Here is a 57,671-nt window from a genome sequence, read left to right on the forward strand (position 1 = left end):
GAAGGAGCCACCAAATTAAACTCAAAAACAAATAAACATCCTGATTGGTTATTCAAAACTATAATAGACTCAAGAGAATAGATTGATTATAAATTTGGTAAAATTATCAAAGAAAAAGATAGTTTAAATTTTACTATAAAAAACAACAAGATAACAACAGTTCCAATTCCGGTTTTCGGGATAAAAAACAAACAAGTTCTCTTCAAAAAATGGTTGGAAAACATCAAAACCGACAGCACATTTACCGTTCCTAGAACTGATTATGACAAAATTGTTATCAATTATAAAAATGAAGTTCCCGAAAATAATTTGAGAAACAACTGGAAATCACTTAAATGCTTAGGTTTAAATCGTCCTTTGAAATTTGCTTTCATGAAAGACTTGGAAAATCCTTATTACAACCAAATTTTATATGTTCCATCTTTTGAATATAATTTATACGATGGAGCAATGTTAGGATTGCGTTTTCATACTAAAACAATTCTTGAAAAACCTTTTGTTTTAGATGTAAACCCAATGTATGCTACCAAGTCTGAATCGCTTTCAGGAAGTTTTAGTTTTGGAATTAATAAAGATTATAGAGAAGGAAAACTCTTCAATATGAAATATTTTATGAGTGGTTCTCGTTTTCATTATGCACCAGATGCTACTTATTTCAAATTGAATCCAACTATTTCAATGACTTTTAGAGACCCAGATTTTAGAAATAATCACAAATCAGGAATTTCAGCGAGATATAATATAATTAATAAAGAAAAATCAAATTTTCTACTTCAAGAAAAAGAAGATAATTACTCTATTTTCAATTTAAGATATTTCAATTTTACAAACGAAATAACTTCTCTATTTAGCTATGGCACTGATTTTCAATACTCAAATGGATTTAGCAAAATTTCAGGGTCAATATTTTATAGAAAATTATATGATGATAACCGTCAGCTAAGTTTACGACTTTACGCTGGAAGTTTTATCACTAATAAAACAAAAACTGACGCATACAGTTTCGGGATAAGTGGACCAAATGATTATCTTTTTGAGCAAAACTTACTAGGAAGATCTGAAAGTTCAGGACTTTTTAGTCAACAGTATGTTGTAGCAGATGGAGGATTTAAATCTAAAATAATACCAACAAATGCTAATAAATGGCTCGTTGCAACAAATGCAAGTTTTACTATTTGGAATTGGATTGAACTATATGGCGACATCGGCCTTGCCAAAAACAAATCCATTTCCCCTGAATTTATATACGATAACGGACTTCGATTGAATTTCGTTCAAGATTTTTTTGAACTTTATTTACCTATCTATTCTAATAATGGTTGGGAAATCGCACAACCTCATTATGACGAAAAAATTCGTTTCATAATAACTATAAGCCCAAAAACACTTTTAAACCTTTTTACCAGAAAATGGTTTTAGTTTTTAACCCTTAAAATTGCGGTAAATCTTATTTTATTTCAATTTCACTAAACATTTTATAATTCATTTCAGCTAAAAGAACTATTATCTATTAAAAATTCAATTATTTATTTTTTGAAAGTATGCAATAATTACTAAGTTTTTAATTAAATTTGTTTCCCAAAGAAATACTTTTCATTTATGAATCAAGCAGAAACCACAACAGTACTTACATTTGAAGATTTTAAAAATGAAGTGCTTAAAGATTATAAAATTGCCACTATTAGCAGAGAATGTAGCCTTCTTGGAAGAAAAGAAGTGCTAACGGGAAAAGCTAAATTCGGAATTTTTGGTGACGGAAAAGAAGTTCCACAATTGGCTATGGCCAAAGCGTTTCAAAATGGTGATTTCCGTTCTGGTTATTACCGTGATCAAACGTTTATGATGGCTATTGGCGAATTGACAATTCAGCAATTTTTTGCAGGTTTATATGGACATACCGATATCAACCATGATCCAATGTCGGCTGGAAGACAAATGGGTGGACACTTTGCAACGCATTCATTAGATGAAAATGGTCACTGGAAAAACTTAACAAAACAAAAAAATTCAAGCTCAGATATTTCTCCAACTGCTGGTCAAATGCCACGTTTGCTAGGTTTAGCGCAAGCATCTAAAATCTACAGAAATGTTGCAGGAATTGACACAACCAATTTTTCCGATAAAGGAAATGAAGTAGCTTGGGGAACAATTGGAAATGCTTCTACATCAGAAGGTTTGTTTTTTGAAACTATCAATGCTGCTGGTGTTTTACAAGTGCCAATGGTAATGAGTGTTTGGGATGACGAATACGGAATTTCGGTTCATGCGCGCCATCAAACCACTAAAGAAAATATTTCTGAAATTCTGAAAGGATTTCAACGTGATAAAAACAATAACGGATTTGAAATCTTGAGAGTAAAAGGTTGGGATTATGCCGAATTGGTAGCTACTTACGAAAAGGCAAGTGCAATTGCACGAGAAGAACACGTTCCAGTTTTAATTCACGTGCAAGAATTGACGCAACCGCAAGGACATTCAACTTCTGGTTCACACGAACGTTACAAAAATGAAGAACGTTTGGCATGGGAAACCAAATATGATTGTGTTGCTCAAATGAGAATTTGGTTGTTGGAAAACAGTTTGGCAACTGAAGAAGAACTTTTAGCAACCGAGTCACAATCAAGAGCGGAAGTATTAGAAGGTAAAAAAGCTGCTTGGTTAGCATTTGTAGAACCAACTAAAACTGAACAAGCCGAATTAGTTTCATTACTAACAACAATAGCAAGCACAAGTGACAACAAAGTTTTTATTGATAAAATTGCATCTGATTTAGCTACTATAAAAGAACCAATTCGCAAAGAAATTCTTTCTACAGCTCGTAAGGTTTTGAGAATGATTATCAAAGAAAATAATCGTGTAGTTTTAGCTGATTGGATTCAAAAATATACCAGAAAAATTCAGCCTAAATTTAGCGGAAATTTATTTTCAACTTCTTCTCAAAATATTCACAGCATAAAAGAAGTTTTGCCAATTTATGATGAAACTGCCGAAGATGTTGATGCTCGATTGATTTTGCGTGACAATTTCGATACATTGTTTACAAAATATCCTGAAGTTTTAGTTTTTGGTGAAGATGCAGGAAATATTGGTGATGTAAACCAAGGATTAGAAGGCATGCAAGAAAAATATGGAGAACTTCGAGTTGCCGATGTTGGTATTCGTGAAGCCACCATTTTAGGTCAAGGAATCGGAATGGCTATGCGTGGTTTGCGACCAATTGCAGAAATTCAATACCTTGATTATTTGTTGTATGCTATTCAAATTATGAGCGATGATTTGGCAACTTTACAATACCGAACTAGCGGCAAACAAAAAGCACCGTTAATTATCCGTACTCGCGGACATCGTTTAGAAGGTGTTTGGCATTCAGGTTCACCAATGGGAATGATTATCAATGCAGTTCGTGGAATTCACGTTTTGGTACCAAGAAATATGACTAAAGCTGCAGGATTTTACAATACTTTATTGCAAACCGACGAACCAGCCTTAATAGTTGAATGCTTAAATGGGTATCGATTAAAAGAAAAAATGCCGACCAATCTAGCCGAATTCAAAACACCAATTGGAATTGTTGAAACTATCAAACAAGGAACAGACATTACTTTGGTTTCTTATGGTTCAACATTGCGTTTGGTAGAACAAGCCGCAAAAGAATTGTTAGAAATAGGAATAGATTGCGAAATTATTGATATTCAATCATTACTGCCTTTTGATATTGAAAAAGGAATTCTAAAAAGCGTTAAAAAAACAAGTCGTTTATTGATTATTGATGAAGATGTTCCAGGTGGAGCTTCTGCCTATATTATGCAACAAATAATAGATGAACAAAACGCTTACGATTATTTAGATAGCAAACCACAAACGTTAACATCAAAGCCACATCGACCAGCTTACGGAACCGATGGCGATTATTTCTCAAAACCATCAACAGAGGATATTTACGAGAAAATATATGAAATGATGCACGAAAGCAATCCAAGTAAATACCCGAGTTTGTATTAACTAGGTTTTTTCTTAAAAACAGAAATTTAATTATATTCCACAAAAAAACACTCTACATAACTGTATGTTATTATTTTACATTTTTCACTAACTTGTTTTTCTTATAAAAAATATCCCCTATAATGGGGATTTTTTTTTTATAATTACTTGCTATAAATTTGTTTTTTTAACTTGTTGAATCTTTTTTAATTTTCAATCAGTTACAATTTATACACAAACATTTAAACAGCAATCAAAATGAAAAAAAAATCAACTTGGAAAATAGTTTTGACACTAAACAAAAGTCAATACTTTTTGGTTTTATAGCTTTACCCATAATAGCATTAATAAGATTTCCTTCTGCATTTACATATTTTTTTTTTACTCTTATACATATTATCTTAGCTTTTTATTTGATTATAGTTTTCATAAAAAAAGGTTTGTCAGTTGATAATGAAAATCTCTTTTAACCTATTATCTATTTAATTTTACTATCTACAAAAAGAAAATATATTTTAATAATAAAAAATTTTTACTATATTTAGAAACAAAGTAATTCTGCAGAAAAATTATGTAAGCAATGTAAATTCAGATGTTTACCGTAATTTTTTGAGTGTAGAATTTGATTTACTAAACAAAAAAACATTCAAAAAAGGAAAACATTATTAAAATAACAATATCTGGACTTGAAGATAAGCAAAAAACTTTTCTTGAAAAGAACACACAACTAAGTTTGAGACTTATTCTCCTAACTATTTAATCAATAAATAATTTCAATGTTTATGAAAGGTCAGTTTATAAATTATATAAAATCAATTAAAATTGAGTATAAAATTGCTTTTTATTATTTTTTATCAGGGATAATATGGATTTTATTTTCTGATAAAGTTCTAAATTCTGTCATTTCAAATGTTGAATTACTAATACATTTTCAAACATATAAAGGTGTCTTTTATATAACTGTTACAACATTTCTTTTATATCTATTAATTAAACATCATATTCAAAAACTAAAAGATCAACAATTACTTTTTGAAACAATGTTTAATACTATAACTGATAGCGTAGTAATAACTAATACCAAAAGGGAAATCATAATGGCTAATAATGCAGCCAAAAAAACATTCGCATTTGAAGGGAAGCTAAACAATATTTCAACCCAAAAATTTTATGCTGATGAAAATGATTATCAACGAGCTGGGAAACTTGTCTTTGATGTAGGTTCAGAAAATGTTAAAACGAGCTATGTTATAAATTATAAAGACAATAATAATAGAGTCTTTCCTGGCGAGTCATTCAGCGCAAAATTATTAGATACAAAAGGAAATTGGATTGGTAATCTATCGATAGTACGAGACATTACAGATCGCATAAAGTCTGAAATCGAAATTCATGAAAGTAAGACCAAACTTGAAGTAGCTCTAGAAAGCATGACTGACGCCGTATTTATTTCAGATATTGAAGGTCGTCTAATAAATTTCAACGAAGCATTTGTAACTTTTCACAAATTTGAAAACAAGGAATGTTGTCCAAAAAATCATAAAGAATATCCTGAATTATTTGAGGTTTATTTACCTAACGGAGAAATAGCTAAACTAGATCAAAGACCCGTTTCAAGAGCTCTAAATGGTGAAAAAGCTATAAGTGATGAATATACTATAAAAAGAAAAGATACAGGAGAAATATGGGTTGGCAGTTATAGCTTTGCCCCTATTAGAGATAAAAATAATACTATTGTTGGTTCAGTTGTTGCTGCAAGAGACATTACAGAAAATAAAATAGCCCAAGATGAGCTTATAAAAGCCAAAGAAAAAGCCGAAGAAAGTGATAGACTAAAATCAGTTTTTCTTCAAAATATTTCACACGAAATTAGAACTCCTATGAATGCTATCATTGGATTTTCTGAATTATTATGTGATCCAAAAACTTCTCCAAAAAATATGCGAAGATATAATGAAATCATCACCAATAGTAGTGGTCAACTGCTGTCAGTCGTTAACGATTTGCTAACAATTTCTATTTTAGAATTGAAACAAATTCAAGTTACATTATCAAATGTAAATGTTAATTATGTTATTAAAGAACTTCAATCTATTTTCTTAAAAAAAGCTCTAGAAAAAGATATACAATTCAAAATTGAAAACAATTTGATTGAGGATTTTTACATTTATTCTGATGAAATAAAAATTCGCCAAGTATTGATAAACTTGCTTTCTAATGCGTTTAAGTTTACTAAATCTGGTTCGGTAGAGCTAGGTTATTCTGTAAAAAATAATTTCATAGAATTTTATGTAAAAGACACTGGAATTGGAATTAGCCCTAAATTACACGAAAGAATTTTTGAACATTTTCTTCAATCTGATGTGACTATTAATGAAAATTATGGCGGAACTGGTTTAGGATTGGCAATTTCAAAAGAATTTATCAAATTAATAGGCGGAAATATTTGGCTTGATTCTGATGAAGGAAAAGGCGCAACATTCTATTTTACCATTCCTTTTGAAGACAGTATTATTGAAAAAGAAGTTAAAACAACTAATACTTCTGCTGTAAAAATTGAAAAACCAATTATCTTAATTGTCGAAGACGATTCGTTTAATTTTCTATTTATTGACAAATTATTCTCTGATTTAAACATAACTCTATTACACGCTTGGAACGGTAAAGAAGCAATTGAAATACACCAGCAAAACCCTGGTATTTCAATGGTTCTTATGGATTTAAAAATGCCAATTATGAATGGTTATGAAACAACAAAAAAATTAAAAGAGAAAAATCCTCAATTACCAATTATAGCAATATCAGCTTATGCGTTACCGCAAGAAGTAGAAAAGGCAAAAGAATTCGGATTTGAATCTTACTTAACCAAACCAATCAGAAAGGACAGCTTAATTCAACTTTTAGATAAATATTACAAAAATTAAATTTTAAATTCCTTTTAATCCTTCAACCAATTCATCAATATCACTTTTGGTATTATAATGACTGAAAGAAATTCGCAAACTAGGTTTTTTTAATTCTTCTTCGGATAAAATTTTAGCTAAAACATGAGAAGGCTTTACACTTCCGCTTTGGCATGCGCTACCTCGAGAAACAGCAATTCCTTTCATATCCAAATTGAATAAAATCATAGCCGTTTTTTCTTCTGAAAATGGTAATAAAACATTCAGAATATTGTAAAAAGTAGCTTCTCCGTTCACTTTTATTTCAGGAAAATTTGCTTTTAAACGTTCAATGCAATATGCTTTCAAATCTGAAATATAGTTACGTTCCTCAGTAAGATTTTGATAACCTAATTCTAATGCTTTTGCCATACCAACAACTTGATGCACGGCTTCTGTACCAGCACGAAGTCCTTTTTCTTGTTCGCCGCCATAAAGCATTGGTTGCAAAACGTTTGTTTTCTTTACATAAGCAAAACCAGCACCTTTTGGTCCATGAAATTTATGAGCACTTGCGACAATAAAATCAACTGGAAGCTCGTGCAAATTGAGTTCGGTTTTTCCAACAGATTGCACAGTGTCACAATGAAATAAAGTATGATGTTGCTCGCAAATACGCCCTACTTTTTCAATATCTAAAACGGTTCCGATTTCGTTATTAACGTGCATTAATGTTACTAAAGTCTTGCCTTTTTTAGAAAGTAATTCGACTAAATTTGTAATATCAATTTGTCCGCTTGGTAGAATGTTTACAAAATCGACTTCAATTCCGTACATTTTTTGCAAATGTTTTACGGTGTATAAGGTAGCATGATGCTCTATTTTGCTAGTAATAATTCTCTCTATTTTCAAATCTCTAACGGCGCTTTTTAGTATCCAATTAGATGCTTCAGTAGCGTTTGAAGTAAAAATTAGCTCTTGCGCTGCGCATCCTAACATTTTTGCAATCGATTTTCTTGAAGTTTCAAGAGCAGTTTTGGCACTTCGACCATAACTATGTGTTGAAGATGGATTTCCAAAATCATTTTGCAAAACTGTTATCATCTCATCTATAACTTCTTGACGAAGAGATGTTGTAGCGGCGTTATCTAGGTATATTTTTTTCATATCAACTACTTTTTTCGCTCTAAAAACTAAGCGAAATTTCTATTTAAATTGGCTTTTAAATAACTTATCAATTTTGAAGTTGCAAAGTTACAAATTTCATTGTGTTAATGGAATACAAATTGATTGGCTAATGTAAATTAAAATTTTACTTTTGCTTCCACTAGATTTTGGATTATTAAACTTTGAATTATCCAATAAAATATAAATTTATGAAAAAAATAATAGGTTTGTTCGCATTACTACTACTTGTAAACGCTTGTGATGATGGAGATATTATTATAGAAAATATTGATTTGACTGATGTTCAACCAAAGTATTGCATTGAAACTGGAATTTTATACAAGTTTAGTGGCAATCAAGCACTACTTGCTAAATTTTCAGAAACTGATTTCAATCGTGTATTTATTAATAAAGTTTCTACCAATGTAAAAACAATAGTAATAAACAATACTACTAATCGCTTTATTTACAGAAATTACAGTGGTACAGTTGCAGATAATTCAATTTGCGGAACGATTTTGGCTGCAAACCCACAAGTTACTGAAGAATGGGTAGCATTAAATGGAACAGCGGAAATTACGACTGATTTTGTTCTAAGCACTCCAACATCTGATAATGCTACTAGAGTTACAGCATATAGACATTCTATAATTTTTAAAGATGTGACATTCCAAAAACCTGATGGTTCGCAAATACAATATGAAGAATTTTTATTTGGTAATTATGATACTGCTGTTGAAGCACTACCGCTTACTTTTACCGAAGATAAATTAACAAAGAGCACTTGTGCTAATGACTACAGCCTGTATAATGTGTCTGGAAAAGGCGAAATGCGATTAAAATTGATACAAACTGATTTTGAAAATCTAATACAAAACAGCCCTACAGCAGTAGATAGTCCGAGAAAAATCACACTAAATAGTTCAAATACTTTGACTTATAATTTATATGAATCTGCAGTAACAAATATTGATTTTTGCACAGCAACATTGCCAACAATTAGCGAAATTTGGAAGGCTAAAAATGGAGAAATTGGTGTTTCGGGCATTGTAGAAGTTGTAACTATATCTGCTGGCGGTGGCACTTATAAACATACCGTAACCCTGAAAAAAATTACTTTAGAAAAAGATTTAAGCAGTTTTTCATTAGGTGACACCTTCCTTTTTGGTAGTTTCCTCAATTAAATCAATTATCTTATTTATAAAAAAACAAACCCATCAATTCATTTTTGATGGGTTTTCTTTTGTCAAATTTTTACAAATAAAAGGTTTTTTTTAAATAAAAAAAGATAGCTCAAAACATCTATTACTTAATTTATTTTGATTGAAATTTGATGAAAATCAATTGTTTTTTTTACATTTTTTACTTCATTTTTTACTTTAAAAATCATTTTAAGAGCTAAATATTAATCAAAAAATAGCATCTAAAACAAGTCGAAACTGAGTCATTTTTTGCAAAATTATTGCTCCACTTTTTAATAATTTCAGTTGAAACATGAACTAAAACATAATTCATAAACCCATTTTTTTTGCATTATTCCGGTTTAAATTTGATGAAAGTCAATTGTTTTTTTGCCTTTTTCAAACAAAAAAATAATCTTTTTTACTTCAAATTTTTACTTTAAAAATCATTTTAAGAGTCTATTTTTAATCGAAAAACAGCATCTAAAACAAGTCGAAACTAAGTCGTTTTTTGCAAAAATATTGACTCAAATTTTAAAAATTTTAGCTGAAAAATTGCTTTAAAAAAACTCTATTTTACATTTTGCTTGATGTAAACTTCGGTTGCGCCTTGTCCGTATTTTTGAAAATTGGCTTCTTTAAAATCGATATTTGGATAACGTCCTAACATAAAATCGAGTTCCGATTTTAGAATTCCTTCACCAACACCATGTATAAAAACAATCTTCGGAATGCGATTTCTGATGGCAAATTCGATGTGTCTTTTTGCCGTTTCTGTTTGCAAAGTTAGGATGTCATAATTGCTCATTCCTCTAAAATTTTTAACCAATTTTTCAATGTGCAAATCAAATTCTGGTGGTGGGATTTCACCTTTAATTTTCTTTTCTTTTTCAAAACTTCGAGATTTTGGCTCTTCTTTTTCCTTTTTTATTTTAGTTGAATCAAAACTTCTAATTGATTGCTCTAAATTACTGGAATTGTTTATTTTAATTAACTCATTGACAAAATATGTCATCACGAATCCGTCGCTAGTTTCTATCGTTACTTGATCTTTATCAACCGAAATCACTACTCCGTCAACTGCTTCATCTAGCACCGAAACTTTGTCTCCTCTACTTATCATTTTACTGTAATTTTATTAAAATTAAAAAGCTATTTTTTATCAAAATTTGAATTCATTTTAAACAAAAAAATTATTAAAATCGATTTCAAATTTTCATTTCAAAAAAATAGTTTATTCAAAAAACGTCTCTCCTATTTTTTTTAAAATTCAAAAGTAGGAAACTTAAAATTATAAAAAGTTTATTCGACAATGAATATTATTTTTTCGTAAAATTGTAATTCAAAAAAACACCCATTTTGGATTTAGAAAAATATATGATTCCGTGTCTGAGCAAAAAACTTTTTGGAGTGGAATGTTTGGGTTGTGGTGCACAACGATCTTTGGTTTTAATTTCCCAAGGAGAATTTGCAAAAGCGTTTCAAATGTATCCTGCTATTTATACCACGATTTTGTTTTTTGTTTTTTTGGCTTTGCATCTTTTTCACAAATCTAGAAACTATTCTAAAATTGTAATTGGACTTGCTATTGCAAATGCCATCATAATGGTTGTCTCTTATTTTTTCAAAACTTCAAACTATTGCTATTAATTTTTTAAATCAAATCATGGAAAATCAAAAATTGCCAAACGCAACTACTGTCTTAATCTTGGCATTACTTTCAATTATGACATGTTGGCTTCTAGTTGGATTAATTTTCGCTGTTGCTGCAATTTATATTTCTAAAGGTGACTTAAAACTTTACCATGAAAATCCTAAACGTTATGATAATTATCAAACTTTGTTAATTGGAAGAGTTTTGACTGGAATAGGAATTTTTATAAATATCTTTTATTTAGTCTTTGTAATTTATGTTTATACAGTAATCGGTTTTGAAAACTTAGATTCGTTCAATAAAAACATTGAAGCCAAAAAAGAATATATTGAAGAACATCGCTAGTCATTAAAACAAAAAAAATCTGCTCGAATAAAGCAGATTTTTTTATCTATGAAATTGAAATTTTATTTTTCAAATTGTTTCAGCGTATTTATAATAATCGAAACACAATCTAACAATTGCTCATCGTTCATTACCAACGGCGGAGCGAAACGAATAATGTTGCCGTGGGTTGGTTTAGCCAACAAACCATTATCTCTCAAAGCAAGGCAAATATTCCATGCTGTATCGCTTTCTTCGGTATCGTTGATTACAACTGCGTTTAGCAAACCTTTTCCACGAACTAAAGTTGCAATAGTTGAGGTTTGGATGTACTCGTTTAGTTTTTCTCTGAATATTTTACCTAATCTTCTGGCGTTTTGAGCTAAATTTTCTTCCTCAACTACTTCTAAAGCAGCAATAGCAACCGCACCTGCAATAGGATTGCCTCCAAAAGTTGAACCATGTTGACCTGGTTTGATAACATTCATAATATGATCATTAGCCAATACTGCTGAAACAGGATAGGCACCACCTGACAAAGCTTTACCAAGAATTAAAATATCTGGAGTAACATAAGTTACTTGTTTTTCGCAAGCATTTTCACAAGTGCAATTACCGCAAACTGCCAATATTGAACCTGTTCTTGCAATTCCGGTTTGAACCTCATCAGCAATAAACAAAACGTTGTTGGCTGCACAAAGTGCTTTAGCTTTTACCAAATAATCTTCTGCTGGTGTATAAACTCCTGCTTCACCTTGAATAGGTTCAACAAGGAAGCCAGCTATGTTTTTAGACGATTTAAGTGCGTTTTCCAATGCATCTATGTCGTCGTAAGGAATTTTGATAAATCCTGCTGTATAAGGTCCAAAATTCTTTCTAGCATTTTCATCATTTGAAAAAGAAATAATGGTAGTTGTTCTTCCGTGGAAATTTCCGTCACAAACGATTATTTGTGCTTCGTTTTCATTAATTCCTTTTTTCTCATACGCCCATTTTCTACAAAGTTTTAAAGCTGTTTCTACCGCTTCTGCGCCAGTATTCATTGGAAGCACTTTATCAAATCCGAAATATTTTGTGATATATTCTTCGTAAACACCTAATTTATCGTTGTAAAAAGCACGAGAAGTCAATGTTAATGTCTGCGCTTGATTAACCATTGCTCCAATAATTTTTGGATGACAATGTCCTTGATTTACTGCAGAATAAGCCGAAAGAAAATCGTAATATCTTTTTCCTTCAACATCCCAAACATAAACACCTTCACCCCTACTCAAAACAACTGGTAGTGGATGATAATTGTGAGCTCCGTATTTATCTTCTAATGCAATAGCATCTACTGAACTCATTTTTTCTAAAACTGACATAATTTTTTCTTTTTTACCCAAACTCGTCATGGGCTATTTTAAAATATCAATTCCTTCTTGTGGAGAGAAATCATCCATAATTTTACAAAGGTAAAATTTTAGTTTAAAAGTTTAGATGTTTAAGAGTTTAATATTGTTACTAACAAACAACTTTAAACCAAATTAAACAAATTTAAACAAACTAAACTATTTTTTAATTCTTTCTAAAATATCATTCATCATTTCTATTTGCACTTTTTGAATCTCTATCAATTCTTGTTGTTGATGCATGATTAAATGATCTAATTTTTCATCGAGCATTCTGATTTCTAACTCTGATTTTAGGTTAATCATATAATCTTTTTTGGCTCTTTCGCGGTCTTTTTCTTCTTGACGGTTTTGGCTCATCATGATGACAGGAGCTTGTAATGCAGCAATACATGATAAAATCAAATTGAGTAAAATAAATGGGTATGGATCAAAACCTTTGTTGAGTAGTAAAAAAACGTTAGAACCAATCCAAATGGTGATAAAGACGAAAAACGAAATGATAAACGTCCAACTTCCTCCGAATGACGCTACTTTATCGGCAATTACTTGTCCGAAAGTTCTGTTGTCAACCTCATCTTCAATTTTGTTTACAAAGGATTTATCATCAGAAAGCGATTCTATAATATTTTTATGTAAATCATTTAACTCGCCAACTTCAGTTTCCAAAAATTTGGAAATATATTTTTCACGGTAAATATTTAATTCGCTATCAGAAATATACTGATTGACATCAAAAGTTGGATATTCTTCTATGATAAGATTCAGAATTGGAATACGAATCGATTTTCCCGATACTTTTTCTTTCTCTAAAAATTCTACTCCTGAAATAGCTGATTTGAATGTGACTTTTGAGTTCATTTGAAGGGTTTATAAGTTTAAAGGTTTAAAAGTTTAAGAGTTAACTAAGAAATCCTTAATTACAAAGTTAAACCAAATTAAACAACTTTAAACCTTTAAACTATTAAACTTCCTCTTCAAACATTTCAAGCAACTTGTTTACAGTATTCCAATTTCGCATAGTTGCGGTTACGTTTAGTTTTTTCTCTATGTATTTTTGGTCTAATCGGGTTTTTCCTGCGCCGATATCGTATTTTATGAAGATTCTGTTGCCGTCTATTACTGCTTCGTCGGGTTTGAATTGGCTTATTTTTAGTTCGTTTATGGCAGAACTTGGCAATTCTTTTGAAATGAAAGCTACATATAATTTCTTGGTATCAACTTCTTTTTGCTTTAGAAACGGATTGTTTTTAAAACACAACTCCAAATCATTTTTGCCAATTACAATTACTGGAACTTCGTGTCCAAAACTTTTGTAAATCTCTTGTTTGATGGTAAATCCTACCGTAACAGGTATTTCTTCATCTGTTTCAACAAACACATTGCCTGATTGTATGTAAGTAACCACATTAGTAAACCCAATGGCTTCTAACGTAGTTTTTAATGCTTCCATTTTTATCATGTTGTGTCCTGAGACGTTGATGCCGCGAAGTAGTGCTAGGTGTTTAGTCATAGTTACAAAATTATCAATATTATTAACCCATATGGAATAATTGCAAAATTACAGAAAGCAAACTACAAGTTCTTATCAATTACATTTTATTAATCCCGTAGGGATAAAATTTGGGTAACGAAAATAACTTCCTCAAGAAAAAATCCCGTAGGGATGATATTTAAATTGGCTCTTTAAAAATATAACGTTCATCGAATTCTATTTCGAATACTTTCAAAAATTTCAGATATTCGTCTCTAAATGATTCTTTTTTATGATGATTCTCTTGATTTTGAATATATTCTATAACATTTTCAACATGTGATTTAGAATAAGAAAAAGCTCCATATCCTTCTTGCCATTCAAATTTTACTTTTAAAAACTTCTTTTCATTTATCCATTTGGAAGAACTGCCTTTAATATCTTGTAATAAATCAGAAATTGATTGTGTTGGTCGCATGCCAATAAAAATATGCAAATGATCAGGCATTCCGTTAATAGCTAATAATTTATGATTATTTGCTTTAATAATACCTGAAATATATTGATATAACTCCTCTTTGAACGATGCGTGAATTAGTCCGTTTCGATATTTTACTGCGAAAACAAATTGAATGTGAATTTGTGTGTAGGTATTTGCCATATTTAATATCGTCCCTACGGGACTTTGTCTACTCTTGAATTTTTTTACCAGAATTTAATCCCTAACGGGATTTATTGAATTGCTAAATTAAAAAAAATACATTGTTGTTTTAAATTTTAGATATTAATCATGAAACTAACTATCATAAAAACATAAAATAAATAAAATTTTCCTAAACCCAATCCAAAAAACAAACCAATACATTATTTTTGCCTCATGGGAAAAAAGAAGACAGACAGAATTATATTTGAAAACGTTACCGTGCTTGATGCTGGTGCCAAAGGTGTTTCGGTAGCCAAAGCTCCTGAAGGACAAGTAATATTTATACCTAACGTTGTGCCGGGCGATGTGGTGGATGTGCAAACGTTCAAGAAACGTAAATCTTATTTTGAAGGAAAAGCAATAAAATTTCACTCCTTTTCAGAAAATCGTATCGAACCAGTTTGTGAGCATTTTGGTGCTTGTGGCGGTTGCAAATGGCAAAACATGAAGTATGAACAACAATTGTTTTACAAAAATAACGAAGTCTTCAATAACCTAAAACGCATTGGAAAAATCGATTTACCTGAATTTGAACCCATTTTAGGTTCGGAAAAACAATTTTTCTACAGAAACAAAATGGAATTCGGATTTTCAGACACGCGTTGGTTGACCGAAAGTCAAATTCAATCGAGTGAGGAAAATTTGAGCAAGAAAAATGCTTTAGGTTTTCACGTTCCGAAAATGTGGGACAAAATTCTAGACATTGAAAAATGTTGGTTGCAAGAAGATCCATCGAACGATATTAGAAATTCGATAAAAGAATTTGCCGATAAAAACGGAATGACGTTCTTCAATGCAAGAAATCAAGAAGGTTTGTTACGAACGTTAATGATTAGAACCGCTTCAACTGGCGAAATTATGGTTTTGATTCAATTTTTTGAAAATGACAAAGCCAGTCGTGAGTTGATGATGGATTTTATTCACGAGAAATTCCCACAAATTACTTCGTTGCAATATGTAATCAATAGCAAAGCTAACGACACACTTTACGACCAAGACATCAAACTATACAAAGGAAGAGATTACATTTTGGAAGAAATGGAAGGTTTGAAATTTAGTATCAACGCTAAATCATTCTACCAAACCAATTCTGACCAAGCGTATGAATTATATAAAATCACAAGAGATTTCGCTGGTTTAACTGGAAACGAAGTAGTTTATGATTTATATACCGGAACTGGAACTATTGCACAATTTGTTTCTAAAAAAGCAAAAAAAGTAATTGGTGTTGAAGCCGTTCCAGAGGCGATTGCAGATGCTAAAGAAAACGCCAAACGTAATGAAATTACGAATTGTGAGTTTTATGTTGGCGATATGAAAAACGTATTCAATGACGATTTTATTTCGCAACACGGAAAGCCTGATGTAATCATCACCGATCCACCAAGAGACGGAATGCATAAAGATGTTGTGGAAATGTTATTAAAAACTGGTGCTCCGAAAATTGTTTACGTAAGTTGTAATTCTGCAACGCAAGCAAGAGATTTGGCTTTGATGGACGAAATGTATAAAGTTACTCGTGTGCGACCTGTGGATATGTTTCCGCAAACGCATCATGTGGAAAATGTTGTACTTTTGGAGAAGAAATAGTTTTCAGTGTTCAGTCGCAGTATTCAGTTATTTAGTTTGAAGTTAAGTTTATGAAAAAGATATTTTTGTTATTGGTTCTGTTTTCACTTTTAGGTTGTGAGAAAGATGATATTTGCGATGAGAATACAGCTACTACTCCACTTTTGGTAATTGGTTTTTACAGTGAAGACAATCCTTCAGTAGCGTTAAGTGTTGCTAATTTGACTATTCAAGCGGAAGGTGTTTCTGAACCTATTATTTTTAATGCTGGTGGTACTGCTACAACCAAATATTATTTTAATGGTAATCAAGTAAAAATTCCGTTGCGAATTAACGAACCTAAAACTAAATATAAGTTAACAATAAATAGCGGTTCGGATGAATTTAAAAACACAGATAATTTAGAGTTCAATTACGAAACCAAAAGTGTTTATGTATCTAGAGCATGTGGTTTTAAAACAACTTTCACACTTAATCCAACTAATGGTGTTATTAAAACCGACAGCGATATACCAGAATTTTTCTGGATTAAAGATTATGAAGCACTAACAACTAACATTGAAAATCCAAATGAAGTACATCTTAAAATACTACTTTAGTTTATTATTTGTGCTGCTTTCATTGTTAGCTAATGCACAAGAAGTTGCAAAAAAAACACCTGAAATTGCCAAAAAAGACACTGTTGCTCCAGTAAAAGTGAACCGTTATGGCTTGCGTGTTGGTGTTGACTTGTTTAGATTATCTCGTTCTTTTTGGGAAAAAGATTATCGAGGCATTGAGGTAGTTGGTGATTACAGATTAACCAAAAAGTATTACATCGCTGGAGAATTGGGTAACGAAGACAAAACAGTTCAGGAAGATTACCTAAACTTCACCACAAAAGGTTCTTATTTTAAAGTTGGTTTTGATTATAACATGCATCAAAACTGGATGAATTTAGAGAATTCTATTTATGTTGGAATGCGTTATGGTGTGAGTTCGTTTAGTCAAAAATTGAATAATTACCAAATTTATACAAGCAACACTTATTTTAATGATAGCCCAACTGTTCCTTCTGGTGAAGAGTTTAATGGATTAACGGCACAATGGGCAGAAGTTGTGGCTGGTGTGAAGACAAAGGTTATCAATAATATATATGTAGGTTTTAGTTTTAGAATTAACCGATTATTTACTAACAAAACACCTGATGGTTTTGATAACCTTTACATTCCAGGTTTCAACAGAAAATATAGTGGCGATTTTGGTGTAGGTTTTAATTACACCGTTTCGTACTTCATTCCGTTATATAAATCAACTGTTAAGGTTGAGGAAAAGCCTAAGAAATAGGACATTTGTAGATTACGGTTTAATCCAAACAATTTTATTTTCGCGAATGATAACAATTTCGCTATTTTTTTGTTTTTTAAATTGAACCATCTTTTCGTAAGCTAACTCAAGACCTTTAATAATTTTATTACGTCTTTCAATTTTGGCTTCTGTTGTCATAATAGTTTTTTAATTCATTAAATTTTTGAGAATCAATAATATTTAGCTCGTCACTTATTGATTTTTCAGCAATTAAAAAATGATTTCCTTCTGAATTATCAAAAATTAGAACTTGATCTACAAGCGGTATATAAATTTCAAATAAATTAATTATTCCTTTGATGTACCTTCGCTCTATAACTCTTGACTCAATATTATGACCACCTTCAATTACTCTTGTTTTTACTCTTTCTTTAGCTAATTCAACATTTCTCAACCAAAAGAAAAGCAAAGTAGTATTATATCCGTTTGTCTTTGCGTTACTTATTTTCCCTTTATAACTTTTGGTTGCCAAAGTAGTTTCAAAAGCAAAACTTTCATTACTAATAAAAAGCTCATTAATTCTATTTAACATGATTCGACCGGCTTCAAAAGCTACTTTTTCAGGTTGAAAAGGAGAAAGTCCTTTAGCTATTTCAGCAGCATTTACAAACTCTTTACAATCCAAAATTTCAGGAAGAATTGTAAATGATGCCGTTGTTTTTCCTGCTCCATTACAACCTGCAATTATGTAAAGATTTTTTTCAATCATAGATACAAATTTAGCTATTTAATTTAATTTTTAGCTATTTACACTTCTTTTATTCCTTTTGCAAAAATCCATTTCATAAATAGTTTTTCACCGTCTTTCGTGGCGACTGCTTGAAATTTTGGAGCCAAAACTGTTCCAACAATAAAAGCTATTAACGGAATCCATAATCCTGTTAATGTTGTAAAAGTGGCTACTGCAAATCGAACTGCAAAAAATATAATAGCAAATCCGATAAGATTATAAACGAGTGCTTTTGTTTTTTTTGACATTTTTTTTCTGTATAATGTATTATTGTATATTGTAGAATTGTATTTGTAAAAATTATTTATAGAATGAGATTCCTCCGAAATGACAAACTGGATGGTGAAAATTCTAATTTCTAAATTCTAATTTCTGCTAATTGCCTTCTGTTGTCTGAAACTTCGTTCTTTTGCTTCCTTCGTACATTTCGTATTTGACTAATCTGGCTTCTAAACTTCCGTTGAAGAGTTTTATTTTTCTGGAAGGTTTTAGTCCAACAAATTTTAATGCTTCAAGGTTGGCTGTTATAAACCAAGCGTTGGTTCCTGGATAATTTTGTTTCATCGTGTCACCCATTTCTCGGTAAAAACGCTCTAAATCTATATCCAAACGTTCTCCATACGGTGGATTAAAAACCATGTGTAATGGTCCAACGGTTTCTTTTTTGGTATCAAAGAAATTTTGTTGTTCAATTGTTACATAATCATCAAGATTGGCGTTTTTAATATTGTCTTTTGCTTTGCTAACAGCACTTGGCGCTTTGTCGTATCCTTTTATGGTATAATGAAACTCTTTTACTTTTTTCAAAAGACTTTCTACAATTTGGTCAAACAAATCGTTATCCCAATCGTTCCATTTTTCGAAAGCAAACTCTTTTCGGTTGATATTGGCTGGAATATTACAAGCAATCATAGCTGCTTCTGCCAAAATTGTTCCCGAACCACACATTGGATCTAGAAAATCAGAATTTCCATCCCAACCAGAAAGCAAAACCATTCCAGCAGCCAAAACTTCATTTATAGGCGCAATGTTGGTTGCAGTTCGATAACCACGATGGTGTAAAGAAGCTCCAGAAGTATCAAGCGCTACCGAAACTTGGTCTCTATCAATATGAATATTAATGCGTAAATCTGGATAATCTTTATCGACACTTGGTCGTTGACCTGTTCTTTCTCTAAATTGATCTACAATCGCATCTTTTGCTTTTTGTGAAACAAATTGCGAATGCTTGAAATAATCTGAATGTATAGTGGTATCAATTACAAACGTTTGGTTGGCGTTTAAATATTTACTCCAATCCATACTTTGAATTCCTTTATATAAATTCAAATCGCTATTAGCTCTGAAATAATAAATCGGTTTTAGTATTTTTAAAGCAGTTCGCAACGCCAAATTAGATTTGTACATAAAACCTTTGTCGCCTTTAAAACTAACGGCACGCGTTCCTATTTCTACATTTTGTGCACCTAAAAGTTGTAGTTCTTTAGCCAATATTTCTTCAAAACCAAAAAAGGTCTTGGCAATCATTTTAAAATTTTCCATTTTTCAATATCATAATTCAATTGCAATATCAAAAATCAATATCAATCACAATGTTGGGTAACTTCTGCAAAAATACACTAAATTTGCACGTTAGAAATTGTAATGCATAAGAATTAATGTCAAAAATCGTAAATCCTGAATCCCAAGTCGTAAATCCTAAATCTGAAAACTGGTTTGCTTCTTGGTTTGATACAACTTATTATCACATTCTATATAAAGAAAGAAATTATAGAGAAGCGCAACTGTTTATGGACAATCTTACGCTTTATCTAAACTTGCCAGAACATGCCAAAGTATTAGATTTAGCTTGCGGAAAAGGTCGTCATTCTATCTACTTGAACCAATTAGGATATGATGTTTTAGGAGTTGATTTGTCTGAAAAGAGCATTGTAGAAGCATCCAAAAACGCCAACGACACTTTGCATTTTCAAGTGCATGATATGCGTGAGCCTTTAGAAGCTAAATTTGACGCCATTTTCAATCTTTTTACCAGTTTTGGTTATTTTGAAAATGAAGCTGATCACTTGAAAACATTGATTTCTATAAAAGAAAATCTTTCAGAATATGGTTTTGCCGTTATTGATTTTATGAACGTAAATCATGTGTTAGCAAATTTAATTCCAGAAGAAACAAAAAACGTTGAAGGCATTGATTTTCATATAAAACGCTATCATATTGATGGTTATATTTATAAAGAAATTAACTTTACCGATAAAGGCGAAAACTACAATTTTGTTGAAAAAGTTAGGGCTTTCACTTTAGAAGATTTTACCAGAATGATGGACGAAGCAGGCATCTTTTTATTGGATACTTTTGGCGACTATAAATTGAAAAAGTTCTTGAAAAAAGATAGCGAGCGATTGATAATGATTTTTAAATAGTTGGCACTTCGACTGCGCTCAATGTGACAATCCTGTGATTTTAAATTAAAAAAATGAATTATTTTATTTACATATTTCCACTTTTTGCGGTGCTTTTAGGTTATTTTATTGCTACTTTTTTTCATCCAAAGAGCAAAAAAAATCTAAAGTTGTTGTTGGCTTTTAGTGGCGCTTTTTTGCTTTCGCTTACAGTAATGCATTTGTTACCTGAAGTTTATGAGGCTGATATGCACCAGCACGAAGGTCACGACCATCAACAAGGAACCATTGGAATATTTATTATGATTGGAATTGTGTTTCAAATTATTTTGGAATATTTTTCAAAAGGTGCCGAACATGGACATGTTCATGGTCACGAAACTATGCTTCATATTCCGTGGTTGATGTTTTTTAGCTTGTGTTTGCATGCGCTTTTAGAAGGAATGCCTATTAGTAATCATAATCACTTGGCTTATGGAATTGCGGTGCATCATTTTCCAATTGCGATTATTTTGACTTCTTTTTTCAAAAATGCCAAATTGGATAAAAAAGCCATCTTATTCTTTATGTTCATCTTTGCATTGATGACGCCACTTGGAACATTTGCATCTGTGAACTTTTCATTTCTATCGAACTATTATGCTCAAATTTCGGGAATTGTGATTGGAATATTATTTCATATTTCTTCTACAATTATCTTTGAAAGTAGTGAAGGTCACAAATTTAATTTGGCAAAAATCAGCGTTATTGTTTTAGGCATAATTTTGGCTTATTTTATGTAATAAAAAAGCGCTCAACTTACCATTGAACGCTTTTGTTTTCTTTAAAGAATTGCTATTATTTGTAAACGCTTTCTTTTTTGAAATGCACTGCTAAAAGGTAATAAACAACCGCTCTATACTTGTTTTTGTTTGATTTACCGTATTTTTCAAGAACAGCATCGATTCCTTTGTCTAAATCTGCTCCGTCTTTTAAACCCAATTTTTTGATAAGGAAATTGTTTTTTACAGTATCTAACTCTGATTGTTGACTTCCAGCAACTGTTGCTGCATCTTTGTTATAAATTGATGGTCCGCAACCTATAACTACTTTTGTTAGCAAAGCCATATCGGCAGTTACACCACATTTTTCTTTTAAATCGGCTGCATAAACAGCAATTAATTCGTCTCTTTTACTCATTTTATATTTTTTTAAAATTTGAAATTACTATTTTATACTAACAAATTTATAAAATATATTTCATTAAAAATTATTTATTTAGGGATTTTTTTTGCGGAAAAATAAAAATTTTAAGAATTATAATCTCAAATAACTATTCCTTACTTTTGAAGAACATAAAATAAAAAAATGCACCATTCAAAATTAATTATCGATCAAAATATAATAGACGCTGAGGAAACCGATTATTTATATTTCAAGACTTCTCAACTTTCTAATTCAGGAAATGGGCTGTTCACAGCAATTGCAATTTATAAAGATGAAATAATTTCTATTTTCAAAGGTGAAATTTTATCTAAAAATGAAGCTGAAATAAGAGTTGCAAATAAAGAGGACAACTATTTCATGAATCTTCTAAACGGAACTATTTTGGATTGCAAAAACACCGATTGTTTTGCCAAATATGCTAATGATGCAAAAGGTTTTTCAAAATCTAATTTTAAGAATAATGCAAAAATTTCTTTGGATGAAAACGGAAATGTTTGCCTAATTGCCATTAAAAAAATAAAATCAGATGAAGAAATTTTCTGTGATTATGGAAAGAAATATTGGAAGAAACATTCTTAAACCAACTCTTTAAAATATTGCAACAAAACCTTATCATTTTCTAATGTTGGTGTAAAAACTTCTAATAAAGTTGGTTTTTCATCATTTGAGAACATTACTTTTAAACTTTCATCTAAAGTAGTTTCATTACTTGCTGTAAGATAGTTCAATCCGTACATTTTAGCTAAATGCTCAGCAGTTAAGCAATGCGAAGTTTCAAAAAATGTATTGAAAACTGGTGTTTCATCATGACCTGGTAGAATTCTAAAAATACCACCGCCGCCGTTATTCATCAAAATAATTTTGAAGTTTTTCGGTATGTAATTATTCCATAAAGCATTGCTATCGTATAAAAATCCAATATCTCCAGCTATCAAAACTGTTGCCTTTTGGTTTGCGACTGCCGCACCGATTGCAGTTGAAGTGCTTCCGTCAATTCCACTAGTTCCGCGATTGCAAAAAACTTCAATCGATTTATCAATACTAACAAGTTGAGCATAACGAATGGGCGAACTATTGCTAATTTGAAAATGTGTATTTGATGGTAATTTTGGCAGAATTATATCAAATGCTTTTAAATCGGTAAATGGAATTTTATCAATATATTCAATGTGTTTTTGCGTTCTTAAATCTCTAATTTTCAATAACTTTTCTTGATAATCACTTTCAATTTTAATTATTTTTGAAAAGAAATTTTCGAAGAATTTATTTGGTGCAACTTCAAAATGTTTAGTCAAGCAACCATAAGTATCATAAGCTCTTAATTCGTCAATATGCCAATGATGTTTGGGTTGGTATTTTCTTAAAAATGCTTTAATTCTTTTAGAAACTATCATTCCGCCAAAAGTCAACAAAACATCTGGTTGAAACTCTAAAAAATCTTCGTTTGTGAATGGTGTAATTATCGTATCAATATTCGTGATAAAATTAGGATGATGCACATTTGAAGTAACTTCTGTCATTACTACAACCGAGTTATCATTTCCTAAAACATCAAGAAACTTTTGCTCGACAGCATTTGGATGCAAACCGCCAATCAAAACCAATTTCTTTTTTGCAGAATTCCAATCATTTGCAAAAGCGGAAAGATTTTCTACTTCATTGTTCAAAATAGCATTTGAAATGATTTTTGGTTCAACCGAAAGTGTTTCAACTGTTTCATACAAAGGTTCTTCAAACGGCGCATTGATATGTACTGGACCTTTTTTGGCGAAAGCTATATTAATCGCTTCATTGATTAAAAAATCATTTTCATCAGAAGAAAATTCGTCCAAGTTAGCATTAAATAACGAATGATTAGCAAATACATTTTCTTGACGAATAGTTTGTCCATCACCAATATCAATTTTGCTTTTTGGCCTGTCAGCCGAAACTACAATTAGCGGAATTTCGCTATAAAAAGCTTCTGAAAAGGCTGGATAATAATTCAACAAAGCTGAACCTGAAGTACAAACCACCGCAACTGGTTTATTGATTTGTTGGGCAATTCCGAGTGCAAAAAAAGCCGCACAACGTTCATCAGCTACGCTATAACAAGTAAAATTGGGATTATTTACAAAACCAATCGTTAAAGGCGCATTTCGAGAACCTGGAGAAATTATAATATGATGGATTCCTTTGGCACGAAAAATTTCGATTATAGATTGTGCTAAAGGTATTTTAGGATATTTCATTTTATAACGGATAGAGACAAAGCAATGATTTGTCTGTACTTTAAATTGATTTGCACAAAAGTACAAAGTATTTTCAAGTGTTAGAAGTAATTTATTATTTTTGAAACATGGAAATCAAAATCAGACCTTACCGAACGGAAGATACGCAAGCGATATTAGAAATCATCAACTATAATATCGAAAATTCAACTGCTTTATATGATTATGAGCCTAGAAGTTTGGAAAACCAAATTGCCATTTTTGATGATAAACTCAAAAAAGGATTTCCAATAATCGTTGCAACTGAAAATGAAATTGTTGTTGGTTTTGGTTATTACAGCGAATTCCGATTTAGAGAAGCATACAAATTTACCGTTGAACATTCGGTTTACGTACATCCAAATCATATGGGAAAAGGAATTGGAAAATTGATTATGGAAAGCCTACTCGATTTGGCAAAAGCTCAAAAACTACATACAATGATTGGTGTAATTGATTCAGAAAACCAAAGTAGTATTGATTTCCACAAGAAATTCGGTTTTGAAATCGTTGGAACCATCAAAGAATCTGGATTCAAATTTGACCGATGGTTGCATAGTGTTTTTATGCAGAAGATGATTTAGTAGTTTGCAGTCGCAGTATCCAGTCTAAGTCTAAAAAACTGAATACTGTGACTGAATACTGATTACTTTTTCTCAATCCAACTCACAATTTCATCATCTGTTGGTAGCACACTTGGAGAAATTACTTTATCCAATTCGCCATTTTCGTTGATTAGGTATTTTTGGAAATTCCATTCTACTTCGCTGTCTTGCAATCCGTTTTTAGATTTTTGAGTTAGAAATTTATAAACTTCACTCATGTCATTTCCTTTGACAGAAACTTTGCTCATCATTGGAAAAGTAACGCCGTAATTTTTTTGACAAAAAGCGCCAATTTCTTCATTAGTTCCGGGTTCTTGCGACATAAAGTTGTTTGCTGGGAAACCTACAATCACAAAATTTTGGTCTTTATATTTTTTATAAATTGCCTCTAAATCTTTGTATTGTGGTGTCAATCCGCATTTGGAAGCCGTATTCACAACTAGAATTTTCTTGCCTTTTAGTGATTCAAAATCAAATTCTTTTCCTTCTAAATCTTGTACTTTAAATTGGTAAATGTTTTGCTTTTCCATAGTTTCTGTTTGAGAAGTTTCAGCTGTTAATACTTGATTCTGCGCTTGGTTTTTGCAACTTGATATAATTAATATTCCGAATAATAAAATTATTTTTTTCATAATGATTTTTTTTATAAAATTAGATAATAATTTAGTTTATAGTTTAAAACATTACTTAAAATTTTGTTATAAAAACAAAGCCCAACAAAATGCTTCATTGGGCTTCAAAACAAAAAAACAAAACAAAATAACTATTGTTGCCTTTTTTATTTTTTTAAGGTGCTTGAACAATTGGCGCACGAAGTGATTCTAAAACAGCCACTACTTCGTTAATTAATGCAGTATCAGTAACCCCATTTTTTCCAGCAGCTGCACCAACATAACCAATAAATTTATCATAGTTAGCATTGGTTGACTTTACGCCCATTCTAGGATTTGTAACAGGATTGTGAGCATCAACCATATTCAATCCAGAATAGGTGTTGGTTGCGCCACCGCCTGTATTTGCTGAAAAGAAATCGGTTAAATTCTTACTTAAAACCGCTACATTAGTTGTGTTACCTGATGAAACTTCTCCAACTATAGGTGCAAAATGAGCACCCAAATTTCCTGGAGCACCTGCAACAATATCACCAACTATTAATGTTATCGTAGAATCGACAACCGAACGATAACTTAAGCGTCCTTTTTCAATCATTTGTCCAACATTTCTCGGATCTGTAACTTTTGTAGTTCCACCTAATTTTTCATAAAGCGTTTTTTCTGCTACTTGAACTGGTGCTTCATCATCGTCATTATTACATGAGATAAAAGCTGTAAACATTCCTGCTAAAAGCAAAATGCTTAATGGTCTTGCATAATTTTTCATTGTTTGTACTATTTAAGATTAATTAAAAATTCTTTGAATTCCTTTTGAAAAGTGATAACTAAAACTGCCTTCCTCAATAACTGGACATACTTGTTTAGCTTCCATGCCTTTTGGTAAAACATAGCGAGTTGCTTTATAATTTCCCTTTTGGATTAGCTGGTCAACTATTTTTTTTGAATCAGCTATTTTATTATCGTGAAAAAAGACAACTACATTATTCTTTATATTATAACTATCACTAATAAATCCTGGAATTGATTTAAGATTTCTATGAATTTCTTTTATTTTGAGAGAATCTAATGGCTCCTGAAAGTCTATTCTACTTATCTGCATAGTGGCGTTATCGTATTTGATTGGCTTAGCAGTTGCAATGTGTACAACTAAAATGATGAGTAGTAATAAGGTTGTACCTATTAATCCCATTGCTATAAATTTTAATTTTCTTTTCATAATTAATTCCTTTAAATTATTTTGTTTGGATACATATACGGAAATAAGTTAGGGATGGTTTTATTTTTTTTTTAATCCGATTACTCTAAAAAAAAATTGTAGTTTTATAAATCCAAAGTTTTGTTGGTTTCGTATATATGTCAAACAAAAAAACAATAACAGTATGTCACAAGAAGAATTAATTCCGTTGTTACTAAGGAAAGAACAGCGAGGTTTTACCATTATGTATGATATGTATTCAAAAAGTTTGTTTGCAGTTATCGCCAACTTGATTAAAGAAACCGAAGAAGCAGAGGATGTGCTTCAAGATGCATTTGTAAAAATTTGGAAAAACATTGAAAGCTATAACGAATCAAAAGGTCGTTTATACACTTGGATGTTGAATATTGCAAGAAATTCTGCAATTGATAAGTTACGTTCGAAAGGCTATAATAACAGTCAAAAAAACCTATCGTCTGATAATTTCGTACATCTTCTGGACGACAGTAACAAGCTAATCAATAGAATTGATACTATTGGAATTCAAGAATTTGTAAAAAAATTGAAACCCAAATGCATTCAGCTAATTGAATTATTATTTTTTCAAGGTTATACGCAGCAAGAAGCGTCTGAAGAACTTGAAATTCCGTTGGGCACAGTAAAAACACAAAACAGAAGTTGTATAAACGATTTAAGAACTTATTTACAAGTATAATGAATACACAAGAATATATAGAATCTGGAAACTTAGAACTCTATGTTTATGGATTATTAGACGAAAGTGAAACTAAGAAAATTAGTGAATTGTCAAAAAACAATCCAGAGATAAAAAAGGAAATTGTTTCGATTGAAAAGGCAATTCTAAATTTGTCGAGTAGTTTTTCTCCTGCTATTTCTGCTGAAAATTTTGAAAAAATTAAAGCAAAATTAGAAATGAAGCATGGCAAAGTAGTCGATTTACAACCAAAATCGAATTGGTCTCAATACCTTGGCTGGGCAGCTTCAATTGTTTTATTAATTGGCATTGGTTACCAATATAATAAACAACAAATCATTAAGAATGAAATTGTAACTATTCAAAAAGAGAAAGAAAAATTAAACGAAGCTGTAGTTGCTACTGAAAATAAAAACAATCAAACCAAGAAAGCTTTGGATGTAATAAGAGATTCTAAAAACACGGTAATTGCACTTGCTGGGCAAGCCGTTTCGCCTACATCTTCTGCAAAAGTATATTGGAATAAAGAAACACAAGTTGTATATATTGATGCATCAGGATTACCAAAACCACCAAAAGGAATGGTTTATCAAGTTTGGAGTTTAAAATTGAGTCCAACATTAATGCCAACAAGTATTGGTTTATTAGAAGATTTTTCTGGAGAAAATAATTTGGTTTTTGAAGTTAGCTCTACAGTTGATGCCGAAGCCTTTGGTATCACACTTGAACCAGCTGGCGGAAGTCAATCGCCAACAATGGAACAATTATACACTTTAGGAAAAGTATAACTCTAAAAATAGAAGAAAAAAAAGGTTCAACTTGATTGTTGAACCTTTTTTATTATTTAAAAACCTTTTTATATTTTATATACGATAATGTTCCCAAAATGGCAACAAAAGCAACTGAATAATAAATGAATGTTGGTGTTACAACTTTATCACCACTAGCATACGAATGCAATCCTGTGAGGTAAAAATTCACTCCAAAATAGGTCATCATTATTGAATAGAATGCTACAATACTCATTAAATTAAAAATCCATTTACCACGAAGTGATGGTACAAATCGAGCGTGAATAACAAAAGCGTAAACCATAATACTGATTAAGGCCCAAGTTTCTTTTGGATCCCAACCCCAATATCTTCCCCAAGATTCATTTGCCCATTGTCCACCAAGGAAATTACCAATTGTTAGCATAACCAATCCGATAGTTAATGCCATTTCATTGATGTAAGTGATTTCCTTAATGTGCAAATCCATTTTGACTTTGTTTTTTTCGTTTGTAAAAAGCATCAAAATCAAAGAAACCGTTCCCAAAACCATTCCTAATGTAAATGGTCCGTAACTTGCTACGATTACGGCTACGTGAATCATTAACCAATACGAATTAAGAACAGGTTGCAAATTGGCAATCGATGGATCCATCCAGTTCCAATGCGCAATCATAAGTATCATTGAAGCAACAAATGTTCCTGAAGCGACAGTTAATTTCGATTTTCTATCAAATGCTAAAGTGAAAAACATGGTTGCCCAAGCCACATATATCATACTTTCGTAGGCATCACTCCAAGGTGCGTGACCAGAAATATACCAACGCGCAATTAATCCAAGCGTATGAATAATAAAAAAGATTCCTATTAGAATATGAAATCCATTTATGGTGTATTTTAAAATTTTTGAATTTGAAAAAATATTAACAATTGTTAGCAAAAGCATCAATGTTCCAGCCATCATGTACATCCAAAACAAATTTTTGAAAACATCATACTTGTTATACATTACTTCATAATTGATTTTTTCATCAGATGGACGAACGGCGCTTCCGTATTTCTTTTGGTAATTTTCCATTCCTACCAAAAACGTATTTGCCATGGTATAATCATCTTTTTGAGAAGCTTTTAACAAGGCATCTAGATAAATTGGCAAAGCAGATTTGATTGTATCTAATGAGGTTCCAGTTGTATGAGAAATATCCATATATGAGAACCATTTATTGTTTTTATCATTTGGAACTGGAAAAACTTTCAAAATAGTTCCACTTAAAGCAGAATTTAGAAGATTTACTTTCTTATCTGCTTCGATAAAGTCTTTATCAAAACTGTTTGGAACGGCTGCTTTATAGGCAGTATCTAAATAGGGTGACAATTTATAATTTCCTTTATCATCAAAGAAATCTTTGAAAGCAACCAATTTTTGTCCGTTAGGAACTCCTAGAATTTTATGAATACTATCATTTTCTATTTTGAGATAAATCAATGGAACTTGAAACCAAGCCTGCGGAAATTGCGTCATCGAAATAAAAGCTTGATCAGCATTTAATCCTTCGTAAGAATCTTTTTTACTAACTTTTCGCAATAATTCTGATGAAAACGTATTGATAGGTTTCATTCGTCCACCTTCATCTTGAATAACTAATCGTCCGAATTGACCAGCGTGTTTTTCGGAAACCTTGTATTTTTTTATGGAATCTAAATAACTAATTTTAGAAGTTGGATTTGAATGATTTTGACTAAATCCTAACAATGAAAAGAATAACAAAAAGATAGTCAATAACTTCTCTTTCTTCTGTTTTACATCTTCCAATTTTCTTTTTAAATCGGCAAAACGAGAATGTTTGGTAAATAAAATAGCCATCATAGCAAAAAACAACATAAAATAACCGCAATAGGTTATAAAAGTTCCCCAATAATCATGGTTTACAGAAAGAACTGTTCCTTTCTCGTCAGGATCGAAAGAAGCTTGAAAAAAACGAAATCCTTTGTGGTCTAATATATTATTCATGTAGATATGTGCATCAAAATTTTCTTTACCATCAACAACTGTAACTTTACTTTCGTATGATGAATAACTTTTCTCGGTTCCTGGATATTTTTTGGCAATAAAATCGTTCAGCTTTATGTTAAATGGCAAAGTATAAACTTTACTTCCGTAGTAAAAAGTGAATTCCAATTTCCCTAATTTGAATGTTTGTGGTGTTCCTTGTTGCCCTTTTGAACCAAGTAAAGTAATTTCTTTTTCTTTTCCTTCAACAGCCACTTTTAAAGTTAAAGCATCTTCTCCTTTTTTGCTTTTATAATTTCCGCTTGATTTATAATCTTTCACACCTTTTATTGGCTGATCAGGAAATACAAACTGCGCATTACCCATATTATAAAGCGAACGATACATCAACTCTTGTACTTTATCTTTTTCAACTTTCCCCTGAAGCTTGTCCGCCATTCGCATAAAGTTTCCTTCAAAAGGTGAAGAAATAGTCGTTTTTTCGCCTGTTGTATTAATATTTATAGCACCTTGTGTTTCTTTGTTTAAGGCAAATAGTGTGTTATGAATATTTTGAACTTCACCTTCTTTTAGATAATGTTCATGACGTTCTCCTCCACCCGATTCTACCATTTTTAGATAAGAAATCCCTTTTGCATCTGGTTTAATGGTTTCTTTGGCATCCATAACGAAATTTTTATATTCAATTTCAAATGGAGTTTCAGCAAACTTAGAATCGATAGAAAAATGGTTATTTGTTACAGGTGAAAGTAGTAACGATTCTTCAAAAACTCTACGTTTCATCTCACCTTTGTATTCTCCATCAACAAAAAAAGTTAGGTAATTTTTATCTGAATATAATTGATTAGAAGATTCGCCTTCTCTAATTGGCATCATTCCTTCATAGCTTATGTAGCGAGTGATTGCAGCTCCTACAATTATAAAAATGAAAGACAAATGCAGTAAAAGTGTTGCCCATTTTTCTTTTTTGAGCAATTGGTAACGAGAAATATTTCCAAAAAAATTGATTAAGAAAAAAACATGAATGGCTTCAAACCACTTTGTATTGTAAACTAAAATTCTTGCTGTATCGGTATTATAGTCGTTTTCAATGAATGTTCCTATTGCCATTGAAATTGCATATACAAGAAATAAAATAGCCATTAAGCGAGTTGAAAAAAGTATCGATTTTAATTTTTTCATGATGTTTTTGAAATGTTTTTTTTTTGGAAACACAAAAGTAAAGTAAAAATGTGAATTTCTTTATTATTAAGCATTTGATTTAAGTGTTTTTTAAGAGATGTTTTTATTATTTTTACCAAATGGTAAAAGTAGTAATCATCGGTTCGGGAAATGTTGGCCAACATCTTATTAAGGCTTTTGCCAAAAGTGATGCTGTGACTGTTATTCAAGCTTATGCTAGAAACAAATACAATCTTACTCACCTACTCGATTCTCAGCAAATTACCGATGATTTTTCTAACTTAAAAGAAGCCGACTTATACATTATTTCTGTTTCAGACGAAGCTATCAATGAAGTTTCAAAACAAATTCCTTTTTCAAATAAATTAGTAGCTCATACTTCGGGAAGTGTTGCTATGAATGAACTTAGCGATTCCAATAGAAAAGCGGTTTTTTATCCGTTACAAACATTATCTAAGAAAAAAGAAGTCGATTTTAAACAAGTTCCATTGTGCTTAGAAGCGGAAAACGAATCAGATTTAAAAATTTTAAATAAAATTGCAACAAGTATTTCCGATAAAGTCTTCGAAGTCGATTCTGACCAAAGAAAATCATTACATGTTGCAGCTGTTTTTGTTTCCAATTTTGTAAATCATTTATACAAACTTGGAAGTGATATTTGCATCGAACATAAAGTTCCTTTTGAAATTTTGAAACCGCTTATACTTGAAACCGCAAAGAAAGTTCAAATTCTTTCGCCAGATGATGCGCAAACTGGACCTGCAAAACGAAATGACACTACAACCATAAACAAACATTTAGCAATTCTTACCGATGAAAATCAGAAAGAAATCTATAAATTGCTAACCAAATCTATAATTGACCATGGCAAAAAGTTATAAAGAAATTATGAATCACATCACCACTTTCATTTTTGATATAGATGGTGTTTTAACCGACGGAACTGTTCACGTCTCTCCAACTGGTGAAATGCTTCGCGAAATGCATATCCGTGATGGTTTTGCCATGAAAGCTGCTCTAGAAAGCGGTTATAATGTCTGTATAATTTCTGGAGGAAGCAACGAAGGTGTTCGCATTAGACTAAGAAACTTAGGTATAACTGATATACATTTAGGAACCCCTGATAAAGTTGAAACTTTCAAAGAATACACTGAATTATACAACATAAAACCTGAAAATGTTTTATACATGGGCGATGATATTCCCGATTTTCATGTGATGCAATTAGTAGGTCTACCAACTTGTCCACAAGATGCAAGCCCCGAAATCAAAGAAATTTCAAATTATATTTCGCATAAAAATGGAGGAAAAGGTGCTGTTCGCGACGTAATTGAACAAGTTATGAAAGTGCAAGGAAAATGGCATTTGTATTATAACGGAAAGCACGATTAACCTACAGCTACTTTATAAACTCTTAAACACTTTTCTCTAGCTTCTTTATGATCAACAATCGGTTTTGGATATTCAAAAGTTTCTAATTCTGGAATCCATTTTTTGATATATTTTAAATCTTTATCAAACTTTTTTATCTGCTCGGTTGGATTAAAAATCCTGAAATACGGCGCAGCATCTACTCCACTTCCTGCTGCCCATTGCCAATTACCAACATTACTAGCCATTTCATAATCAAGTAATTTCGTAGCAAAATAAGTTTCACCCCAACGCCAATCAATCAGTAAATGTTTGCATAAAAAACTGGCCACAATCATTCGAACACGATTATGCATGTGACCTGTTGCATTAAGTTCACGCATTCCAGCATCTACAAAAGGATAACCTGTTTTTCCTTCACACCATTTTTGGAATAAATCTTCATTATTTTCCCAATCAATGGCATCGTATTTTGGCCGAAAACATGACTTACTTGTGTGCGGAAAATGCCATAAAATTTGCATAAAAAATTCTCTCCAAATCAGTTCTTTCAAAAAAGTTTCGTTTTTACTTTCTAAAGCCTTTGCAACCATTTTTCTGATAGAAACTGCTCCAAATCTTAAATAGATTCCCAAATAAGAAGTTTTGTTTAGAGCTGGAAAATTTCGAGTTGCTTCGTAATTATCAATCAAATTGGAAGAAATATCAAAAGGTGTAACTTGGATAAACGATTTTTCAAATCCAATCTGTGTCAAACTCAAAAACGGATATGAATGAACGCTAATTCTATCCAATAAATCCTGAGAATTATAGTTAACTAACTGTATCTTTTTGAAATTTTCTTTCCATTTATTTGAATACGGTGTATAAACTACATAAGGTGTTCCATCGTCTTTTACTACTTCACTTTTTTCAAAAATAACTTGATCTTTGCTAGTTTTAAATTCTATTGAATGCTCTTTGAATAAATGAAATAATTCTAAATCTCTTTTTCGAGCATAAGGTTCATAATCGTGATTGGTATAAACTTTATTTATTTTATTTTCAGCAATTAATTTGGTAAAAATATCAAAAGGTTTTCCGTTAAAAACAGCTAATGATTTTCCTTTTTTTTCTAATTCAAATTGAATAATGGAAAGCTGTTGGTGTATAAAAGTTACGCGGGCATCCTCTTTTGGCAATTGTGATAAAATTGAATCATCAAAAATAAAAATAGGTAAAACATCTTCATCGCTATTCAAAGCATGAAAAAGTCCAACGTTATCATCTACTCGTAAATCTCTTCTAAACCAAAAAATATTCATAATAAATTCAATGTCAGTGTCAAAAATCAAATTCAAAATTCAATTTTTAGATTGTTACTTTAAATTGCAATTGATTTTTGCAATTGTTATTGTTATTTTACTGATTAACCAACAAAGTTGACATTCCACCATCAACATGAAAAACTTGCCCTGAAATCCAACTGCTTTTTGAACTTATTAAAAAACTAGCCATTTGTGCCATATCTTCAGAAGTTCCCACTCGTTTTAGTGGATGTCTTTCTGCTAATTTTTCTCTTTTTACATCATTATTCAAAAACTTATCTGCCAACGGCGTATCTGTTAGTGACGGCGCAATGACATTCACTCTAATTTTTGGTGCATATTCAGCTGCTAATGCTTTCGCAAAACCTTCAATCGCTCCTTTTGCAGCAGCTACCGATGTGTGAAAAGGCATTCCCATACTCGCAGCAACTGAACTAAACAACACAATACTCGATTGTTCAGAAGCAACTAAATTAGGCAAAATAGATTGAATTACTTTCACCAAACTAATAAAATTGATTTGCAAGTCTTGCTCAAATGCTTCTGGTTTCAACCCTTTAAAAGGTCGCAAATTAATGCTTCCTGGGCAATAAACTAATCCATCAATTACTCCGGGCAATTTTGACATATCCAAAGTATCTGTTGTGGCATCAAACTGAATATGAGTAACATTCATATCATCAATATTTTCATTTGTTCTTGAAGCTATAAAAACTTTATTTTCATATTGAAGTTCTTTGGCAATTGCCAATCCAATTCCGTAAGAACCACCTATTAACAGTATATTTTTCATATCTTATCCTTTAAATTCTCCAAAAAGTTCTATTAATTTTTTTCTTCTAAACTCAAAAATCTCATTTAATTTGGGTTTAACTAAAAACGGATGCACTAGTTGACCAATAATTCCCATCGGAACTTTATAATCAACAATATCTTCCATTTCTACACCACCTGGAATTTCTTTGAGAAAATGTTTATGATGCCATAAATCGTAAGGACCAAAACGTTGTTCATCAACAAAATATTTTTTATCTTGTACATGTGTAATTTCGGTAACCCATTTCATCGGAATACCCAAAACTGGTGTAACAATATATTGAATAATTTGTCCAGGAAACATTTCTCTATCATCGCCCGAAAGAGTTTTGAAACCCATATATTCTGGAGTGATTACTTTCAAATTCTTAGGATTTGACAAAAATTCCCAAGCTTCATCTAAAGAAATTGGTAAATTCTGTTTGCTATGTAGTGTGTATATTTTCATTTTATTTTTTTTGTAAAAGTACAAATTGTTTAATCATATTTAAAATATGTTAAACAAAATATTTTCAATTTAAGTTTAAATTAACATTTGAAGAAAATACAATTCGTAATTTTGAGGCAATAAAACTTATAACTATGAAAAAAATTATCTATTTATTTGCTTTTGTAATAGCAAATTACGCTATTGAAGCACAAGTAAAAACACCACAAGCAAGTCCTAAATCTGTTCTTACACAAGTAGTTGGACTCACCGATGTGACTGTTGAGTATTCAAGACCAAGTGCAAAAGGAAGAACTGTATTTGGCGATTTAGTTCCATTTGGACAACTGTGGAGAACTGGCGCAAATGCTAATTCTACAGTATCATTTAGTGAAGATGTTGTTATTAATGGTGCAACACTTAAAAAAGGAAAATACGCTATTTTCACAATTCCAAAAGCAGATATGTGGGAAGTTGATTTTTATGCAACCACTGATAATTGGGGTTTGCCAGAAAATTGGGATGAAAAAGACGTGGCAGCAAGAACCAATGTGAACCCAATCGCTTTAGGTAATAATGTTGAGACATTTACTATGGCAGTAAACAATATAACTAATGATAGTGCAACGCTTGACATTTCTTGGGAAAAAACAATGGTTTCAATCAAATTTGAAGTTCCAACACAAAAAGCGGCTTTAGCTAGTATTGACAAAGTATTAGCAGGTCCAACTGCTGGCGATTACTTTTCATCAGCGCAATATTTTTTCCAATCTAATGGTGACTTGAATAAAGCGTTGACTTATATAAACAAAGCATTAGAATTGAACAAAGACAAACCGTTTTGGTACAATCGTTTAAAATCATTAATTCAAGCGAAATTAGGTGATAAAAAAGGTGCGATTGAAACAGCAAAATTATCGTTAGCAGCAGCAACAGAAGCTAAAAATAATGATTATGTAAAAATGAATAATGACAGCATTGCCGAATGGAGTAAAAAGTAATTTTACTTAAAAAAATACAATTCCACAAATGAGAAACTAACCTTTCTTGTTTGTGGAATTTTTCTTTTTAAATAGTTACTTCTTTATTTCTGAAAAGAAAAAATTGGAATACAATTGCCAAAATCAACGTTAGCATTGCCCCAATAAAATTCAACCAAAGAAAGCTTACAATATCTAAATAATAGATGTAAAAAATAGTCAATTGACTAATTGTAGCTCCAAAAAAGATGGCATTTGCTTTTACATATTTTACATAAAATCCAACCAAGAAAATTCCCAAAACAGTTCCATAAAATATTGAACCAACTATATTTACTAATTGAATAAGATTTTCAAATAAGGTTCCGACGCATGCAAAAAGAATAGCGATTATTCCCCAAAGTAGTGTGAAATATTTAGTTGCGTTAACATAATGTTTATCTGATTTTTCGCCTTTTACATTTCTTTTATATAAATCTACAGCTGTTGTAGCTGCCAAAGCATTCAAACCAGAAGCTGTTGATGACATTGCAGCCGAAAGTATTACAGCCAATAATAATCCAATCAATCCTTGTGGCAGATAATTTAGAATAAAATGAATAAAAACATAATCCTTATCATTGGTCTCTGCTTTTTCATCGGCTTTGGAGATTATTTCGCGTGCTTCATCTCGCAATTCATTTTCTTTGTTGGAAATACCAACCAATTCTTTTCTCAAAATAGGATTGTCATAATTCTGATTTAAATGGTCGATATAAATCAAATTTATTTCTTTCTTTTCTTCAGAAAGTTTGACCAATTTTTTCTCTAAAACTTCATATTCTGCTTTGTATTTTGACTTATTAATTGCAATTTTATTATTCGGATTAAAGTTTAATGGAACAGGATTAAATTGAAAAAAAACAAAAACCATCACACCCGTTAGCAAGATAAAAAACTGCATAGGAACTTTCAAAAATCCATTCATAATCAATCCCATCTGACTTTCTTTTACAGATTTTCCCGAAAGATAACGACCAACTTGCGATTGATCGGTTCCAAAATAAGAAAGCATCAAGAAAAATCCACCTGTAATTCCGCTCCAAAAAGTATACCTGCTTTCAGGATCAAAAGAAAAATCGAGAATATTCATTTTATCGTTAGCACCAGCAATATGTAAAGCATTACTAAAAGTCATATCGTTGGGCAACAAATGCAAAATCAAGAAAAAAGTGATAAACATTCCCGACATAATCACAAACATTTGCTGTTTTTGTGTAACATTTACCGCTTTTGTTCCACCTGAAAAAGTATAAATAATTACTAAAATTCCGATAACAACAATCATCAAAGTCAAATTCCAACCTAATAATGTTGATAGAATAATAGCTGGGGCGTAAATCGTCAATCCAGTTCCTAATCCTCTTTGAATTAGAAATAAAATCGATGCCAATGAACGAGTTTTTATGTCAAATCGCTGTTCAAGATATTCATAAGCTGTATAAACTTTTAATCGATGGTAAATTGGGATAAAAGTGAAACAAATTACAACCATTGCTATTGGCAAACCAAAATAGAATTGTACAAAACCCATTCCGTCATGATACGCTTGTCCTGGCGTTGATAAAAAAGTAATTGCACTAGCTTGAGTAGCCATAACAGAAATACCAACAGTGAACCAATTGGTTTCTTTGTTTCCTAGAATGTAATCTTGCACATTCTTACTGCCTTTGGTCTTATAAACACCATAAAAAACAATAAAAAGTAACGTTGCCGAAAGTATTATCCAATCAAGTTGTTGCATAAGTTAGGAGAATATTTGCATTAAAATAAAGAAGATAACGATGTAAACGCCATTCATTACCAACAACCAAGTATAACTGTTTTTCCAGCGGTATTTTTTTTGAGTTTCCATATTATTTTCCAATTGAAATCATATTTGCCATTAATCTATAAGCTCCAATTACACCTTCTGGCAATTCTCTAAAGAAACTTAAACCTGTATAAATATAATTTCCTTTTCCGTATTTGGCAACCAAAATAGCTCCATCCTTAGGCTTTTCACCTTTATCATTGGCAGATAAAATTACCGTGAAATTTTTATCCCATTCGTTTGGATAATACAAACCTTGCTCTTGTTTCCAACCATTAAAATCGCTTGCCGTTATTTTGTTAGGATAATTCAAAATGGAATGTTCAGGTGCTAAAAATCGAACTTCAGCATTTTCTTCTGTAACTCTATCGCGTGAAATTTTTAGCGAATAGGGAGCAATTGTAGGCGTTACCAAATCATCAAGTGTGTTGTATTGGACAATCATGGTTTTTCCATTTTTGACAAAATCTAATAAAATAGATTGCTTAAATGCCAATTCGGAAACAGTATTATAGGCACGAATTCCGGTCATAACCACATCAAAATTAAGTAATCTTGTTGCCGAAATTTCTTCTGGTTTGATGATTTCGACTTCGTAACCCATTTGTTTTAAACTTTTAGGAACTTCATCACCAGCACCCATGATATAGGCTATTTTTTCGTTTTTAATTTTAATATCAACTTTAAATGCTTTTGCTTCTGATGGTTTTAAAACAATTTGCTTGTAAATATGTGGATAATTTATTTCAATTTTTTCATTATCAAAAACATGATTATCTACCGTTATTTTGCTTTTAATGACAATTTCACTAGCTTCTTTTGATGGTGAAACGCTAAAAACGGCCAATTGTTCTTCGTCTTTTTTGGTTAATTTAAACGGAATTTCTTTTGGTGAAACCGACCAATTAGTTGGAATTTCCAATTCAATTTTTCCATTTACATTCTCTTTTCCAGCTTTGATTTTAACTGTTACTGTTTGCGATTTTGAAGAATTATAAACAAAAACTTTCTCAGTAATTGCAGAAGTTACAGTTGGAATAACATCAAGCGGTTGGTAAACTTCACCTTTTACATCGTCATTGTATTTGTAAACAATATTGCGTTCAAAAGGAATAGTAACTCCATTAATTTCGATTTCAAAGACAACTTTTGCTTGACGTAAAACATCTGGAATTCCAATATTTTGCTGTTCGTCAACTCGATACATGCCTACCGTTCCTTTTTCTTTTAGCCAATATGGTGATGAATAATCTAGTGTTGAAGGAACAACTAATTCTATTGTTTGGTTTTTTAATGAATTATTTGATAATGAAATCGCACTAAAATCAGAAGAAAAAGTCGGAATTGATTGAATTGATTTCCATGTCAATGGCACCGAACTTCTATTGATAGCTTCCAATTTTACTTTGATAGAATTTCCAGTAGAAACGCTTTGACTTTCGGCAACAGCTTCTAAATACAAACCTGAACAAGCAGCAATAATCTTTTTAATTTCTTCGGTTTTGACAGCTTTCCAATGTTGGTTGTCTAATTTTTGAATCAATTCATATGCTTTTACCAACTCTGGAATACTGGCTGATGGATTTTTAAAATCAAAATTTTTCTCAACTGCATTCAAGATTGCACCAATAGCATTTCCGCCATTTACACGGTTCCATGATGTGTCAATTCCTTCAAAAAGATTGGTTTTGTCAGTTGTGCTTTCACCTTTTAAAAACTCTAAATATTCATCTTCTTCGCCACGAGTTCCTGTATTTCCAAAACCTTGCGACTGATGACAACTACGACTTAAAGCCGCAATTTCTTGATTAGATTTTCCAACTGATTGATAATAAACACCGGTTTGTAATTTGCTCAAATTGGATTTATCGGCTTTTTCAAACTTTTCTTTGCTTCCATAAAACCACCAAGATGTATTGAAAAACAAACGCTTAGGTTGCCAAGTAGTAACCAAACTCAACTGATTTGGAAAAACGGTTTTGTCATTTGCCCTATCAAAAGCATCAAAACTCAACATAGCCGAAGCGGTATGATGTCCATGAGTAGTTCCTGGCGAACGGTGATCAAAACGATTGATAATAACATCGGGTTGAAACTTACGAATAGCCCAAATTACATCGCTCATCACTTGCTCTTTATCCCAAATTTGAAGTGTTTCGTCAGGATTTTTTGAAAAACCAAAATCGTTTGCTCTTGAAAAAAATTGTTCTCCGCCATCTATTTTTCGAGCTTCAATGAGCTCTTGTGTTCTAATAACGCCTAATAATTCTCTTAATTCTGGACCGATAAGATTTTGTCCACCATCGCCACGAGTTAGTGACAAATAGCCAGTTCTTGCCTTTTTTTCGTTGGATAAATAGGAAATTAATCGCGTATTCTCATCATCAGGATGTGCGGCAATATACAAAACCGAACCTAAAAAGTTCAATTTTTGAATTTGGTTATAAATCTCAACCGAATTGGGCTTGGCTGGTCGCTGCGAAAAAACGTTTAAACCAATAAATAAAAGTAGAAATGAAGTAATTATTCGATGCATTTGCGTTAGGTTTTGGCAATAGCTTCAAATATAAAGATTATTATGAGTTGAATTGTATTTTTTGAATTTCTTTAACAAATGAAAACTACAAATTTCCTGTTTTTGTTTTCTGACTTACATAATTTAGTTGATGTTCGGCAACATAATTTCTAAATAAAGTAAGCAATGTTTCATAATATTTTTGAAGATTTTGAACATTTACAGCAGGACGACTATCGATTGGTATTGTGATAGGCATTTCGTTTAAATACTTAGATAATTCAGGATAATTTTCTTGAATTACCATGGTTACTTTCATAATTTTTGCATTAATTTCTTCTTCGGTTTCCATTGCATTCAAAATTTAATTATGATTTTTTTGAATGGTAAAATTACGCATTAAAAATGAATTTGTGTGTTAAATAATTATATACGCGTTCAGTCGGTAAACCAACAACATTTGAGTATGAACCCTCAATTTTAGCTATACCAATTAAACCAATCCATTCTTGAATTCCGTAGGCGCCTGCTTTGTCAAATGGTTCATACTTTTTTAGATAATAATGAATCGCATCATCCGATAATTCTGAAAAAGTAACAGATGTAACTTCATGAATGGTTTCAGAAGAATTCATCGTTTTGAAACAAACCGACGTAATTACTTCATGTGTTGCGTTTGATAATGATTTTAAAATCTGAAAAGCATCGTTATAATTTTTTGGTTTTCCTAAAGCTTTCTCGTTTTGCCAAACTATTGTGTCGCTGGTAATTAAGATTTCATTTTGAGACAACTCATTATCGAATGCATTAGCTTTTAATTCTGCTAAAAAATTGGTGATTTCAGCGGCTTTTAAAGTTGGTGGATAAATTTCTTCAATATCTTTTAACCGAATTTCAAAATCTAAATCTAAATCTTTGAAAAATTGTTGACGTCTTGGCGAACCCGAAGCTAAAATGATTTTGTAGTCTTTTAAAAGTTCTTTAAGCATTGTGATTGATGTTAAGAGTTACAATCAAAACCGATAAAATTCCGAAGAAAATAATCCATTTTAGAATTTTACTTAGTTGCGAAAAATCAGCTTTTGAAGTAGCGTTCCAAACTTTTACCAAGCAAAAAAGCAATGGTGCTACCACTAAAACCAAAGCATAAATTGTGGCATAATACAACTCATTTACCATCAAATGTGCATTGACATAAATGAGCAATACAACCGTTGAAATTACTAACAAAACAGCTACGATTTTGGTTGTCCATTTTACACCAATAGTAATAGGAAGCGTGCTCATTCCTTGGCTTGTATCGCCTTGAATATCTTGCATATCTTTTACAATTTCACGAATAAAATTAATTACAAAAGCAAAAATGGCATAATCTTTCAGAATAGAAAACATCAACGTCATAGTCCGACGATTATCATCGGCAGTTGCTGGAAAAATATCGAAAACACCGACTATCAAAACGCTAAAACTCAGTAAAAAAGCGACGGCTAAATTTCCGATTAAAAGCATTTGTTTGAGGTTGGTTGCATAAAAATATAACAAAGCCGAAATCATGATAAAAATAGACGCAAAACCAGGTCGCATGATTAAGTTAGACAAATAAAACCCAATAGAAACACCAACCAAAGTTACACCAGCATAGATATAATATGCTGTTGTTTCGGAAACCGATTTGCCTACAATTACTTTTTCAGGTTTATTTTCTTCATCAGTATCTTGGTCAAAAATATCGTTGATTACGTAACCACCAGCCGCAATCAAAACGGTTGACAAAACCAACAAAGCATATTGCCAGTGCGCTAAAGCCGTTTCAATATTTTGCAATTTCAAAAAACCGTATCTAAAAATTAGCTGCATAAAAGCAAGCAAAAGTAAATTCTGGAAACGTATTAATTTTAGGTATTTCATCTGTAATTTTACTATTGTTTTTTAAAGGTCAGATGTAACGCTCACAACATTTTTTATTTAAAGAAATCAAATTGAAAAGCGTTTCATCTTATAGAATTCGTTTGGGCAAAAATAGTTTTTTAAAGAAATGCAACTGCAAATTCTCGAATAATTTTTGTTTAAAAAATTAAACTATTGTTAGAATAAAGGCTTTGTTTTTTGCCACAGATTAAAATGATTAAAAGGATTTCTATTCTTTGTATTAAAAAAACTGCGCTAATCTTTTTAATTTATGGTTAAATATTAATCGTTGATTGATCTAATTTTTTCAAAATTCAATTCAGAAAAATCAGAAATCACCCAATCAGCCATTGAATAATCTTGTAATTTGGAGTTGGGACTATCGTAACCTATACAAAAAATTCCGGCAGCTTTTGCCGCTTTTATTCCGTTGGTGCTGTCTTCTATTACGATGCAATTCTCTTTTGGACAATTAGATAAAAGAACAGCATGATTAAAAATGGCTGGATCAGGTTTGGAGTTTTCAAAATCTTCACCCGAAATTATATGAGTAAAATATTGATGCAAATTGAATCGATTAAAAATTCGATTAATCGTAACCTTAGCCGAGGATGAAGCTAGAATTAATTGCATTCCGTTTTGATGCAACACTTTTATTAAATCTTCAACACCATCAAGCAAATGTAAATCTTCTTTTTGGTCAAAAGCTTCATTGAAAAGTTGTCGTTTGGTATCGATTAACACCTCAACATCTTGAGATAATTGAAAATGATGTTTCAATTTTTGAAAAACATTTCGAGTCGAATTTCCAGTAAAAGAAGCATACATTTCGGGAGAAACGGTAATAGAAAGTTGTTCAAAATGTTGCCTAAAAGCATAATGATGAACTGGCTCGGTATCAACAATTACGCCGTCCATATCGAAGATTACGGTTTGTATCATTTGGATTTTTTAAAATTTTGATAGTATCATTTGATAGTATCAAGGAAAATATATTTACTTAAATTAACTTACTTTTCCTTTATAATTTGAATCATAATCTATCATCCATTCTATGCCATATTTATCTCTAAACATTCCGAAATAAGAACCCCAAGGACTATCTTGAATAGGAAATTCAACAGTTCCGCCAGCTGAAAGTCCGTTGAATAATTTGTCGGCTTCTTCTCGACTTTCGGCTCCAATAGCAATTTTAGATCTATGTTCGTTTTCATTGGTTGTTCCCATACTTGCTGGAACATCATTTGCCATCAAAACGTTGTTACCTATTGGCAAAGCAATATGCATAATTTTATTTTCTTCTTCTTTATCAACAGGAAAATCTGGACTCGCCATGTCTTTGAAACGCATAACTTTAGCGAATTCACCGCCAAAAACCGATTTGTAAAAAGTAAATGCCTCTTCAGCATTTCCGTTGAAATTTAAATGGATATTGATTAGTGCCATGGTTTTGTTATTTTATTGTTTTATTCAAAAGTATAAAAAATCATTTATTATTTATCCACCAAAATTCTCATCCTTAAAACCTATCAAATACAACTTGTCTTTGGCACGTGTAATGGCGGTGTAAAGCCAACGAATATAATCTCTATCGATGCCATCGGGCAAATATGGTTGTTCTACAAAAACGGTATTCCATTGTCCACCTTGCGATTTGTGACAAGTTATGGCATACGAAAACTTGACTTGCAATGCATTGAAATATTCGTTTTCTTTCACTTTTTGAAACATTTTGTACTTGGTTTCGCCTTCGTAATCTTTCATCACTTCTTGGTACAATCGGTTGGATTCATCGTATGTTAACGATGGTGATTCGCTAGTAATTGTATCAAGTAAAAGCACGGTTTCAAATGGTTTTTGGTTGGGATAATCGACCATTCTTATTTTGACATTGGCAAACTTAAAAGTGTACAATTCTTTAATTGAGAAAATCTCTAAAACTTCAATTATGTCGCCATTGGCAATAAATCCAGCTTCGTCTTTTTCTTTTAACCAAAAATAATTATTCTTAACCACCATCAAATAATCGCCCGTGGAAAGTTCGCTTTCTTTATCCAAAATTTTTGAACGAATTTGTTGGTTATATTGGTTGGCTCTTTTGTTGGAACGCACAATAAATGCCGTATCTTCAATGCTATAATTGCTGTAAGCTTGGTTAATAGCATCTTGAATATCATAACCATCTGTCAAGCGAACAATGTCTTTAAAACCTTTTAATTGAAATTGAAAATCGTCAATAAAATGGCTTTTTAGCAATTCACGCAAATCGGTTGCGTTGTACAAAATTCCGGAGTTTTCTTCCTGACGCATAACTTCATCAAGTTCGATACTGTGAACGGTTTTGTCATAATGCATCGCAAGCGTTTCGGTATCTAATGCTGGGCTTACATCTAAATTTACGGGTGGCAACTGCGCTGTATCGCCCAAAAGAATCATTTTGCAATTGGTTCCCGAATAGATATACGAAATCAAATCGTCGAGCAAACTTCCGTTTTCATATAATTTAGAATCCGAACTTGTATCTGAAATCATCGAAGCTTCATCGACTATAAAAATGGTGTTTTTGTGTTTGTTTTGTTGCATGGTAAACGAAACGCCACCACCACTCGACTTTTTAGGGAAATATATTTTTTTATGAATGGTAAAAGCAGGTTTTTGAGAATAATTGGCAATGACTTTGGCCGCTCGACCTGTTGGCGCCAACAAAACGTATTTCAAATTTATCGCTATCAAATTGTTGACAATTGTAGAAATAACGGTTGTTTTTCCTGTTCCAGCGTAGCCTTTTAAGACAAAAACTTCTTCGTTGTTGTTATTGGTAAGAAATTGAGCTATTTGTTGCAAAAAAATATCCTGTTTAACCGTTGGATTAAAAGGAAAATTTTGAAGTAAAATGGAATAGAAGTTTTTCAATGGCAAAAATCAATTACAAATTTCAATGACAATTTGAGAGTTGTAAAGATAGGTTTTTCAAAAGCAAAATTCAATGGCAATTTTAGAAATCAATCTTATTTTGAAATATGCATTTGTAGTTGAAATTGCGATTGACATTGATTTTTGTAATTGATATTGCTTTTTTCTTCGTAAGTTTGTACTGTTAAAATGCAACTATGAGTACGAGTATCACCGACAAAACGTATAAAAAACTATCGCTTTTGGTTTCGCCAGAAGGTTTTTCGTATGCTGTTTTTGATACTTTAAATTCAAAAGTTTTAGCAGTTAATGAAGTCGTGTTTTCTACAACTTCTTATTCAAATTTACTTGAAGATTCGTATTCAAAAGCTTTGTCTGAAAATGACGCTTTAATTGAAAAATATGATGAAATTATCGTTTTACATGATAATAATTTGTCTTGCTTTGTACCAACGCCTTTGTTCGACGAAAATGCTGCCGGAAGTTACCTTCAATACAATGTAAAAGTTTTTGAAACTGATTTTTTTGCTTTTGACAGTAACGAAACGTATCAATTTAACACCGTTTATGTTCCTTATGTCAACATTAATAATTTATTGATTGACCAATTTGGTTCGTTTGATTATAAGCATTCGCATTCAGTTTTGGTTTCAAAATTGTTAGATGCCTCTAAAAATATTGACGACAAAAAAATGTTTGTTCATTTTCAGCCCAATCATTTTGAAATAATCGTTGTTCAAAATCAGAAATTGTTACTTTTCAATTCTTTTGAATATAAAACACCCGAAGATTTGATTTATTATTTGCTTTTCACAGCAGAACAATTGTTGCTAAATCCAGAAAGTTTCAAGCTAGAATTTTTAGGAAATATCAATGAAGAAAGTGAATTTTTCAAAATTGCATATAAATACATTCGTAACGTATCTTTGTTTGATGTAACTGATTATCAAGCCAAAAATGGTTTTTCTGAAAATGAAAACCGAGCTCATTTTATACTTTTCAACTCATGAGAATTATCTCTGGCAAATACAAAGGCCGCCGCATCAATGCACCCAAAAATCTTCCTGTTCGTCCCACAACCGATATGAGTAAAGAAGCCTTGTTTAATGTGCTTAACAATCATTTCAATTTTAGCGAATTACGAGTTTTGGACCTTTTTGCAGGCACTGGAAATATAAGTTATGAATTTGCTTCTCGCGGAAGTGAAAGCATTAGTTCAGTCGATGAAGATTTTGGTTGTGTAAAATTCATTAAACAAACAGCAGCCGAATTTGATTTTCCAATCGCAGCAATCAAAAGTGATGTTTTCAAGTTTATTGAAAGAAGTAATTCGAGTTACGATATTGTTTTTGCCGATCCGCCTTATGGATTAGACCAAACTGTTTTTGAAAAATTGGTACTCTTAATTTTTGAAAAAGAACTTCTAAACGAAGATGGAATGGTTATTATAGAACATTCAAAACACACCAAATTGAATCACTTAGAGCATTTTTCTTTTGAAAAAAGTTACGGCGGTTCTATCTTTACTTTCTTTGAGTTTGAAAGTGATGAGGAAGATGAAGATCAATAAAATTCGATTAGTATAATTTTATCATTTTGAAATTCTACAGAAATCATTTCTTCTACATCACTAAAGTATTCTAAATCGTAACAAATTGAATTTGATTCTTCATCTTTAAAAAAATAAATATCATCTATATAATATTTTCCTAAATCAATATTTTTCTCCTGAAATTTTAAATTCAATTCCTCTTGAACAGATTTAGTAATCAATTCCAAAGAATCCATAATAAGATAAGCTTTGCTTAAAACTTCAGAAAAAGGACCATCTAAAGTTCCGTCTATTGAGACAGAAGTTGCATTTTCTGTTTTATTTTTAACTTCAAAAGCCCAATAGAAATACTCATCAGATTCGAAATAATCAGTTGTTAATTTACCAAATTTAGAATCATAAATAGTTTTGGACAATTCTTTTGGTTTCTTTTCAAATAATGATTTTAGGAACTTAAACATTTTTTGCAAGTTAAAATTAAAAAAAGCAGACCTATAAGCCGGATTCTGTATTTCGATTGCTCGAAACCCTTATCATTTATCTAGTCTCGTTGTTACCAACAAGATCAATCTTTCTACCCTTCGACAACGGACGAGTCATCCTTAAATGCCGATATACTTGAAATTTCACCGCATAGAGTTTACCTGGTTTCACTACAGCATTACCTGTACATACTTTCTGTTGCACTTGTCCTAATTCAATTGCTTGAACTGACGGGCGTTACCCGCTATGCTACTCTGTGGTGTCCGGACTTTCCTCCACGCTTTTGGGCGTGGCGATAAGGCGGTCTGCGGGGCAAAGATAGATATTTAGGATTTAAGATTGAGGATTTTTGATTTTTGAATTATTTCTCAAACTTTTAAACTTTTAAACTTTTAAACTTTTAAACTTTTAAACTTTTAACTACATTTGTAAACCAATAATTTTCTATGGAACAATTTGTAGTATCAGCTCGTAAATATCGTCCGCAAACGTTTAAAGACGTTGTGGGACAACAAGCTATTACCAATACTTTGTTGAACGCCATAGAAACCAATCACTTGGCTTCTGCACTATTATTTACTGGTCCAAGAGGTGTTGGTAAGACTACTTGTGCCCGTATTTTGGCTCGAAAAATTAACCAACCAGGTTATGACGATCCAAATGAAGATTTTGCTTTCAACGTTTTTGAGTTGGATGCCGCTTCTAACAATTCGGTAGATGATATTCGTAATTTGATTGACCAAGTTCGAATTCCGCCGCAAGCTGGACAGTATAAGGTTTATATTATTGACGAAGTTCATATGTTGTCATCAGCTGCATTTAATGCTTTTTTGAAAACATTAGAAGAGCCACCCAAACACGCCATTTTCATTTTGGCGACGACCGAAAAACACAAAATTATTCCAACGATTTTATCGCGTTGTCAGATATTTGATTTCAAAAGAATTACAGTAAAAGATGCTAAAGAACATTTAGCTGAAGTAGCGCAAAGTCAAGGTGTACAATTTGAAGACGATGCGTTGCATATCATTGCCCAAAAAGCAGATGGTGCTATGCGTGATGCTTTGTCAATTTTTGACAGAGTTGTTTCGTATTGTGGTACTAATTTGACTCGCCAAGCGGTAACCGAAAACTTAAATGTTCTAGATTACGAAACGTACATCAACGTAACGGATTTAATTTTAGAAAATAAAATTCCAGAATTGTTGATGGCTTACAACGAAATTCTATCTAAAGGATTTGACGGACATCATTTTGTAGCTGGTTTAGCTTCTCATTTTAGAGATTTATTAGTTTCCAAAACACCTGCAACTATTAGCTTGATGGAAATAGGTGAACAAGCTCAAAAATTGTATTTTGACCAATCACAAAAAACTTCACAAGAATTTTTATTAAAGGGAATTGAAATTGCCAACGACTGCGATTTAAAATACAAACTATCTCAAAATCAGCGCTTATTAGTTGAACTTTGCTTGATGCAATTAGCCTCTATCACTTATGATGGAGAAAAAAAAAAGTTGACTTTATAATTCCACCTACTTATTATAGAAACAACAATTTTTCAATTACCGAAGTTAAAATTGTTGAAACTACGCCGAAAGTTGAAGTAAAACCAATTGAAGAACTTCCAATAATTGAAACAAAATCGGAAATTGTAGAAGTAGAAACTTCAAATAATATAGCTACTACAGAAATTGTTGAAGAAAAACAAGTAGTAAGTAATAATCAACAAGCAACAACCGACAATCCTAAAGTTTCTGCTTTGTCGTTAGCGAGTATTCGTGCCAAAAGAGAATTGGAACAACAAAACAAATCAGTAGTAAAAGAAACTGTTCATTTACCAGCCGAAACGTTTACCGAAACCGACATGCAAGCATTTTGGTATAAATATGCAGATAAATTAGGTGACAAAGGTTATCGTATTATGGAATCATTACTTAGAATTAATGACCCCAAACTTTCTGGATTTACAATCACTCACGAATTGCCAAATGAAGGTGCGAAAATCGAATTTGAATCTGAAAAAAATGGTTTATTGACATTTTTAAAAAGTCACTTACATAACCACGAAATAACAATTGATATTGTTGTAAATGAATCAGTTGAAAATAAATTTGCCTTCACAGCACAAGATAAATTCAATCGTTTGAATCAGCTAAATCCTAATTTAGAATTACTTCGCAAAACCTTTGAATTAGACCTATAAATTATGGCTGACTATTTTTTTGAGGTTACTTATGAAGGAATTGTTTACCAAAAAGAAGAAGTCAATTTCAAAGAATTTGAGCAATGCACGTTTACCAATTGCGATTTTAGAAACTGCTTATTCGTTGCCGTAACTTTTATAGATTGTACTTTCCACAATTGCAATTTTGATACTACAAAAGTAAATTATGTAGCCTTTAGAACGGTGACTTTTAATCATTGTAGTTTTAGAGAAGTCAATTTTGCCATGAGCGACAAACTCATTTTTGAAATGCATTTCAACAATTGTATTTTAGATTTTACCAAATTTTACACTTTAAAAATCCGAACCAATTCTTTTACCAATTGCAGTATGATTGCCATTGATTTTATGGCTACCGATTTGACTGGCGTTGTTTTTGACAATTGCGATTTATACCGTTCCGAATTTGAAAAAGCAATTGCTAACAAAGCAAATTTCAAAACCAGTTACAATTATACTATTGATCCAACCAAAACTAAATTGAAGAAAGCGATTTTTTCGCTAGAAGGTGCTAAAGGATTGCTTTTTAAGCATGATTTAGTTATTTCTGATTGATATTTAGTTTTATTATTTTATATATTTACATTTAAAATTTATATAAAAGATGGCAACTTCAATTTCACAACAACTAGCCAACCGATTTAGAGAAGTTATCCTCAATGGAACGTGGATTGCAAATACTAATTTTAGATTAGAATTAGATAATTTGAATTACGAAATTGCAACAACCAAAATCGATTCGTTGAACACAATTGCCGTTTTGGCACAACACATTCATTATTACATCAATGGTATAAATAATGTTTTCAAAGGTGGAAAATTGGAAATAAGAGATGTTTATAGTTTTGATTTTGAATCTATTGAATCACAAAGTCAATGGAAAAATTTTTTAAATCAATTTTGGAAAGATGCCGAAGAATTTGCTTCATTAGTAGAAAAAATGTCTGATGAAAACCTAAATGAACCGTTTGTTGATGAAAAGTACGGAACATATTTGCGAAATATTGATGGAATGATTGAACATAGTTATTACCATTTGGGACAAATTCCATTATTGAAAAAACATATATCAAAATAAGCTAACCAAAAACTAAAATTATGAAAACTACTATCTTAAAAAACGGAATTATTGGAGGAATAATTGTTTCAATATTTATGGGATTGAGCGTATATTTTCATTCTCAAAATCTTGAAAACGAAACGTTAAGCTATATTCTTGGGTTTTCAGGAATGTTTATTGCTTTTATATTTACATTTATCGGAATGAAGCAATATCGAGATAAAGTCAATAATGGTTCAATTTCATTTGGAAAAGCTTTTACAATTGGATTATCAATTGCTTTTATAATTTCAACGATATACGTACTAGTTTGGCTTTTTGAATTGCATAATTTCTATCCTGATTTTATGGAAAAATATGCCGCTAGCGAAATAACAAAACTACAATCGAGTGGATTGAGCGCAACCGAAATAGCAACCAAAACTGCCGAAATGAATCAAATGACAGAATCGTATAAAAATCCTTTATATGTTATTGGCATGACCTACTTTGAAATCTTACCAATTGGAATCTTTTTCTCTTTGATTTTTGCTTTAGTAGTGAAAAAGAAAGCTGTTTAAATACGACCATAGTACATAGCCTTAACAATTCCATCCGAAAGTCCAATTTTAGGCACATAAATTTGGCGTGCATTACTCCATTTCATGGCGTTAAGATAAATGCGAGTTGCTGGTATAATTACGTCGGCACGGTCGGTATTCAAACCCATTTCGGCAATACGTTGTTCGTAGGTTAACGAATTTAAGTATTGATATTGCGAATTTAGGTATAAAAAAGAAAGCGGTTTATCTTGCTGTTTTCCTGATAATTTAAACAATTTATTAATATTTCCACCAGAACCTATTAACGTTATATTGTCATAATCTTGGGTGTTGGTTCTAATCCATTTTTCGATTTCTTCCCAAACGACCTCGTTTACCATATTGTTTAGCAATCGAACAGTTCCGTTTTTGAATGATTTAGAAACAATCAATTTGCCGTTAGAGAATAGTGAAAACTCGGTGCTTCCGCCACCAACATCAACATAAAGATAGGTTTTGTCGGTAGAAAGAAAACTGTGCAAATCAGAAGAAGCAATAATAGCAGCTTCTACTTTTCCGTCAATAATTTCGATATCTATTTCTGATTTTTCTCTTATTATTTCTGTGACTTCTTTTCCGTTATAAGCTTCTCGCATTGCCGATGTGGCGCAGGCTTTGTATTTGTCTATTTTATAAACTTTCATAAGAAGTCTAAAAGCGGTCATGGCATCGGTCATGCGATCGATGTTTTCGGGAGAAATTTCGCCCACGGTAAAGGCATCTTGTCCTAAACGAATAGGTACTCGAATTAAAGCACTTTTGTTAAACTGTGTTTCTTTGCCTTCTTGTTCGACAATGTTGGTAATAAGCAATCGCATGGCATTAGAACCAATATCGATAGCAGCGTATTTTTTGATTGAAATCATTCCTGATTTGGGAGTTATTAGTTGTTATTTAGCACTAATCTGCCCCAGATAATAGTGAAAAGCCACGCAGTTGTAGGACTTATTTTTTCTTGGCTTTATAAAGCGACCAACAGAAGCTCTTATAAAGACTTAGAAAAAAAAGTGCTACAGCAAGTGCTTGTAACGAATAGCTGGAAATAGGCTCATGTATTAAACTTTATCTATTCTGTCTTCGACGTTTTTTTCGTAATATTTATAGGTTTCGAGTTGCGCTCTAAAAACAGGTTCGTCAGTCTGGCGAGTTCTATATTTATTATCTAATTTTTCGGAGTGGTAGCGCGCTTTTACATTTCCTTTCCAGCCAATGTTGAAATTATCTATTAGTTGTTTTTTGATGTCTTCTTGGTAAATTGGACAGGTTACTTCTACTCGACCGTCGAGATTGCGAGTCATAAAATCGGCACTCGAAATAAAGACTTCGGGATTGTCATCGTTACCAAAAATGAATACTCGAGAATGCTCAAGAAAATTATCGACAATGCTAATGGCTTCAATGTTTTCGGACATGTCTTTTATACCAGGAATTAGCGAACAAATACCTCGAATTTGCAATTTTATTTTAACTCCTGCATTGCTAGCATCATACAGTTTATCTATCATTTGATAATCGGACAAACTATTCATTTTAAGGTTAATATATGCTGTTTTTCCGGCTAATGCGTTGGTGATTTCCCTTTCGATTAACTTATTAAATCGAGAGCGGCTGTAATGTGGTGAAACAATTAGGTGCTTATAACGATGAACACGATAGTTAACATCAAAAAACTCAAATACTTTATTTACATCTTTTAGAATTTTTTGATGGCTTGTAAAAAGAGTAACATCGGTGTAAATTTTGGCAGTAGATTCGTTGAAATTTCCTGTCGAAATCAATCCAAAACGTTTTAATTTTCCGTTGTCATCAATTCTTTCAATTACACAAATTTTGCTATGTACTTTTAGTCCTTTTATTCCGAAAATAAGTTGAATTCCTTCTGTTTGCATTTGCTCTGCATAGGAAATATTACTTGCTTCGTCAAAACGAGCTTGCAACTCAATTTGAACAGTAACTTTCTTTCCGTTTTTGGCAGCATTGATAAGCGAACTGATAATCTGCGAGTTTTTGGCTAATCGATATAAAGTGATTTTTATAGTTGTAACTTTTGGATCGAGAGCAGCTTCACGAAGAAACTTTATTAAATAGGAAAACGATTGATAAGGTGCAAAAACCAGATAATCTTTTTGTTCAATTTTGTTGAGAATACTACCTTCGAGCGAAAGACCTTCTACAGGCAAAGGCTTTTTTTGTTGGTAAAGCAAATCATGTCTTCCAAGATTAGGAAAATCCATATAATCGCGACGATTATGGTATCGACCACCCGGAATAATACTATCGGAAGCGTCGATTCCCATTCGGGTAATGAAAAACTTAAGCGTATCTTTGCTAATTGCAGTATCGTAAACAAAACGAACGGGTTCTCCAATACGTCTATCTTTTACAGAAGTTGCAATTTTTTCGAGCATACTTTTATTGATATCAGAATCGATGTCGAGCTGAGCATCACGGGTAATTTTAATCATGTGTGCCGAGATGCTTTCGTAGTCAAAAATGTTAAAAATATTTTCTAAATTAAATCGAATTACATCGTCTAAAAGCATGATATATTTTTTATCATTTGGAGACGGAAGTTCGACAATTCTGTTCGTATTTTTAGGAATTTCGATTAAAGCATACCTTTTTTCTTTTTTGGGCTTAACCAATCCTAAAAGAGATGCTTTTTCTGTAGGTTTCATTACTAATTTGATTGCCAAATACCCTGCAGTATCTTTTAGTAATGGAAATTCGTCAAGATCATTCAAGATAATGGTAACAACTTCTGGGCTGACTTTTTGAATAAAAAAATCTTTAACAAATGTTTGATGTTCGGGAGAAAGCTGATTTTCATTAACAATAAAAATATTTTCTTTTTCGAGTTGTGATTCGATTATTTTAAGAATTCGCAAACTTTCTGCTTGTTGCTTGATTACAATTTCAGTTATTTCTTTTACTAATTGTTGCGCTGAGATTCCGCCAAGAACATTTTCGCCAGAAATTCCAGCTAAACTTAAACGACGAATTGCAGCATATCTAACTCTAAAAAACTCATCAAGGTTGTTAGAAAATATTCCTAAAAAACGTAATCTATCAAGTAATGGAACTGTTTCGTCAGCTGCTTCTTGGAGAACACGGGCGTTAAATGATAACCAGCTTTTTTCTCTATCAATATATCTATAATTCTTTTCTAAACTCATATTATTATACGGAATGATTTGGAAAAATAATTTTATCCGTTTTACCTTTATTAATTGATTGCCAATTTACTGTATCAAATACAATTGATACAAAACCAGAAGTTGGAATTGAATCGATGTAAAGACTGCCAAATTGGTTAACAAAATCTGTTAATGCATTGTTATGTCCAAAAATAACTAAATTTTCGATAGTATCAGGACACATTTTAATGATTTTTTCTAATGTATTGCCATCAAAAGTATATAAATTATCTTTTAGAATTATTTGATTTGGATCAAACTCCCAATATTTAACAAAAACTTTACATGTTTCATGAGTTCTTATAGCAGAGCTTGACCAAATAGTATAGCTTGAATCAACTAAATATTTGGATTTTTCAGCTACCAAAATTGAGTTATTAATTCCTTTTGGGATTATATTTCTATCAAAGTCTTTAAAAGAAAGATCTTGAGTTGCTTTTGCGTGTCTAATTAGGATTAAATTTTTCATTTTTTTAACTAAAATTTAGTTTGCAAATTTAGTTAAAATAGTATCGATGTCTAAAAAGCAGTTATTAACAATTTTAAAAGGGAAAAGCAGATTTTAGTTTAAAAAATGAGTGTTTAATCGATTATTACTGCTTTTTACCGACAAAATAGTTAGTTGTTAACATAAATTTTATTTGTTTGTTAGTTATTATTAATTGTTAAAAAAAATGTTGATAAAGTAATTCCGGTACCTATAATATTTACAGATTTATTGATTTTAAAAAGCTATTTATTATTCATTTTTAGTGTTTTATCGACTAAAATTGCAATTCATAGATATTCTATACAAAATGAATGTTTCTTATCTATTTTTGGTTCTGAAAAGTGTAGTTATGTTTAACGTGGTTACATTTTTTTTGATTACCCAATCTAAAACAAAATAACATGATGAATTTTATGCGTAAAGCTAAGCTAAATAAGTATTTTTTATTTAGTCTTATTTTCTTGTCGACTTCTAACATTAAAATTTTTGCAGAAGGAACTCCAACCCTTTCTCCAAATCCAACAGCTATAACAGGTGTTTTAGTTGCTCCAGATATTCCTTCTGGATCCTATTACAATAATCAACCTGGGAACGCAGCACCTGAAGACAATCGAATTTACTTTAGAATCGGTAATCATACAGTTGAAAATTTATATTATGGTTTTGACTTTAGAGAATATGTAGCAGGAGTTGCTAATAGAACCGTTAATTTATACTATAGAATTCATAGTCCCTCAGGAGCAGTTTTTCAAGCAAAATGGAATCAGACAAATAACATTGCTGGTAGTATTGATTCATATTCTGAAGGATTTAATGGACCAAATATTGGAGGCGTAACTAATGGGTATGATCCATTATCATACGATCCTACTGAAAATGGTGAATATTGGATTGAATTTTACAGAAGTGCTGACGGTGGTGCAAACCCAATTTTAACATCTGCGGGTAGAGCTATTGGTGTTTATTTTGACTTAACAGTCGCTAATAGTTCTGGCGCTAATCCCAGAAAAAATGGTCGTGTACACTGTGATAAGTGGGGTTTGATGGCTGTTGTACCAGGTGATTTTGGGTTTTCTACACAAGCGAGTTCTGAACCAGAATTATATGTTTATACAGATCAATCTGTAATTTTAAAAATAAATATTGAAGCTGGATTTAAACCTCTTGCATACGATTTGGCATTAAATAGTTATGGTGTAAGCAATATTGGTCCATGGACTACTACAAGAAAATCAATAAAAAGCACATCTGCTCCTTCGTTACCTGATGGATATAAGATATTTTTAAACAATCCGGATTCTGCTTATTATCCTGTAGCAGTGATACCTCCTAACCCGCAATTTTTAAACCCTCAAATGACTGGTTGCGGTCCTTATAACATTAGATTCCAAATTTTTGAACCTGGTGATGTATATCTAATGTTTGACATGAATGGCACACCTGGATTTCAACCAAATACCTCTGATTTAATTTTAGAAGCAACTGATTTATCTACTGGAGTAAATAGCATTTCATGGAATGGTCTTGACGCCCTTGGAAACGTTGTTCCAGACGGATCTACTATGACATTATCTCTTAATTATCTGAAAGGGAGATATAATTTACCTTTATTTGATGCAGAAATTAACAGTGGCGGTTTTAGTGTTGATATTGTTGCTCCTATTATCGATCCTTTTGCAGATACACTCACAACAATGTATTGGGATGATTCTGAATTAGCAGTTGATGCAAACTGTTTAAATACACTTAACAACACTACTACTGGTGGTTTTAACAACTCGGTCATAGGAACTTCAATACGTCCAGCGCATGCTTGGAGTTTTAATGGAAATCCTTCCCAAATAATCCCAGCTCCAACAAATGGTCTACCTACAAATAATGAACTTGATGGAGTTACTTGCAACGATTTTGGAAATGGACGTATAATTAATACATGGGGTTGGGGATTAAAAACATTAGCTGTACAAGCTTTCACCTTTAAAGGTTGTTCTGACTTAAGAGTTGTAAAATCAGGTCCTGCAACTGCAATAGCTGGTGGCAATATTACTTTTACAATAACGGCAACTAATTTGGGTATCAGTAGTGATACTAATGTAACTGTAACTGACCTCTTGCCTTCAGGTTATACATTTGTAAGTGCAACACCAACAACTGGAGTTTATGATGATACAACTGGTATTTGGACAATTGGTAATTTTGGTAATAGCTCAAGTGCTGTATTAACTATTCAAGCAATTGTTAATGCTACAGGTAATTACACAAATTCAGCATGTATTGATGGTGATAATAATGATCCTATTGCTCCTAACAACTGTTCTTCTGTAACACCAACTGTTACAGTTCCTCCAACTGTAACCTTAACAGGAACCCAAACCATTGCTGAAAACGCAGCTGGTGTAGCTACAATCACAGCTACACTTTCTAACACAACAACAGTAGCAACTGTTATTACTTTGGGTTATACTGGAACAGCCACAAATGGAACTGATTATGTTGCTTCTTCAACTACGATAACTATTCCTGCTAATTCAACTACTGGAACAGTTACTATCGACCCATCGGATGATATAATTTTCGAAGGAGATGAAACCGTTATTATCGATATCACAAACGTAACAGGTGGAAATGGTGCATTAGAAT

General features: G+C 31.7%; 56 protein-coding genes and 1 other RNA gene (1 of these 57 running past the window's edge). 26 read left to right on the top strand and 31 right to left on the bottom strand.

Features of this window, described 5'->3' with window-relative positions; genetic code table 11:
• Nucleotides 1-213 precede the first annotated feature (213 nt).
• The 3 genes from O9267_RS12660 (at nucleotide 214) to O9267_RS12670 (ending at nucleotide 6,905) form a co-directional block, all read left to right on the top strand.
• A complete protein-coding gene (locus O9267_RS12660; protein ID WP_298180143.1) occupies nucleotides 214-1,419 on the top strand; it encodes a hypothetical protein in 1,206 nt (401 codons plus the stop codon).
• A 180-nt stretch (nucleotides 1,420-1,599) separates the two neighbouring features.
• Nucleotides 1,600-4,002, top strand: a complete 2,403-nt coding sequence (locus O9267_RS12665) for an alpha-ketoacid dehydrogenase subunit alpha/beta (RefSeq protein ID WP_298180145.1) — start codon at nucleotides 1,600-1,602, stop codon at nucleotides 4,000-4,002.
• A gap of 761 nt (nucleotides 4,003-4,763) precedes the next feature.
• Nucleotides 4,764-6,905, top strand: a complete 2,142-nt coding sequence (locus tag O9267_RS12670) for a PAS domain-containing hybrid sensor histidine kinase/response regulator (RefSeq protein WP_298180146.1) — start codon at nucleotides 4,764-4,766, stop codon at nucleotides 6,903-6,905.
• Between the two features lie 3 nt (nucleotides 6,906-6,908).
• On the opposite strand, the gene O9267_RS12675 is transcribed toward O9267_RS12670, so the two are convergent.
• Complete coding sequence (locus tag O9267_RS12675; RefSeq protein ID WP_298180147.1) at nucleotides 6,909-8,030, bottom strand: cysteine desulfurase family protein; 1,122 nt, start codon at nucleotides 8,028-8,030, stop codon at nucleotides 6,909-6,911.
• A gap of 209 nt (nucleotides 8,031-8,239) precedes the next feature.
• Here O9267_RS12675 and O9267_RS12680 point away from each other — a divergent pair, with 209 nt between their 5' ends.
• Complete coding sequence (locus O9267_RS12680; protein ID WP_298180149.1) at nucleotides 8,240-9,214, top strand: hypothetical protein; 975 nt, start codon at nucleotides 8,240-8,242, stop codon at nucleotides 9,212-9,214.
• A 568-nt stretch (nucleotides 9,215-9,782) separates the two neighbouring features.
• On the opposite strand, the gene O9267_RS12685 is transcribed toward O9267_RS12680, so the two are convergent.
• On the bottom strand, nucleotides 9,783-10,334 hold the full coding sequence (locus O9267_RS12685; RefSeq protein WP_298180151.1) for a Smr/MutS family protein: 552 nt from the start codon (nucleotides 10,332-10,334) through the stop codon (nucleotides 9,783-9,785).
• 236 nt (nucleotides 10,335-10,570) lie between these two features.
• Between O9267_RS12685 and O9267_RS12690 the strand changes: the two genes are divergently transcribed.
• Nucleotides 10,571-10,861, top strand: coding sequence for a DUF2752 domain-containing protein (locus tag O9267_RS12690; RefSeq protein ID WP_298180153.1), 291 nt, complete (start codon nucleotides 10,571-10,573; stop codon nucleotides 10,859-10,861).
• 16 nt (nucleotides 10,862-10,877) lie between these two features.
• A complete protein-coding gene (locus tag O9267_RS12695) occupies nucleotides 10,878-11,210 on the top strand; it encodes a CCC motif membrane protein (RefSeq protein ID WP_298180155.1) in 333 nt (110 codons plus the stop codon).
• Nucleotides 11,211-11,272: 62 nt separating this feature from the next.
• Here the strand turns inward: O9267_RS12695 and rocD are convergent, their stop codons facing one another.
• The 4 genes from rocD to tnpA form a co-directional block, all read right to left on the bottom strand.
• A complete protein-coding gene (rocD, locus tag O9267_RS12700) occupies nucleotides 11,273-12,553 on the bottom strand; it encodes an ornithine--oxo-acid transaminase (RefSeq protein ID WP_298180157.1) in 1,281 nt (426 codons plus the stop codon).
• Nucleotides 12,554-12,739: 186 nt separating this feature from the next.
• Nucleotides 12,740-13,441 (bottom strand): DUF1003 domain-containing protein, encoded by a 702-nt coding sequence (locus tag O9267_RS12705; protein WP_298180159.1) that lies wholly within the window; start codon nucleotides 13,439-13,441, stop codon nucleotides 12,740-12,742.
• Nucleotides 13,442-13,544: 103 nt separating this feature from the next.
• Complete coding sequence (locus tag O9267_RS12710; RefSeq protein ID WP_298180161.1) at nucleotides 13,545-14,093, bottom strand: DUF1697 domain-containing protein; 549 nt, start codon at nucleotides 14,091-14,093, stop codon at nucleotides 13,545-13,547.
• A gap of 160 nt (nucleotides 14,094-14,253) precedes the next feature.
• Nucleotides 14,254-14,715 (bottom strand): IS200/IS605 family transposase, encoded by a 462-nt coding sequence (tnpA, locus tag O9267_RS12715; RefSeq protein WP_298180163.1) that lies wholly within the window; start codon nucleotides 14,713-14,715, stop codon nucleotides 14,254-14,256.
• 216 nt (nucleotides 14,716-14,931) lie between these two features.
• On the opposite strand from tnpA, the gene rlmD reads away from it, so the two are divergent.
• From rlmD to O9267_RS12730, 3 genes are read left to right on the top strand one after another with little or no spacing between them, the layout of a single operon-like run.
• Nucleotides 14,932-16,347: a 23S rRNA (uracil(1939)-C(5))-methyltransferase RlmD gene (rlmD, locus tag O9267_RS12720; protein WP_298180165.1), complete on the top strand. Its 1,416-nt coding sequence runs from the start codon at nucleotides 14,932-14,934 to the stop codon at nucleotides 16,345-16,347.
• A 50-nt stretch (nucleotides 16,348-16,397) separates the two neighbouring features.
• Complete coding sequence (locus O9267_RS12725) at nucleotides 16,398-16,925, top strand: DUF6452 family protein (RefSeq protein ID WP_298180166.1); 528 nt, start codon at nucleotides 16,398-16,400, stop codon at nucleotides 16,923-16,925.
• Entirely contained in the window at nucleotides 16,897-17,652 is a 756-nt protein-coding gene (locus O9267_RS12730) for a DUF6048 family protein (RefSeq protein ID WP_298180168.1), read from the top strand. Before O9267_RS12725 ends, O9267_RS12730 begins: the two co-directional genes overlap by 29 nt.
• A gap of 136 nt (nucleotides 17,653-17,788) precedes the next feature.
• Here O9267_RS12730 and O9267_RS12735 read toward each other — a convergent pair whose 3' ends face one another.
• From O9267_RS12735 to O9267_RS12745, 3 genes are all read right to left on the bottom strand, one after another.
• On the bottom strand, nucleotides 17,789-18,382 hold the full coding sequence (locus O9267_RS12735) for a zeta toxin family protein (protein WP_298180170.1): 594 nt from the start codon (nucleotides 18,380-18,382) through the stop codon (nucleotides 17,789-17,791).
• 38 nt (nucleotides 18,383-18,420) lie between these two features.
• The gene (locus tag O9267_RS12740; RefSeq protein ID WP_298180172.1) at nucleotides 18,421-18,651 is read right to left on the bottom strand and encodes a hypothetical protein; all 231 of its coding nucleotides are present in this window, start codon (nucleotides 18,649-18,651) and stop codon (nucleotides 18,421-18,423) included.
• 127 nt (nucleotides 18,652-18,778) lie between these two features.
• Complete coding sequence (locus O9267_RS12745; RefSeq protein ID WP_298180174.1) at nucleotides 18,779-19,945, bottom strand: THUMP domain-containing protein; 1,167 nt, start codon at nucleotides 19,943-19,945, stop codon at nucleotides 18,779-18,781.
• A 116-nt stretch (nucleotides 19,946-20,061) separates the two neighbouring features.
• Here O9267_RS12745 and O9267_RS12750 point away from each other — a divergent pair, with 116 nt between their 5' ends.
• Both O9267_RS12750 and O9267_RS12755 read left to right on the top strand, forming a co-directional pair.
• Nucleotides 20,062-20,826, top strand: coding sequence for a class I SAM-dependent methyltransferase (locus tag O9267_RS12750; RefSeq protein ID WP_298180175.1), 765 nt, complete (start codon nucleotides 20,062-20,064; stop codon nucleotides 20,824-20,826).
• Nucleotides 20,827-20,879: 53 nt separating this feature from the next.
• Nucleotides 20,880-21,587 (top strand): ZIP family metal transporter, encoded by a 708-nt coding sequence (locus O9267_RS12755; RefSeq protein ID WP_298180176.1) that lies wholly within the window; start codon nucleotides 20,880-20,882, stop codon nucleotides 21,585-21,587.
• A gap of 55 nt (nucleotides 21,588-21,642) precedes the next feature.
• Here O9267_RS12755 and O9267_RS12760 read toward each other — a convergent pair whose 3' ends face one another.
• Nucleotides 21,643-21,984 carry a DUF2853 family protein gene (locus O9267_RS12760; protein ID WP_298180177.1) on the bottom strand — a complete coding sequence of 114 codons (342 nt, stop codon included), beginning with the start codon at nucleotides 21,982-21,984 and terminating at the stop codon, nucleotides 21,643-21,645.
• Between the two features lie 168 nt (nucleotides 21,985-22,152).
• Here O9267_RS12760 and O9267_RS12765 point away from each other — a divergent pair, with 168 nt between their 5' ends.
• Nucleotides 22,153-22,590: an SET domain-containing protein-lysine N-methyltransferase gene (locus O9267_RS12765; RefSeq protein WP_298180178.1), complete on the top strand. Its 438-nt coding sequence runs from the start codon at nucleotides 22,153-22,155 to the stop codon at nucleotides 22,588-22,590.
• Here the strand turns inward: O9267_RS12765 and menD are convergent.
• Entirely contained in the window at nucleotides 22,587-24,242 is a 1,656-nt protein-coding gene (menD, locus tag O9267_RS12770; RefSeq protein ID WP_298180179.1) for a 2-succinyl-5-enolpyruvyl-6-hydroxy-3-cyclohexene-1-carboxylic-acid synthase, read from the bottom strand. The two genes, O9267_RS12765 and menD, sit on opposite strands and share 4 nt — an antisense overlap.
• Before the next feature lie 107 nt (nucleotides 24,243-24,349).
• Here menD and O9267_RS12775 point away from each other — a divergent pair, with 107 nt between their 5' ends.
• Nucleotides 24,350-24,844 (top strand): GNAT family N-acetyltransferase, encoded by a 495-nt coding sequence (locus O9267_RS12775; RefSeq protein WP_298180180.1) that lies wholly within the window; start codon nucleotides 24,350-24,352, stop codon nucleotides 24,842-24,844.
• Between the two features lie 62 nt (nucleotides 24,845-24,906).
• Here O9267_RS12775 and O9267_RS12780 read toward each other — a convergent pair whose 3' ends face one another.
• From O9267_RS12780 to O9267_RS12790, 3 genes are all read right to left on the bottom strand, one after another.
• Nucleotides 24,907-25,497, bottom strand: a complete 591-nt coding sequence (locus O9267_RS12780) for a glutathione peroxidase (protein ID WP_298180181.1) — start codon at nucleotides 25,495-25,497, stop codon at nucleotides 24,907-24,909.
• Nucleotides 25,498-25,651: 154 nt separating this feature from the next.
• A complete protein-coding gene (locus tag O9267_RS12785; RefSeq protein ID WP_298180182.1) occupies nucleotides 25,652-26,245 on the bottom strand; it encodes a hypothetical protein in 594 nt (197 codons plus the stop codon).
• Between the two features lie 18 nt (nucleotides 26,246-26,263).
• Nucleotides 26,264-26,695 carry a hypothetical protein gene (locus tag O9267_RS12790; RefSeq protein WP_298180183.1) on the bottom strand — a complete coding sequence of 144 codons (432 nt, stop codon included), beginning with the start codon at nucleotides 26,693-26,695 and terminating at the stop codon, nucleotides 26,264-26,266.
• 163 nt (nucleotides 26,696-26,858) lie between these two features.
• On the opposite strand from O9267_RS12790, the gene O9267_RS12795 reads away from it, so the two are divergent.
• The gene (locus O9267_RS12795) at nucleotides 26,859-27,389 is read left to right on the top strand and encodes a sigma-70 family RNA polymerase sigma factor (protein ID WP_298180184.1); all 531 of its coding nucleotides are present in this window, start codon (nucleotides 26,859-26,861) and stop codon (nucleotides 27,387-27,389) included.
• Nucleotides 27,389-28,177, top strand: a complete 789-nt coding sequence (locus O9267_RS12800; protein ID WP_298180185.1) for an anti-sigma factor — start codon at nucleotides 27,389-27,391, stop codon at nucleotides 28,175-28,177. Before O9267_RS12795 ends, O9267_RS12800 begins: the two co-directional genes overlap by 1 nt.
• A gap of 52 nt (nucleotides 28,178-28,229) precedes the next feature.
• On the opposite strand, the gene ccsA is transcribed toward O9267_RS12800, so the two are convergent.
• Nucleotides 28,230-31,352 (bottom strand): cytochrome c biogenesis protein CcsA, encoded by a 3,123-nt coding sequence (gene ccsA / locus O9267_RS12805; protein ID WP_298180186.1) that lies wholly within the window; start codon nucleotides 31,350-31,352, stop codon nucleotides 28,230-28,232.
• A gap of 119 nt (nucleotides 31,353-31,471) precedes the next feature.
• On the opposite strand from ccsA, the gene O9267_RS12810 reads away from it, so the two are divergent.
• The gene (locus O9267_RS12810) at nucleotides 31,472-32,233 is read left to right on the top strand and encodes a DUF2520 domain-containing protein (protein ID WP_298180187.1); all 762 of its coding nucleotides are present in this window, start codon (nucleotides 31,472-31,474) and stop codon (nucleotides 32,231-32,233) included.
• The gene (locus O9267_RS12815) at nucleotides 32,217-32,744 is read left to right on the top strand and encodes an HAD family hydrolase (protein ID WP_298180188.1); all 528 of its coding nucleotides are present in this window, start codon (nucleotides 32,217-32,219) and stop codon (nucleotides 32,742-32,744) included. Before O9267_RS12810 ends, O9267_RS12815 begins: the two co-directional genes overlap by 17 nt.
• Here the strand turns inward: O9267_RS12815 and O9267_RS12820 are convergent.
• The 3 genes from O9267_RS12820 to O9267_RS12830 all read right to left on the bottom strand — a co-directional run bounded on the left by O9267_RS12820 (nucleotide 32,741) and on the right by O9267_RS12830 (nucleotide 35,294).
• On the bottom strand, nucleotides 32,741-34,027 hold the full coding sequence (locus O9267_RS12820) for a deoxyribodipyrimidine photo-lyase (protein WP_298180189.1): 1,287 nt from the start codon (nucleotides 34,025-34,027) through the stop codon (nucleotides 32,741-32,743). The two genes, O9267_RS12815 and O9267_RS12820, sit on opposite strands and share 4 nt — an antisense overlap.
• A gap of 97 nt (nucleotides 34,028-34,124) precedes the next feature.
• Nucleotides 34,125-34,823 (bottom strand): SDR family oxidoreductase, encoded by a 699-nt coding sequence (locus O9267_RS12825; protein WP_298180190.1) that lies wholly within the window; start codon nucleotides 34,821-34,823, stop codon nucleotides 34,125-34,127.
• Between the two features lie 3 nt (nucleotides 34,824-34,826).
• Nucleotides 34,827-35,294, bottom strand: coding sequence for an SRPBCC family protein (locus tag O9267_RS12830; protein ID WP_298180191.1), 468 nt, complete (start codon nucleotides 35,292-35,294; stop codon nucleotides 34,827-34,829).
• A gap of 134 nt (nucleotides 35,295-35,428) precedes the next feature.
• Here O9267_RS12830 and O9267_RS12835 point away from each other — a divergent pair, with 134 nt between their 5' ends.
• Nucleotides 35,429-36,274: a DUF2911 domain-containing protein gene (locus O9267_RS12835; RefSeq protein WP_298180192.1), complete on the top strand. Its 846-nt coding sequence runs from the start codon at nucleotides 35,429-35,431 to the stop codon at nucleotides 36,272-36,274.
• 67 nt (nucleotides 36,275-36,341) lie between these two features.
• On the opposite strand, the gene O9267_RS12840 is transcribed toward O9267_RS12835, so the two are convergent.
• The 8 genes from O9267_RS12840 to O9267_RS12875 all read right to left on the bottom strand — a co-directional run bounded on the left by O9267_RS12840 (nucleotide 36,342) and on the right by O9267_RS12875 (nucleotide 45,447).
• Complete coding sequence (locus O9267_RS12840) at nucleotides 36,342-38,036, bottom strand: sodium:solute symporter (protein WP_298180193.1); 1,695 nt, start codon at nucleotides 38,034-38,036, stop codon at nucleotides 36,342-36,344.
• Between the two features lie 112 nt (nucleotides 38,037-38,148).
• Complete coding sequence (locus O9267_RS12845) at nucleotides 38,149-40,641, bottom strand: PIG-L family deacetylase (protein WP_298180194.1); 2,493 nt, start codon at nucleotides 40,639-40,641, stop codon at nucleotides 38,149-38,151.
• Between the two features lie 85 nt (nucleotides 40,642-40,726).
• A complete protein-coding gene (locus tag O9267_RS12850; RefSeq protein ID WP_298180195.1) occupies nucleotides 40,727-40,972 on the bottom strand; it encodes a hypothetical protein in 246 nt (81 codons plus the stop codon).
• Between the two features lie 40 nt (nucleotides 40,973-41,012).
• Nucleotides 41,013-41,609 carry a Maf-like protein gene (locus tag O9267_RS12855; protein ID WP_298180196.1) on the bottom strand — a complete coding sequence of 199 codons (597 nt, stop codon included), beginning with the start codon at nucleotides 41,607-41,609 and terminating at the stop codon, nucleotides 41,013-41,015.
• Nucleotides 41,602-42,528 (bottom strand): geranylgeranylglycerol-phosphate geranylgeranyltransferase, encoded by a 927-nt coding sequence (locus O9267_RS12860; protein WP_298180197.1) that lies wholly within the window; start codon nucleotides 42,526-42,528, stop codon nucleotides 41,602-41,604. Before O9267_RS12860 ends, O9267_RS12855 begins: the two co-directional genes overlap by 8 nt.
• Before the next feature lie 282 nt (nucleotides 42,529-42,810).
• Nucleotides 42,811-43,470, bottom strand: a complete 660-nt coding sequence (locus tag O9267_RS12865) for an HAD family hydrolase (protein ID WP_298180198.1) — start codon at nucleotides 43,468-43,470, stop codon at nucleotides 42,811-42,813.
• Nucleotides 43,471-43,533: 63 nt separating this feature from the next.
• Nucleotides 43,534-43,974, bottom strand: a complete 441-nt coding sequence (locus O9267_RS12870; RefSeq protein ID WP_298180200.1) for a VOC family protein — start codon at nucleotides 43,972-43,974, stop codon at nucleotides 43,534-43,536.
• Between the two features lie 51 nt (nucleotides 43,975-44,025).
• Nucleotides 44,026-45,447 (bottom strand): AAA family ATPase, encoded by a 1,422-nt coding sequence (locus tag O9267_RS12875; protein ID WP_298180202.1) that lies wholly within the window; start codon nucleotides 45,445-45,447, stop codon nucleotides 44,026-44,028.
• Nucleotides 45,448-45,638: 191 nt separating this feature from the next.
• Between O9267_RS12875 and O9267_RS12880 the strand changes: the two genes are divergently transcribed.
• Both O9267_RS12880 and O9267_RS12885 read left to right on the top strand, forming a co-directional pair.
• Nucleotides 45,639-46,451, top strand: a complete 813-nt coding sequence (locus O9267_RS12880) for a DUF3822 family protein (RefSeq protein ID WP_298180204.1) — start codon at nucleotides 45,639-45,641, stop codon at nucleotides 46,449-46,451.
• Nucleotides 46,448-47,011, top strand: coding sequence for an RsmD family RNA methyltransferase (locus tag O9267_RS12885; protein ID WP_298180206.1), 564 nt, complete (start codon nucleotides 46,448-46,450; stop codon nucleotides 47,009-47,011). The genes O9267_RS12880 and O9267_RS12885 overlap by 4 nt, the downstream gene beginning before the upstream one ends.
• Here the strand turns inward: O9267_RS12885 and O9267_RS12890 are convergent.
• Both O9267_RS12890 and rnpB read right to left on the bottom strand, forming a co-directional pair.
• On the bottom strand, nucleotides 47,005-47,454 hold the full coding sequence (locus tag O9267_RS12890) for a hypothetical protein (RefSeq protein ID WP_298180208.1): 450 nt from the start codon (nucleotides 47,452-47,454) through the stop codon (nucleotides 47,005-47,007). The genes O9267_RS12885 and O9267_RS12890 overlap by 7 nt on opposite strands.
• Nucleotides 47,455-47,472: 18 nt before the next feature.
• Nucleotides 47,473-47,788: RNase P RNA component class A (rnpB, locus tag O9267_RS12895), an RNA gene on the bottom strand.
• Nucleotides 47,789-47,922: 134 nt separating this feature from the next.
• Between rnpB and dnaX the strand changes: the two genes are divergently transcribed.
• The 5 genes from dnaX to O9267_RS12920 all read left to right on the top strand — a co-directional run bounded on the left by dnaX (nucleotide 47,923) and on the right by O9267_RS12920 (nucleotide 51,323).
• Nucleotides 47,923-49,005, top strand: coding sequence for a DNA polymerase III subunit gamma/tau (gene dnaX / locus O9267_RS12900; RefSeq protein ID WP_298180210.1), 1,083 nt, complete (start codon nucleotides 47,923-47,925; stop codon nucleotides 49,003-49,005).
• Nucleotides 49,006-49,238: 233 nt separating this feature from the next.
• Nucleotides 49,239-49,682, top strand: coding sequence for a DNA polymerase III (locus O9267_RS12905; RefSeq protein ID WP_298180213.1), 444 nt, complete (start codon nucleotides 49,239-49,241; stop codon nucleotides 49,680-49,682).
• Between the two features lie 3 nt (nucleotides 49,683-49,685).
• Complete coding sequence (locus O9267_RS12910; protein ID WP_298180215.1) at nucleotides 49,686-50,258, top strand: pentapeptide repeat-containing protein; 573 nt, start codon at nucleotides 49,686-49,688, stop codon at nucleotides 50,256-50,258.
• Between the two features lie 49 nt (nucleotides 50,259-50,307).
• Nucleotides 50,308-50,781, top strand: coding sequence for a DUF1572 domain-containing protein (locus O9267_RS12915; protein WP_298180217.1), 474 nt, complete (start codon nucleotides 50,308-50,310; stop codon nucleotides 50,779-50,781).
• A 20-nt stretch (nucleotides 50,782-50,801) separates the two neighbouring features.
• The gene (locus O9267_RS12920; RefSeq protein WP_298180219.1) at nucleotides 50,802-51,323 is read left to right on the top strand and encodes a DUF4199 domain-containing protein; all 522 of its coding nucleotides are present in this window, start codon (nucleotides 50,802-50,804) and stop codon (nucleotides 51,321-51,323) included.
• On the opposite strand, the gene O9267_RS12925 is transcribed toward O9267_RS12920, so the two are convergent.
• From O9267_RS12925 to O9267_RS12935, 3 genes are all read right to left on the bottom strand, one after another.
• Nucleotides 51,320-52,210: an exopolyphosphatase gene (locus O9267_RS12925; RefSeq protein WP_298180221.1), complete on the bottom strand. Its 891-nt coding sequence runs from the start codon at nucleotides 52,208-52,210 to the stop codon at nucleotides 51,320-51,322. The two genes, O9267_RS12920 and O9267_RS12925, sit on opposite strands and share 4 nt — an antisense overlap.
• A 189-nt stretch (nucleotides 52,211-52,399) precedes the next feature.
• On the bottom strand, nucleotides 52,400-54,520 hold the full coding sequence (ppk1, locus tag O9267_RS12930) for a polyphosphate kinase 1 (RefSeq protein ID WP_298180223.1): 2,121 nt from the start codon (nucleotides 54,518-54,520) through the stop codon (nucleotides 52,400-52,402).
• A gap of 4 nt (nucleotides 54,521-54,524) precedes the next feature.
• A complete protein-coding gene (locus O9267_RS12935; RefSeq protein ID WP_298180225.1) occupies nucleotides 54,525-55,010 on the bottom strand; it encodes a histidine phosphatase family protein in 486 nt (161 codons plus the stop codon).
• A 422-nt stretch (nucleotides 55,011-55,432) separates the two neighbouring features.
• Between O9267_RS12935 and O9267_RS12940 the strand changes: the two genes are divergently transcribed.
• Nucleotides 55,433-57,671, top strand: part of the annotated coding region (locus tag O9267_RS12940; RefSeq protein WP_298180227.1) for a Calx-beta domain-containing protein (this coding region is incomplete at its 3' end). The annotated region continues 223 nt past the right edge of the window; 2,239 of its 2,462 annotated nt are in view.

Origin of the sequence: Flavobacterium sp. (assembly GCF_027531705.1) — a bacterium.
GTDB lineage: Bacteria > Bacteroidota > Bacteroidia > Flavobacteriales > Flavobacteriaceae > Flavobacterium.

Bases quoted from the DNA above. Each gene is read 5' to 3' on its own strand.
- O9267_RS12665 (WP_298180145.1), top strand. From the start codon at position 1,600: ATGAATCAAGCAGAAACCACAACAGTACTTACATTTGAAGATTTTAAA.
- O9267_RS12670 (WP_298180146.1), top strand. From the start codon at position 4,764: ATGAAAGGTCAGTTTATAAATTATATAAAATCAATTAAAATTGAGTAT.
- O9267_RS12675 (WP_298180147.1), bottom strand. From the start codon at position 8,030: ATGAAAAAAATATACCTAGATAACGCCGCTACAACATCTCTTCGTCAA.
- O9267_RS12680 (WP_298180149.1), top strand. From the start codon at position 8,240: ATGAAAAAAATAATAGGTTTGTTCGCATTACTACTACTTGTAAACGCT.
- O9267_RS12685 (WP_298180151.1), bottom strand. From the start codon at position 10,334: ATGATAAGTAGAGGAGACAAAGTTTCGGTGCTAGATGAAGCAGTTGAC.
- O9267_RS12695 (WP_298180155.1), top strand. From the start codon at position 10,878: ATGGAAAATCAAAAATTGCCAAACGCAACTACTGTCTTAATCTTGGCA.
- rocD (WP_298180157.1), bottom strand. From the start codon at position 12,553: ATGTCAGTTTTAGAAAAAATGAGTTCAGTAGATGCTATTGCATTAGAA.
- O9267_RS12705 (WP_298180159.1), bottom strand. From the start codon at position 13,441: ATGAACTCAAAAGTCACATTCAAATCAGCTATTTCAGGAGTAGAATTT.
- O9267_RS12710 (WP_298180161.1), bottom strand. From the start codon at position 14,093: ATGACTAAACACCTAGCACTACTTCGCGGCATCAACGTCTCAGGACAC.
- tnpA (WP_298180163.1), bottom strand. From the start codon at position 14,715: ATGGCAAATACCTACACACAAATTCACATTCAATTTGTTTTCGCAGTA.
- rlmD (WP_298180165.1), top strand. From the start codon at position 14,932: ATGGGAAAAAAGAAGACAGACAGAATTATATTTGAAAACGTTACCGTG.
- O9267_RS12725 (WP_298180166.1), top strand. From the start codon at position 16,398: ATGAAAAAGATATTTTTGTTATTGGTTCTGTTTTCACTTTTAGGTTGT.
- O9267_RS12730 (WP_298180168.1), top strand. From the start codon at position 16,897: ATGAAGTACATCTTAAAATACTACTTTAGTTTATTATTTGTGCTGCTT.
- O9267_RS12735 (WP_298180170.1), bottom strand. From the start codon at position 18,382: ATGATTGAAAAAAATCTTTACATAATTGCAGGTTGTAATGGAGCAGGA.
- O9267_RS12740 (WP_298180172.1), bottom strand. From the start codon at position 18,651: ATGTCAAAAAAAACAAAAGCACTCGTTTATAATCTTATCGGATTTGCT.
- O9267_RS12745 (WP_298180174.1), bottom strand. From the start codon at position 19,945: ATGGAAAATTTTAAAATGATTGCCAAGACCTTTTTTGGTTTTGAAGAA.
- O9267_RS12750 (WP_298180175.1), top strand. From the start codon at position 20,062: ATGTCAAAAATCGTAAATCCTGAATCCCAAGTCGTAAATCCTAAATCT.
- O9267_RS12755 (WP_298180176.1), top strand. From the start codon at position 20,880: ATGAATTATTTTATTTACATATTTCCACTTTTTGCGGTGCTTTTAGGT.
- O9267_RS12760 (WP_298180177.1), bottom strand. From the start codon at position 21,984: ATGAGTAAAAGAGACGAATTAATTGCTGTTTATGCAGCCGATTTAAAA.
- O9267_RS12765 (WP_298180178.1), top strand. From the start codon at position 22,153: ATGCACCATTCAAAATTAATTATCGATCAAAATATAATAGACGCTGAG.
- menD (WP_298180179.1), bottom strand. From the start codon at position 24,242: ATGAAATATCCTAAAATACCTTTAGCACAATCTATAATCGAAATTTTT.
- O9267_RS12775 (WP_298180180.1), top strand. From the start codon at position 24,350: ATGGAAATCAAAATCAGACCTTACCGAACGGAAGATACGCAAGCGATA.
- O9267_RS12780 (WP_298180181.1), bottom strand. From the start codon at position 25,497: ATGAAAAAAATAATTTTATTATTCGGAATATTAATTATATCAAGTTGC.
- O9267_RS12785 (WP_298180182.1), bottom strand. From the start codon at position 26,245: ATGAAAAATTATGCAAGACCATTAAGCATTTTGCTTTTAGCAGGAATG.
- O9267_RS12790 (WP_298180183.1), bottom strand. From the start codon at position 26,695: ATGAAAAGAAAATTAAAATTTATAGCAATGGGATTAATAGGTACAACC.
- O9267_RS12795 (WP_298180184.1), top strand. From the start codon at position 26,859: ATGTCACAAGAAGAATTAATTCCGTTGTTACTAAGGAAAGAACAGCGA.
- O9267_RS12800 (WP_298180185.1), top strand. From the start codon at position 27,389: ATGAATACACAAGAATATATAGAATCTGGAAACTTAGAACTCTATGTT.
- ccsA (WP_298180186.1), bottom strand. From the start codon at position 31,352: ATGAAAAAATTAAAATCGATACTTTTTTCAACTCGCTTAATGGCTATT.
- O9267_RS12810 (WP_298180187.1), top strand. From the start codon at position 31,472: ATGGTAAAAGTAGTAATCATCGGTTCGGGAAATGTTGGCCAACATCTT.
- O9267_RS12815 (WP_298180188.1), top strand. From the start codon at position 32,217: ATGGCAAAAAGTTATAAAGAAATTATGAATCACATCACCACTTTCATT.
- O9267_RS12820 (WP_298180189.1), bottom strand. From the start codon at position 34,027: ATGAATATTTTTTGGTTTAGAAGAGATTTACGAGTAGATGATAACGTT.
- O9267_RS12825 (WP_298180190.1), bottom strand. From the start codon at position 34,823: ATGAAAAATATACTGTTAATAGGTGGTTCTTACGGAATTGGATTGGCA.
- O9267_RS12830 (WP_298180191.1), bottom strand. From the start codon at position 35,294: ATGAAAATATACACACTACATAGCAAACAGAATTTACCAATTTCTTTA.
- O9267_RS12835 (WP_298180192.1), top strand. From the start codon at position 35,429: ATGAAAAAAATTATCTATTTATTTGCTTTTGTAATAGCAAATTACGCT.
- O9267_RS12840 (WP_298180193.1), bottom strand. From the start codon at position 38,036: ATGCAACAACTTGATTGGATAATACTTTCGGCAACGTTACTTTTTATT.
- O9267_RS12845 (WP_298180194.1), bottom strand. From the start codon at position 40,641: ATGCATCGAATAATTACTTCATTTCTACTTTTATTTATTGGTTTAAAC.
- O9267_RS12850 (WP_298180195.1), bottom strand. From the start codon at position 40,972: ATGGAAACCGAAGAAGAAATTAATGCAAAAATTATGAAAGTAACCATG.
- O9267_RS12855 (WP_298180196.1), bottom strand. From the start codon at position 41,609: ATGCTTAAAGAACTTTTAAAAGACTACAAAATCATTTTAGCTTCGGGT.
- O9267_RS12860 (WP_298180197.1), bottom strand. From the start codon at position 42,528: ATGAAATACCTAAAATTAATACGTTTCCAGAATTTACTTTTGCTTGCT.
- O9267_RS12865 (WP_298180198.1), bottom strand. From the start codon at position 43,470: ATGATACAAACCGTAATCTTCGATATGGACGGCGTAATTGTTGATACC.
- O9267_RS12870 (WP_298180200.1), bottom strand. From the start codon at position 43,974: ATGGCACTAATCAATATCCATTTAAATTTCAACGGAAATGCTGAAGAG.
- O9267_RS12880 (WP_298180204.1), top strand. From the start codon at position 45,639: ATGAGTACGAGTATCACCGACAAAACGTATAAAAAACTATCGCTTTTG.
- O9267_RS12885 (WP_298180206.1), top strand. From the start codon at position 46,448: ATGAGAATTATCTCTGGCAAATACAAAGGCCGCCGCATCAATGCACCC.
- O9267_RS12890 (WP_298180208.1), bottom strand. From the start codon at position 47,454: ATGTTTAAGTTCCTAAAATCATTATTTGAAAAGAAACCAAAAGAATTG.
- dnaX (WP_298180210.1), top strand. From the start codon at position 47,923: ATGGAACAATTTGTAGTATCAGCTCGTAAATATCGTCCGCAAACGTTT.
- O9267_RS12910 (WP_298180215.1), top strand. From the start codon at position 49,686: ATGGCTGACTATTTTTTTGAGGTTACTTATGAAGGAATTGTTTACCAA.
- O9267_RS12915 (WP_298180217.1), top strand. From the start codon at position 50,308: ATGGCAACTTCAATTTCACAACAACTAGCCAACCGATTTAGAGAAGTT.
- O9267_RS12920 (WP_298180219.1), top strand. From the start codon at position 50,802: ATGAAAACTACTATCTTAAAAAACGGAATTATTGGAGGAATAATTGTT.
- O9267_RS12925 (WP_298180221.1), bottom strand. From the start codon at position 52,210: ATGATTTCAATCAAAAAATACGCTGCTATCGATATTGGTTCTAATGCC.
- ppk1 (WP_298180223.1), bottom strand. From the start codon at position 54,520: ATGAGTTTAGAAAAGAATTATAGATATATTGATAGAGAAAAAAGCTGG.
- O9267_RS12935 (WP_298180225.1), bottom strand. From the start codon at position 55,010: ATGAAAAATTTAATCCTAATTAGACACGCAAAAGCAACTCAAGATCTT.